This is a genomic window from Mesorhizobium sp. M6A.T.Cr.TU.017.01.1.1 (assembly GCF_004023115.1).
Taxonomy (GTDB): Bacteria; Pseudomonadota; Alphaproteobacteria; order Rhizobiales; family Rhizobiaceae; genus Mesorhizobium; species Mesorhizobium mediterraneum.
The window spans coordinates 1-57,671 of record NZ_RZTA01000032.1 but is presented as its reverse complement, the minus strand read 5'-3'; the positions used below and the strand labels follow the sequence as shown (position 1 = coordinate 57,671).

51 protein-coding genes (1 of these 51 running past the window's edge) are annotated in these 57,671 nt (G+C 56.9%); 8 read left to right on the top strand and 43 right to left on the bottom strand.

What is annotated here, in order from left to right; genetic code table 11:
• Together EOB36_RS13045 and EOB36_RS13040 are read left to right on the top strand one after the other, a co-directional pair.
• Positions 1 to 1,083, top strand: the 3' portion of a protein-coding gene (locus EOB36_RS13045) for an O-antigen ligase (RefSeq protein WP_128284992.1). Its footprint begins 105 nt before the window's first position; the window shows 1,083 of its 1,188 coding nt (coding positions 106–1,188); its start codon lies beyond the left edge, outside the window; its stop codon occupies positions 1,081 to 1,083.
• Positions 1,084 to 1,100: 17 nt separating this feature from the next.
• On the top strand, positions 1,101 to 2,048 hold the full coding sequence (locus tag EOB36_RS13040; RefSeq protein WP_128284990.1) for an NAD-dependent epimerase/dehydratase family protein: 948 nt from the start codon (positions 1,101 to 1,103) through the stop codon (positions 2,046 to 2,048).
• On the opposite strand, the gene EOB36_RS13035 is transcribed toward EOB36_RS13040, so the two are convergent.
• The 3 genes from EOB36_RS13035 to EOB36_RS13025 all read right to left on the bottom strand — a co-directional run bounded on the left by EOB36_RS13035 (position 2,036) and on the right by EOB36_RS13025 (position 5,559).
• Positions 2,036 to 2,575 carry a sugar transferase gene (locus tag EOB36_RS13035; RefSeq protein ID WP_095486218.1) on the bottom strand — a complete coding sequence of 180 codons (540 nt, stop codon included), beginning with the start codon at positions 2,573 to 2,575 and terminating at the stop codon, positions 2,036 to 2,038. The two genes, EOB36_RS13040 and EOB36_RS13035, sit on opposite strands and share 13 nt — an antisense overlap.
• Before the next feature lie 9 nt (positions 2,576 to 2,584).
• Complete coding sequence (locus EOB36_RS13030; protein ID WP_128284989.1) at positions 2,585 to 3,517, bottom strand: glycosyltransferase family 2 protein; 933 nt, start codon at positions 3,515 to 3,517, stop codon at positions 2,585 to 2,587.
• An 80-nt stretch (positions 3,518 to 3,597) separates the two neighbouring features.
• Complete coding sequence (locus EOB36_RS13025) at positions 3,598 to 5,559, bottom strand: nucleoside-diphosphate sugar epimerase/dehydratase (protein WP_128284988.1); 1,962 nt, start codon at positions 5,557 to 5,559, stop codon at positions 3,598 to 3,600.
• A 318-nt stretch (positions 5,560 to 5,877) separates the two neighbouring features.
• Here EOB36_RS13025 and EOB36_RS13020 point away from each other — a divergent pair, with 318 nt between their 5' ends.
• Complete coding sequence (locus tag EOB36_RS13020; RefSeq protein WP_164897511.1) at positions 5,878 to 7,380, top strand: glycosyltransferase family 39 protein; 1,503 nt, start codon at positions 5,878 to 5,880, stop codon at positions 7,378 to 7,380.
• A 124-nt stretch (positions 7,381 to 7,504) separates the two neighbouring features.
• Here the strand turns inward: EOB36_RS13020 and EOB36_RS13015 are convergent, their stop codons facing one another.
• The 22 genes from EOB36_RS13015 to EOB36_RS12920 all read right to left on the bottom strand — a co-directional run bounded on the left by EOB36_RS13015 (position 7,505) and on the right by EOB36_RS12920 (position 32,211).
• Positions 7,505 to 8,308 (bottom strand): glycosyltransferase family 2 protein, encoded by an 804-nt coding sequence (locus EOB36_RS13015; protein WP_128284986.1) that lies wholly within the window; start codon positions 8,306 to 8,308, stop codon positions 7,505 to 7,507.
• Positions 8,309 to 8,415: 107 nt separating this feature from the next.
• The gene (locus EOB36_RS13010) at positions 8,416 to 9,921 is read right to left on the bottom strand and encodes an ABC transporter ATP-binding protein (RefSeq protein ID WP_128284985.1); all 1,506 of its coding nucleotides are present in this window, start codon (positions 9,919 to 9,921) and stop codon (positions 8,416 to 8,418) included.
• Entirely contained in the window at positions 9,911 to 10,690 is a 780-nt protein-coding gene (locus EOB36_RS13005) for an ABC transporter permease (RefSeq protein ID WP_095486112.1), read from the bottom strand. Before EOB36_RS13005 ends, EOB36_RS13010 begins: the two co-directional genes overlap by 11 nt.
• Before the next feature lie 144 nt (positions 10,691 to 10,834).
• Positions 10,835 to 12,526: a rhamnan synthesis F family protein gene (locus EOB36_RS13000; protein ID WP_164897510.1), complete on the bottom strand. Its 1,692-nt coding sequence runs from the start codon at positions 12,524 to 12,526 to the stop codon at positions 10,835 to 10,837.
• Positions 12,519 to 15,170 carry a glycoside hydrolase family 99-like domain-containing protein gene (locus tag EOB36_RS12995; protein WP_206637163.1) on the bottom strand — a complete coding sequence of 884 codons (2,652 nt, stop codon included), beginning with the start codon at positions 15,168 to 15,170 and terminating at the stop codon, positions 12,519 to 12,521. The genes EOB36_RS13000 and EOB36_RS12995 overlap by 8 nt, the downstream gene beginning before the upstream one ends.
• The gene (gene rfbD, locus EOB36_RS12990) at positions 15,167 to 16,075 is read right to left on the bottom strand and encodes a dTDP-4-dehydrorhamnose reductase (RefSeq protein ID WP_095486114.1); all 909 of its coding nucleotides are present in this window, start codon (positions 16,073 to 16,075) and stop codon (positions 15,167 to 15,169) included. Before rfbD ends, EOB36_RS12995 begins: the two co-directional genes overlap by 4 nt.
• Positions 16,072 to 17,142, bottom strand: a complete 1,071-nt coding sequence (gene rfbB / locus EOB36_RS12985) for a dTDP-glucose 4,6-dehydratase (protein WP_127204431.1) — start codon at positions 17,140 to 17,142, stop codon at positions 16,072 to 16,074. Before rfbB ends, rfbD begins: the two co-directional genes overlap by 4 nt.
• A gap of 25 nt (positions 17,143 to 17,167) precedes the next feature.
• Entirely contained in the window at positions 17,168 to 17,722 is a 555-nt protein-coding gene (rfbC, locus tag EOB36_RS12980) for a dTDP-4-dehydrorhamnose 3,5-epimerase (protein WP_095486116.1), read from the bottom strand.
• A complete protein-coding gene (rfbA, locus tag EOB36_RS12975) occupies positions 17,723 to 18,604 on the bottom strand; it encodes a glucose-1-phosphate thymidylyltransferase RfbA (protein WP_126103181.1) in 882 nt (293 codons plus the stop codon). It abuts the gene before it with no gap.
• Between the two features lie 43 nt (positions 18,605 to 18,647).
• Positions 18,648 to 20,036 (bottom strand): O-antigen ligase family protein, encoded by a 1,389-nt coding sequence (locus tag EOB36_RS12970; RefSeq protein WP_126103182.1) that lies wholly within the window; start codon positions 20,034 to 20,036, stop codon positions 18,648 to 18,650.
• Complete coding sequence (locus tag EOB36_RS12965) at positions 20,033 to 21,292, bottom strand: hypothetical protein (protein WP_164547022.1); 1,260 nt, start codon at positions 21,290 to 21,292, stop codon at positions 20,033 to 20,035. The genes EOB36_RS12970 and EOB36_RS12965 overlap by 4 nt, the downstream gene beginning before the upstream one ends.
• Positions 21,180 to 23,561, bottom strand: a complete 2,382-nt coding sequence (locus tag EOB36_RS12960; protein WP_128284983.1) for a polysaccharide biosynthesis tyrosine autokinase — start codon at positions 23,559 to 23,561, stop codon at positions 21,180 to 21,182. The genes EOB36_RS12965 and EOB36_RS12960 overlap by 113 nt, the downstream gene beginning before the upstream one ends.
• Before the next feature lie 56 nt (positions 23,562 to 23,617).
• Positions 23,618 to 24,397 carry a polysaccharide biosynthesis/export family protein gene (locus EOB36_RS12955; protein WP_095486120.1) on the bottom strand — a complete coding sequence of 260 codons (780 nt, stop codon included), beginning with the start codon at positions 24,395 to 24,397 and terminating at the stop codon, positions 23,618 to 23,620.
• On the bottom strand, positions 24,397 to 25,206 hold the full coding sequence (locus EOB36_RS12950) for a CpsB/CapC family capsule biosynthesis tyrosine phosphatase (RefSeq protein WP_095486121.1): 810 nt from the start codon (positions 25,204 to 25,206) through the stop codon (positions 24,397 to 24,399). Before EOB36_RS12950 ends, EOB36_RS12955 begins: the two co-directional genes overlap by 1 nt.
• Positions 25,203 to 25,331 carry a hypothetical protein gene (locus tag EOB36_RS35740; protein ID WP_280953374.1) on the bottom strand — a complete coding sequence of 43 codons (129 nt, stop codon included), beginning with the start codon at positions 25,329 to 25,331 and terminating at the stop codon, positions 25,203 to 25,205. Before EOB36_RS35740 ends, EOB36_RS12950 begins: the two co-directional genes overlap by 4 nt.
• Position 25,332: 1 nt before the next feature.
• Complete coding sequence (locus EOB36_RS34370) at positions 25,333 to 25,473, bottom strand: hypothetical protein (RefSeq protein WP_158302598.1); 141 nt, start codon at positions 25,471 to 25,473, stop codon at positions 25,333 to 25,335.
• Positions 25,474 to 25,581: 108 nt separating this feature from the next.
• Positions 25,582 to 26,088, bottom strand: coding sequence for a hypothetical protein (locus EOB36_RS12945; RefSeq protein WP_095486122.1), 507 nt, complete (start codon positions 26,086 to 26,088; stop codon positions 25,582 to 25,584).
• Positions 26,089 to 26,460: 372 nt separating this feature from the next.
• Complete coding sequence (locus tag EOB36_RS12940) at positions 26,461 to 26,934, bottom strand: hypothetical protein (protein ID WP_095486123.1); 474 nt, start codon at positions 26,932 to 26,934, stop codon at positions 26,461 to 26,463.
• 49 nt (positions 26,935 to 26,983) lie between these two features.
• A complete protein-coding gene (locus EOB36_RS12935; RefSeq protein ID WP_095486124.1) occupies positions 26,984 to 29,224 on the bottom strand; it encodes a mannose-1-phosphate guanylyltransferase/mannose-6-phosphate isomerase in 2,241 nt (746 codons plus the stop codon).
• On the bottom strand, positions 29,221 to 30,396 hold the full coding sequence (locus EOB36_RS12930; protein WP_126103186.1) for a glycosyltransferase family 1 protein: 1,176 nt from the start codon (positions 30,394 to 30,396) through the stop codon (positions 29,221 to 29,223). Before EOB36_RS12930 ends, EOB36_RS12935 begins: the two co-directional genes overlap by 4 nt.
• Positions 30,393 to 31,430, bottom strand: coding sequence for an SDR family oxidoreductase (locus EOB36_RS12925; RefSeq protein ID WP_158302599.1), 1,038 nt, complete (start codon positions 31,428 to 31,430; stop codon positions 30,393 to 30,395). The genes EOB36_RS12930 and EOB36_RS12925 overlap by 4 nt, the downstream gene beginning before the upstream one ends.
• Complete coding sequence (locus EOB36_RS12920; protein WP_128284982.1) at positions 31,372 to 32,211, bottom strand: class I SAM-dependent methyltransferase; 840 nt, start codon at positions 32,209 to 32,211, stop codon at positions 31,372 to 31,374. The genes EOB36_RS12925 and EOB36_RS12920 overlap by 59 nt, the downstream gene beginning before the upstream one ends.
• Positions 32,212 to 32,667: 456 nt before the next feature.
• Here EOB36_RS12920 and EOB36_RS12915 point away from each other — a divergent pair, with 456 nt between their 5' ends.
• Positions 32,668 to 33,375, top strand: a complete 708-nt coding sequence (locus tag EOB36_RS12915) for a hypothetical protein (protein ID WP_164547024.1) — start codon at positions 32,668 to 32,670, stop codon at positions 33,373 to 33,375.
• A 68-nt stretch (positions 33,376 to 33,443) separates the two neighbouring features.
• Here EOB36_RS12915 and EOB36_RS12910 read toward each other — a convergent pair whose 3' ends face one another.
• The 15 genes from EOB36_RS12910 to EOB36_RS12840 all read right to left on the bottom strand — a co-directional run bounded on the left by EOB36_RS12910 (position 33,444) and on the right by EOB36_RS12840 (position 50,142).
• Complete coding sequence (locus tag EOB36_RS12910; protein ID WP_127204428.1) at positions 33,444 to 34,673, bottom strand: O-antigen ligase family protein; 1,230 nt, start codon at positions 34,671 to 34,673, stop codon at positions 33,444 to 33,446.
• Between the two features lie 172 nt (positions 34,674 to 34,845).
• Entirely contained in the window at positions 34,846 to 35,922 is a 1,077-nt protein-coding gene (locus EOB36_RS12905; protein ID WP_095486130.1) for a glycosyltransferase, read from the bottom strand.
• Between the two features lie 10 nt (positions 35,923 to 35,932).
• A complete protein-coding gene (locus EOB36_RS12900; protein ID WP_095486131.1) occupies positions 35,933 to 36,676 on the bottom strand; it encodes a methyltransferase domain-containing protein in 744 nt (247 codons plus the stop codon).
• A 261-nt stretch (positions 36,677 to 36,937) separates the two neighbouring features.
• Positions 36,938 to 37,690, bottom strand: a complete 753-nt coding sequence (locus EOB36_RS12895; RefSeq protein ID WP_095486132.1) for a class I SAM-dependent methyltransferase — start codon at positions 37,688 to 37,690, stop codon at positions 36,938 to 36,940.
• Positions 37,687 to 38,859 carry a glycosyltransferase gene (locus tag EOB36_RS12890; RefSeq protein ID WP_095486133.1) on the bottom strand — a complete coding sequence of 391 codons (1,173 nt, stop codon included), beginning with the start codon at positions 38,857 to 38,859 and terminating at the stop codon, positions 37,687 to 37,689. The genes EOB36_RS12895 and EOB36_RS12890 overlap by 4 nt, the downstream gene beginning before the upstream one ends.
• Complete coding sequence (locus EOB36_RS12885; RefSeq protein WP_158302601.1) at positions 38,856 to 40,184, bottom strand: polysaccharide pyruvyl transferase family protein; 1,329 nt, start codon at positions 40,182 to 40,184, stop codon at positions 38,856 to 38,858. Before EOB36_RS12885 ends, EOB36_RS12890 begins: the two co-directional genes overlap by 4 nt.
• On the bottom strand, positions 40,181 to 41,734 hold the full coding sequence (locus tag EOB36_RS12880; protein ID WP_128284981.1) for a lipopolysaccharide biosynthesis protein: 1,554 nt from the start codon (positions 41,732 to 41,734) through the stop codon (positions 40,181 to 40,183). The genes EOB36_RS12885 and EOB36_RS12880 overlap by 4 nt, the downstream gene beginning before the upstream one ends.
• 379 nt (positions 41,735 to 42,113) lie before the next feature.
• Positions 42,114 to 42,722, bottom strand: coding sequence for a DapH/DapD/GlmU-related protein (locus EOB36_RS12875; RefSeq protein WP_126103194.1), 609 nt, complete (start codon positions 42,720 to 42,722; stop codon positions 42,114 to 42,116).
• On the bottom strand, positions 42,719 to 43,885 hold the full coding sequence (locus tag EOB36_RS12870) for a glycosyltransferase family 4 protein (RefSeq protein ID WP_281035485.1): 1,167 nt from the start codon (positions 43,883 to 43,885) through the stop codon (positions 42,719 to 42,721). Before EOB36_RS12870 ends, EOB36_RS12875 begins: the two co-directional genes overlap by 4 nt.
• Positions 43,886 to 43,982: 97 nt before the next feature.
• Positions 43,983 to 44,984: a hypothetical protein gene (locus EOB36_RS12865; protein WP_128284979.1), complete on the bottom strand. Its 1,002-nt coding sequence runs from the start codon at positions 44,982 to 44,984 to the stop codon at positions 43,983 to 43,985.
• Between the two features lie 63 nt (positions 44,985 to 45,047).
• Positions 45,048 to 45,836 (bottom strand): glycosyltransferase family 2 protein, encoded by a 789-nt coding sequence (locus EOB36_RS12860; RefSeq protein WP_127204425.1) that lies wholly within the window; start codon positions 45,834 to 45,836, stop codon positions 45,048 to 45,050.
• A gap of 21 nt (positions 45,837 to 45,857) precedes the next feature.
• Positions 45,858 to 46,952 carry a GDP-mannose 4,6-dehydratase gene (gene gmd / locus EOB36_RS12855; RefSeq protein WP_095486140.1) on the bottom strand — a complete coding sequence of 365 codons (1,095 nt, stop codon included), beginning with the start codon at positions 46,950 to 46,952 and terminating at the stop codon, positions 45,858 to 45,860.
• A 99-nt stretch (positions 46,953 to 47,051) separates the two neighbouring features.
• The gene (locus tag EOB36_RS12850) at positions 47,052 to 48,047 is read right to left on the bottom strand and encodes a sugar transferase (protein WP_245329911.1); all 996 of its coding nucleotides are present in this window, start codon (positions 48,045 to 48,047) and stop codon (positions 47,052 to 47,054) included.
• Positions 48,048 to 48,550: 503 nt separating this feature from the next.
• Positions 48,551 to 49,114: a transcription termination/antitermination NusG family protein gene (locus EOB36_RS12845; RefSeq protein ID WP_158302603.1), complete on the bottom strand. Its 564-nt coding sequence runs from the start codon at positions 49,112 to 49,114 to the stop codon at positions 48,551 to 48,553.
• 437 nt (positions 49,115 to 49,551) lie between these two features.
• Positions 49,552 to 50,142, bottom strand: a complete 591-nt coding sequence (locus EOB36_RS12840; protein ID WP_095486142.1) for a biotin transporter BioY — start codon at positions 50,140 to 50,142, stop codon at positions 49,552 to 49,554.
• Positions 50,143 to 50,257: 115 nt separating this feature from the next.
• On the opposite strand from EOB36_RS12840, the gene EOB36_RS12835 reads away from it, so the two are divergent.
• Positions 50,258 to 51,166, top strand: coding sequence for an MBL fold metallo-hydrolase (locus tag EOB36_RS12835; RefSeq protein WP_128284978.1), 909 nt, complete (start codon positions 50,258 to 50,260; stop codon positions 51,164 to 51,166).
• A 3-nt stretch (positions 51,167 to 51,169) separates the two neighbouring features.
• Here the strand turns inward: EOB36_RS12835 and EOB36_RS12830 are convergent, their stop codons facing one another.
• Positions 51,170 to 51,952, bottom strand: coding sequence for a DUF1499 domain-containing protein (locus EOB36_RS12830; RefSeq protein ID WP_164759087.1), 783 nt, complete (start codon positions 51,950 to 51,952; stop codon positions 51,170 to 51,172).
• A 76-nt stretch (positions 51,953 to 52,028) separates the two neighbouring features.
• Positions 52,029 to 53,657 carry a fatty-acid--CoA ligase gene (locus tag EOB36_RS12825; RefSeq protein WP_126103200.1) on the bottom strand — a complete coding sequence of 543 codons (1,629 nt, stop codon included), beginning with the start codon at positions 53,655 to 53,657 and terminating at the stop codon, positions 52,029 to 52,031.
• Between the two features lie 178 nt (positions 53,658 to 53,835).
• On the opposite strand from EOB36_RS12825, the gene EOB36_RS12820 reads away from it, so the two are divergent.
• The 3 genes from EOB36_RS12820 to EOB36_RS12810 all read left to right on the top strand — a co-directional run bounded on the left by EOB36_RS12820 (position 53,836) and on the right by EOB36_RS12810 (position 56,932).
• Positions 53,836 to 54,192, top strand: a complete 357-nt coding sequence (locus EOB36_RS12820) for a hypothetical protein (protein ID WP_095486222.1) — start codon at positions 53,836 to 53,838, stop codon at positions 54,190 to 54,192.
• A gap of 147 nt (positions 54,193 to 54,339) precedes the next feature.
• A complete protein-coding gene (locus tag EOB36_RS12815; RefSeq protein WP_095486145.1) occupies positions 54,340 to 54,729 on the top strand; it encodes a DUF427 domain-containing protein in 390 nt (129 codons plus the stop codon).
• A 286-nt stretch (positions 54,730 to 55,015) separates the two neighbouring features.
• Positions 55,016 to 56,932, top strand: coding sequence for a calcium-binding protein (locus tag EOB36_RS12810; RefSeq protein WP_164897509.1), 1,917 nt, complete (start codon positions 55,016 to 55,018; stop codon positions 56,930 to 56,932).
• Positions 56,933 to 57,211: 279 nt separating this feature from the next.
• On the opposite strand, the gene EOB36_RS12805 is transcribed toward EOB36_RS12810, so the two are convergent.
• Positions 57,212 to 57,671: putative PEP-binding protein (locus tag EOB36_RS12805; RefSeq protein ID WP_348631795.1), on the bottom strand; the 460-nt coding region annotated here is incomplete at its 5' end.

The window sequence follows — 57,671 nt, the reverse complement described above, 5'->3', positions numbered from 1 at the left end:
GCGATCTATGCCTTTTGCGGCGCCGTTGTCCTCGCCTCCATCGTCAACAACTCGATTGCGAGGGATGCGACGCATCTTGTACCGTTGATCACCTTCCTGTTTTTCCCCTTCTCATATTCGGTCTGGAGCATTTCGCAGAAAACCACCCTTGCCCGCGTCATCATACTGAGCAGCATGGCCGCTTGCTTCGGCGCATTGCTGCTGACGGCCATCCAGTACTATTGGCTCGGCATGCCGAGGGTTGAAGGTGGTGCTGGAAATCCGATCGTGTTCGCGACGGTCACCTGCCTTAGTGTTTTGGTATGCATGGCTGGCGCTTTGTCGGGAATCGAAAAGGCCAGGAGCCTTCTCGCCTGCGCGGCGCTGGCCGGAACAATCGCCATCCTCTACTCCGGTTCGCGTATCATCTGGCTGGCGATGCTGATTGCAGGCATAGCCGTGCTGCTGATCAATCGGCAGAAGCTAAGGGGCAAGTACGTCCTTCGTCTGTTGTTGATACTGGGCTTGGCCGGCCTCGCGATCGCTGCCTTTGGATTCCAAACAATATTGGAGCGGGCCGAGTTCCTCCGTTCCGACTGGGAGGCGCTCACGGCGCATGGCAACTACGGCACCGCCTTGGGATTTCGCGTTGCTATGTGGCAAATTGGCCTCGACGCATTTCGCGAAATGCCGCTTTTCGGACATGGGGTGGGCGCGACGCCACTGCTGATAAAACAGGGATTTCTTGACCAATTCGGCATGGATAAAGGCTTCGGCCACTTCCACAACGGCTTTCTGACCGCACTGGTGGAAGCCGGAATCGTGGGAGCTGTCGCGCTGGCGGCCATCCTTATCGTTGCCGCTAAAAATGCTGCCACAGTGCTGCGCATCAGTGCCGATCCGGTCGAGCGGTTCGGCGCCACCATGATCGTCATTGTGGTGATCACCTATCTCTCAGGCGGAATGGTGGGCATTCTTATCGGTCATGATATTCTGGATTCGGTGCTGATGATCTTCCTGGTGTCGGGGACATATCTTGCATCGGGGCGCCATATGCCGCTGGCGGACGAACAAGCGCTTCCTGCGACATCGGCCGCCGAGTAGTAGCTTCGAGCAATGCAATGAAAATGTTGGTCACAGGCGCGACAGGGTTCATCGGGCGCCTTGTCGTGCAACTCCTCCGAGAGGCGCAGTTCGAAATCCGGATCGCCTCCCGGCACCCGGAAAAGCTCGGTTCGGGAAGTGACATCCTCCTGCTGCCGAATTTCGACGCGCCTGCCGAGGCCTTTGCGACGATCCTGAAAGACGTCACGCATGTCGTCCACTGCGCTGGGTTGAACAACGATCGTGGCAATCCAACCGAAGCCGATTACCTGAAAGCCAATGCCGAATTGACCGGGCAGCTCGCGCGCGCCGCGGCTGCACAGGCCAACGGACGCTTTATTTACCTGTCTTCGACCCGGGCTGTGGTCGGCGCCGGCTTCAGCGGGAGGCTCGACGAAGAGACTATCCCTGCCCCGCAATGCGCCTATGGGCGTTCGAAACGCGAAGGCGAGATCAGGGTCCTGGACGCTTATGCATCGTCCGGCCGCTCCGATGCCGCAATGCTGCGCCTGCCGCCGGTCTACGGATCTGGCATGAAGGGAAATCTGGCGACACTGATGCGCTTGGCCGACACCGCCTTGCCGCTGCCCGCAGCGGCCCTGGCGGGCGTCCGCTCGCTGATATCCTCCGAGGCAGCGGCCCGGGCGGTTTTTCACCTGTTGACCCATTCGATCCCGCTTCGCCCCGTCTATATCGCCAGCGATATACGGCCAATCCCGGTCGCCGCCATCATCGAAGCCTTTCGACAAGGCTTTGGGCGGCCGAAACGCCTGGTTGCGGCCCCTGCCGGCCTGATACGGCCGGTCGCATCGTTGCTGGGCAAACGCAAATTTTGGGACAGCCTGACCGCAACGCAGATATGCGATCCGTCCCTGCTCATTTCGGAGGGCTGGCTGCCGGAAACCGATACGATCGAGCGACTGACCGCAATAGCGCGGCTAAGCAGACTTGCTCAGGTCCGATAGATCGTTCCAAGCAGAATCCTGACATCGAGGCCGAACGACGCCGCCTCGAGATAAGCGGCATCGGTTTCGGCACAGAGCATCGGGACCGACATGTCGATGCCTCGAATCTGAGCCAAGCCGGTTATGCCCGGAAGCATGGATGACACGCCCAACTGCTTGCGACGCTCGATCAGCTCCGTTTGTGTGGGCAAGCATGGACGTGGCCCGACCAGGCTCATTTCCCCCTTAAGGACGTTCCAGAGCTGCGGCAATTCATCAAGCTTGAACCGCCGCAAGACTTTTCCGACCACTGTAACCGAACTTGCCGGCGCCTCGTGCGAGGGCAAGGACGGCGTCCCCAGATACATCGTTCTCAGCTTGTGGCAGCGAAAAAGCCCGCCGTTGCGGCCTACCCTCGTCTGGGAAAAGATTGCAGGCCCGGGTGACGATAGCCGAATAGCCAGGATGGCAAGCAACAGGATAGGCGACGTGATCAGCAGCAGCAGGGCCGCCAGCACGAGGTCGAAGGTCCGCTTCGCTGCCCCCATGAACATGCATTAAATCCGGCCGGAGATGATTGCCAAATAGAGCCCGAAGGTTCCAAAAGGCGTCTGCCGATAGACGCCGCTTTGGCGCAGATAGCTCAGGCGACGGAAGATATTGCCCTTTCGCGCCAGGATGAACAAGCCTAGGCACGCAGCCGCGTCTGTCGTGAGAAGATCACGATTGGCGGCCAGACCACTGAGATTCTCATCCGTCCAATTGGCAAATCCGCCTTTCAGCAGATGTGCGAGCCGGGAAAATCTCGCCCTCCACGAAACGTTGGCCCCGACCAAATTTGCCCCATGCTGGCGGTAGCGCACCAGAGGCCGCGGATCATACCGAACGATGCCGCCTGCAGCCGTTACGATGAGGTAGGCCCACCAATCGTGACTGACAAATCGGGTCTTTGACGACGCCTTGGCCAGCAGGTCGCGTGCCGCGCCGTTGATCATGATGGTGTTGCCGCCGGCAATGCTTTGCACGAGAGCGTTGCGGAAGGACGGCGGCCGTTGGAACAGAGGCGAGCAGCCGATCACGCTTCCGGTTTCGGTCATGGTTGCGGTTCTGGAGCAGAACATAGCCGGGATTTCTGCGTCCAGCGTCCGCATCCAGCGGACAGCGCTTTCCAACCTGTCCGGCTCCCAAATGTCGTCCTGGTCGCAAAAGGCATAGTAGTCCGCCTCGATCCGCGGATCGACGATCATTGATCGAAAATTGGCAGCGAAACCCTGGCGGGGGCCGTCCACCAAGGTCAGCCGACCCTTGTGCCAGCGGGGTCTCCAGGCGCCGATGAGGGCGGTCGTGCCGTCGGTCGAACCATCATCGGAAATCCACAGATCGACGGGGGAATGCGACTGCGCGAGGAGAGAGCCGAGCTGTTCTTCGATGAAAGCCGCGCCGTCCTTCGTGCCCATCAGTATGGCAACGCGCTGATCTTGTTTGCTCACGATTGTGGTGTCATCTGCAAATGCCCGGGAACGGCCATCGGATTTTTTCCCATCATCCAATCACAACCGCCCGAAGGGTCCTATCCTGCATGTCCAATTCTTTTCGGACCTGTTGGCCGACGTGCGTCACCCGGGGATCTTTCTGCTTGATGGAGCCCTTCCAGCACGGCAAGCGCCGAGCCCTTGTCCTGGCTCTTCATCGCTGTCCGCAGCGCCGTAAGCGCGGTCTCGACCCGCGGCCAGTCGACAACATCCGTCCTGAGGCCAAAAACCTTGGAGGTGCTGAGCTCAACGACTTCTTCATCTTCGCCGTGAAGCGTTTCATGAAGTTTCTCGCCTGGCCTTATCCCGGTGAACCGGATTGGGATATCCGTGTAGGGGCTCTTTCCAGCCATGCGGATCATCGTCTCGGCTACTTCAACTATGGACACCGGCTTACCCATATCGAGCATATAGACGGCATAGTCGTCCCTGCCCTGTCGCGACGCCGCATCGGCTGCCGACATGATGACGAGGTCGACGGCTTCGGCCACCGTCATGAAATAGCGCGTCATGCGCCGATCCGTAATGGTGACAGGCCCTCCAGCCTCGATCTGCGCCTGGAATATGGTCGCCACTGATCCATTGCTGCCAAAAACGTTGCCGAACCGGACGGCAATGAACTTGGTGCCGGAATGATGCCCCCCCGGTTGATACCCGTTTGGTTGGACCGCATGGCTTTCATGCAAGGCGCTCACGATCTGCTCGGCTGCTCGTTTTGTCATGCCAAGCACAGATGTCGGATCCACCGCCTTGTCACTCGAGACAAGCACGAATTGCGGAACCCCGCATTTGGCGGCTACCTCTGCACAGACAAGCGTTCCGAAAACATTGGTCTGGATCGCCGCATCCCAGTTTTCCTCGAGCAGGGGGACGTGCTTGAGCGCGGCGGCATGAAAGATGATGCAGGGTTTGAATTCGCTTATGACACGCGTCATTTGCCGCCGGTCCGCCACATCGACTATGCGGGCCTTGAGACGATCGTGGTCTTTCTCGTCGATATATTGGCTCAACTGGAAAATGCCGAACTCGGAGAGATCGGCGACCAGGACCGCCTCGGCGCCCAGTTCCAGCGACCGCCTGACCAGAGTTCGCCCGATGGAGCCGGCGCCGCCTGTCACCAGGACGCGCTTGCCGCGGACAAAAGTGCCGATACGCTCGATATCGGAAGGCACCGCTGGACGGCGCAGGATCGTTTCCATCTCGACGGCATCGAGAACCAGCTTTCCTCCCTGCCCCAGTTCGGAAAACCCCGAGAATTGCACAACGGCTATGCCACTATGCCGGGCGACACGAACCAGCTCCGAATACTCCTCGATCTCCCGCCCGGCACCATTTCCGAAAATCAGCAGGTCGAGGCTTTTCGTGCCCCTTGTGTAGTCCTCCAGGAATTCCGTCAAACGGGGGCGGACTGCAACCACCGGAACCCCTTGAATCCGGGTGCCCAACGGCGCGTCGTTCTCGATCGCCATGACCCCTGCGATGGAATAGTCCCCAGGCTGCGCCGTGCGCGTAAAGCGAATGATCAGATCGGCCTCGCCGAGCCGGCCGACGAACAGGGCTTGCTTCGTCAATCCCTTGTCGGCGGCCCTGTTCAGGATACGCCAGCTCGCTCCGTCACGAAGAAAGCGGTAGAAGAGCCGAGGCGCCGATATGATCGTGAAGGACACGAGGAAGAAGACGATGAACTGGCGCTCGTTGATGCCCGTCACCGGCTTGAAGAAACGAAACGACAGTGAGGCGCAATAGAGCGCGACGGTCAAAATCGCGCAGCTCTTCAGGATGTTGAAAAAGTCCGGCGTCGAAGCGAAGCGCCAGACCGTGTTGTAGAGGCCGCAATATCTGAACAGCAAATGGCTGGAAACGACGATGCACGCCCAGGTGGTCAGGCCAGCATAGGAGAACGCTTCGAACGAAAGGTTGGAACGCGACAGAACTAGACTAAGCGCGACCGCGACCAGAACCATGACGGCGTCCTGGATCATGATAAAAAAACGCCGCATGTCCGGCCGAAGTCCGAATACGGCTTCTAAGTATGAATTCATTGCGCGGCACTACACTCCAGGGATCGAGGACTGGCTGCCAGTGTGATACGGGCAAATTCGCCGCCGATCACGTTGGCCTGTCGTGCCAATCACCAGCCGCCGGTTGTATCGCATACTGCGGAGCCGCAGTCATCGCCAGCGATTTTTTTGAAGCCTAGTCTATGTGGCCGAGCGGGGCGGTATTGATAAGTCAACTCCGTGGTCTACAAACAGCATCGGGATTGGCCTGGTGGCCGGTTTATTCACAAAACCCGCACGATGCATCAGAGGTTGGGCATGGCATTCGTCGCGGCATGGCGACTCAAGGCGACGGGCTCATCGGGATGTTATGTCTCCTTTGAGCTTTTGTCCGCAACCTTAGCAGTTGCGGCAATCTCCGCATTGCTGGCTTTTCACAACATCGACTTTCCGTTCGGTGTCCATCCCGACGAAGCCATCAAAGTGGGATTTGCCTTTGGACAACCCGACAATTACCGCCATCCACCACTGCTGATCGTATTGGCGCGGTTTGCAGCATGGCTCGATGGTGCCGTGCATGACCGGGATTTTCGCTTGGCTGGCCGGACCGTCTGTGCATTTGCTTCCGTCGCGGCGAGCGTCCTCTTTTATCTCGTCTTGCGACGATATGCGGACAAGCTCAACGCTTTCCTGTGGGGTTGCGTTTTTGCGGCGTCACCGGCCATCACAATCCACGCGCACTACTTCAAAGAAGACGCAGTTCTTATTTTCGCGATCTGCATGGGATTGCACGCGCTTGTGCGACTGAGAGAGCGCACCGACAGCGTCGACCTTCTTTATTTCGGGTTCGCATTGGGGCTCGCAATCACGGCCAAGTATGTCGGAGTCGCCAACAGTTTGGTGCTGTTCGTTGTGGCGATCACATATTGCAAACTGGAGTGGAGACAAGCCGCGATCGTTGCCGCAGTCGGCGCACTGACCGTTCTGGCTGTCTATGCCGCGTCGCTTTTGACCGAAACCGGCAGCGGGCTTTCGACCATACTCCGAGGCTTCGTTATTGAACTAAACCATGTTGAAGAAGGGCACGATCTGAAAGAGTGGTTTTTCGAGGGCTACGGGCTGACTCACTTCCGTTATCACCTGATTCCCAGCCTCACGGTGCCGACGACCGTCATCTCATTGGGAGCAATCGCCATCGCTATTCTTGGCGATCGCAACAGGGCTGTCGCCGCTTTCGCGGGCGCGGCCATTGCGTGGCTTTTCATGCTCGAGCTCTCGCCGCTCAAGATCATAGGCTCCATGCGTTATGTTTTGCCCGTGGTAATCTATCTGCTTCTGGCGGCCGGCATTGCCTGCTCCAAAGCGATAGCGCCCAGGTCGCATTGGATGAGCGCCGGCCTGGGGCTTCTGGCCATGGCCGCCAGTTCTCATGCCAGCATCGAGTACACCGGATCTATGAGCAGGGAAAATGATACCCGCTTCGCAGCGATGCGTTTTCTCGAAACCCGGGGCATTACCCGTTTCTTTGCGGATTATTTAATGGGAGAGCCGGCACCCGAGACACGGGACTATCGAGATTTGTCGTCGGTCGACTATCTCGTATCGCAGAGATTTACACGGTATCTGCGCGGCGGAGATTTGAGCGAGCAACCCCAACTTACCTACGTGCTGGCCGGCATGTTTCGGTGTCTCGACGGCCATGTCGCGGCGCAGTTCTCAAAATTGTACGGCGACTACGCATACGTGGCACCCACCGTGAAGATTTATGATCTGCGGCAAGCGCGATCCTGCATCCCGGATCCTGCCGAAATTGGACCTTGATCAGTCTGGTTTGCACCGGTTCGCTACGAAGGGTCGAAGCGTGCCAAAGCATTAAACACGACAGCATTAATACAGAATGAGGACAGAAATCAATAAAATCGAGATGGTGTCACTTCTGCCGACATCACAAGATACTTGAAAATGAATCTTCAACAATTGTCCCATCTGATAAATACATGCTTAAATCGTTGTCACCCACGAAAAAAGATGTGTACTCGTTCTCAATAGCGCCGTCGTCCTTGAGCGCCAGCCAGCGACGGATATGCCAGGATGTATTAGGATGCGCGTCCCGCTCCTGCCGGAATCTTGCCCTTGCCTGTTCGAGCTTCGCCAGGAAATGATCATATGTGCGAACAGGGAAATGGCGAATCAGAGCGTTGTCAGAGACTGCACGTTCGCCAATTTCGTGTTCGATGCTGTGATTCCCACGAGCAATGGAACGCAGTCCCCGCAAAGGGAAGAGCATTTTTCCGGGCATCCTTCGAAGCATAATTGGCAATTGAGTTGGAAGTGGCCTAGCCACCCTGTGGCGTGCAGCAAGGAGCGGGTTCTTAGCAAATTCAGAAAGCTCAGCTTTCAGCGGCACCATATTGTGCCTTGGGCACATCAAAGGGCATTGCAGTTCATCTGCAATTTCCTTGAAGGTTGATCCTAATCCTGAAATGAACTCGTCGGCATCCAGACTTATCGCAAGATCTATCCCTCTTTGAGATAGGCATTCCGCCAAACGTCCCGCCCATACATCCTGCCTATAGTCGGTGTTCTCCTCGGAGAGAATCGTCATTGGAATATCTTTTGAAAGGTCCTCAATTATATCCCGAGTTCCATCGGTGGATAGATTGTCAATTATCCCAAAGTAATCAAATCCCTGACTTGCATGAAATCTCAAATTCTTTTCAATGACGTCGGCCTCGTCCCGCACGATCATTATCAAACCTAGAGTTCTCACTATTCTATTTTCTCGATTTGATTCTATCAAAATGACTTCGATCGCGGGAAAGCGCCAAATCAATCAAAAGACGTCCCGGCATTTTTCTAAGCTCTTTCGGCAACATCATCTTCAGACGAAATCGTGAGCATGGGCTCCAGGTTGAGATAGCCTATTGCAAGCAGATCTGGCTCAGGCGAAACGCGAAAAAGCTCGGCGTCCACAACCCTATGCATCGTGTAGGTTTCACCTGCAACTGTGCCGGTTACCTCGCAATTTGCGACATAGGTTCCCGGGAGAAATCTACAGTCAAATTCGAACCGTACGTGGCGCGTTGTCGTCTTCGATACCGACCTCAACTGCGATCCGGGTGTACGATTGCTATTGGCGCCGCCAAGGCCAACACCATTGAGCAACTTGATGAACATTCCAAACCCAACATTGTTGGCTTCTGCCGAGAAATCTACAAAGTATTCAAATACATAGCGTTTTCCAAGCTGTAGAGTATTCACACGCTCTCCAGCGAATGTGAGAATCCGGATATCACGGATACGGGCACCTCGTTCTTCCAGATGAATAACTGACTGCGACACAAGCGCCGGATCGAAGTGCTCTGCATATTTGACCATCTGAACTTGATCTTGAATTCGAGGCAGCGAAGGTCCAGCCTCTTGGCCAGAGTTTGGCAACGAATCCGTGGTTATCTCGTCCCCATCGGCAGCCGGGGTTGTTTGTTGAACCAATATCCCCGTTTGAGTGGGATTCAGATCTGGCATTCCTACAATGGCCGCGCGGACCTCGCCGGCCGCCTGGGTACTCGCATTCACCAGTCGCTGGTATTGGTTGACCACCGCCTTCGGGGCCCCTTCGAATATCTTCTCGCCGACATCAATTAGCATGGCTCGCGTGCACAATTGAACGATCGTCGATGCGCCGTGGCTGACGAACAGGATGGTGCCTCCCCTGTCCTTGATCTGCTCGATGCGGGTGAAGCATTTGCGCTGGAACGCCTCGTCGCCCACGGCAAGCGCTTCGTCCACCACCAGAATATCCGGGTCGACATTGATCGCGGTGGCAAATGCTAGCCGCACATACATGCCTGAAGAATAGGTCCTCACCGGCTGATCAATGAAGGGGCCGATGTCGGCGAAGCGTGCAATGTCGTCGAAGCGCCACTCCATCTCCTTGTGCGGCACGCCAAGGATGGAAGCATTGAGGAAGACGTTCTCGCGACCAGTGAACTCGGGATTGAAGCCGGCGCCAAGTTCGAGCAGTGCGGCGACGCGACCGTTGACCTCGACCGAACCGCTGGTCGGCTGCAGCGTGCCGCAGACAATCTGCAACAGGGTCGACTTGCCGGAGCCGTTGCGACCGATGATGCCGACTGTCTCGCCATGACCGATCTCGAACGAGACACCTGACAAGGCAGCGAAATCGCGAAAATAGCGGCGCGGCGGACGACCGACCAGCCGCTCAAGCCGCGGCACCACCATCTGCTTGAAGCGATCCTCCGGCCGCTCGAACATGACATAGTGTTTCGACACATCGCGCACGCGGATGGCGACATCCGAACCGTGGTCGCCACCTTCTACGCCCGATTTATCAGAGAACATCGGCAAAGCCCCTGCGGGTCTTCTGGAAAAATTCATAACCTAGAAACGCTACCGCGGCCGACACCAGTGAGTAATAGCCAAGCGCTGTCCAGTTCGGCTGTATACCGAAGATGACCACATCACGAAAACTCTCGACGGGAATCGCGAGCGGGTTGAGCGAAAGCCAAGGTTGCAGCCATGTCGGCAGCGACGTCCTCTGAAAGAACACCGGCGATAAGAACATCGTCGCCGTCACCAGCGGCGCCACGATCTGGCTCATGTCGCGAAAATAGACGCCAACCGATGCTAACATCCAGGCGATGCCGAGCACGAGAACAATCAGCGGTGCGAACACTACCGGCGCCAATACCACCGTCAGCGGGATTTTGCCGAACACGATGTAGGCAAAAACGAGCAGCACCAGAAGGCTGACGGCCGCATGGAACAAGGCCGCGCCGGCCGAAACCACGGGCAAGATCTGGATCGGGAAGATAATCTTCTTGACGTAGTTGACGTTGGCGACAATTAGCCCGGACGCCAGCGACACCACCTCTGCAAAAAACTGGAATACGATCAGTCCGCAAAACAAGATGACCGCAAACTCGCCGGTCGAATGCGTGGCATTCTGCTGGTCAGGGGTCGTCCAGTGCGATTTCAACACCACGCCGAAAACGAATGTGTAGACGGCCAGCATGAACAGCGGATTGAGGAGCGACCATAAAAGGCCGAGCACCGAACCACGGTACCGCCCGGCGATCTCGCGACGGATGAGAGAGAGAATCAATGTCATGACGTCCTTTTTTCATCTCCCTCCTGGCGACCAGAAGGTCCCTAAAGCCAGCGAACTGTTGTGCTCGTTCAGGTCGGGAACAGTAAGCCCATGTCCCCAGCTTTCCTGATAACCCAAGCCGCCCACGACGCTTTAACAACCGCGTCACAATACAGGCACGTCGTTCTCGACTGAGGAATACCTATGGATTTCCTGTCCTTGAAGGATGACGCTCGATGCAACAAAACCTTGGCTCCGCGCGATCGGGCAGAACGTCCTCTCGATCGCATGGGCGAGGGTGCCGTCTTGCTGACCGTTTTCCATTTCGAAAGTGAGGCTCGCTTCGGGAATCACTCTCAACGGCGCAAGTGCCTGCGGCACAAACCAAAACATCGAACCGGCAAAAAATCCCAGCTCAAAATTCTCGTCGGAATCGAAAATAGTCATCTCTTGGAGCAACCGGCGCATCGTCTGACGATTTGCACCCCAGAACCGATCATTGGTTAGATAATATCGATGTGGGCCGACGATGCCGACTTCGCCGGTTCTGAGCAATTTTATGGATCTTAGTACCGTCAATGAATCGCCTGCAACAGACCGGTACAACCTATCTCTCCAAACGACTCCATTGGCGCTATACGTACTCATCTTGGAATGGATTTTTAAGACCGCTTTATATCGGTCAAGCACACCGCTTCGATAAACCGAAATGAACGGACCAACATCCCGACCTCTATTCTCCGAGCAGTAAATTGAAATGCTCTGAGCCAAACAGCAGAATGTTGAGAATATCTTTGGGCAGTCGGCTTCAGCCGAAGTCGTCACATAGAGATCGAATGGAGCAACAATGTTTTGTAACAATCGATGAATATCATCGATCATTTCAATATAGTAAAGATGTAGGACTACCGCGACATCAACCTGCCCAGCCCTCGTCTTCCGCCACTGCGCCAATTTTGCTGACGGAATAGGTCTTCTATCAATCTTAAGGGCAGAAAGGTTGTCACTCCCACGCGCATAGCTAGCTCGGCTACGTCCAACCATTTCTTGTACCGAACCAAGGCGCTCTCTCTCGCAAAATTCATCGACGAAACCCAAGTCGATTTGATGGGGGTTCTCCCTTAAAACCTCAAGCTTCACATAGCCCAATTCGCGTGCAACAAGCCCCGCCAGATGGTGCACGGGATTAAAGTTCTGAATTGGCGGCGTTGCACTAGAAACGACATCTAGCTTGTCGGCATACTGCTTCTTGTCGCCTTCGCTCCAGCCATGGCTAGCGTCTTCAATTTGCTCAAGGGACGGCTGTAAGAGAGTTGTAACCACAGCATCATTACGTCTTAGCTCCGAGGATAAACCGAGCTCAAACTTCAGAATTGTGTCGATTTTTGAGTTAGTTGGCTCTATACTGTTCATGAATGCTATAAACCAAGGTCGCCTAAGAATAGTCGATCCTAAAAATAACAAATACGACTGAACATGCCAAGAAAACTGCAAAGACTCGGTCGCCCCAACCACATCATGGGCAGAACCCAACTCGGACATCCTACTTAACGCACGCCTAAAAACATCGCGTGATAGGATTACAAAGCTGGAATTTATCAGCAATATGTTGCCGACTTCCCAATTTTCTAACGCGTAAGTCAATCCAACGCGGTAGCTATAGAAATCATATCCAAAATTAGGGCGCCTTATTATTGTGAGATTATGTAAGTTTTCTATCAGATCGAGAGCAATTTTGCTAGTCGTCACAAGAACGACTCTGTCAAAGAACCCACAGAGAGAACTCAATAGGTCAAAAAAATTGGGTTCGACGCGATCATTTACATCGAAGTGAGCAACAACGGCTACGCTATCCACTGTAACCACGTCCCTTCTGCCGCAAACGACGATATAGATATCTGGCCATGGCATGCAGTGTTGGAGACTGTCGAAGTACCGCTGATGCTCTTTCGGCTATTCGGCCGGGAGGTCGAATATTTAGAAAAATCTCCTTAGGTATGGGGGTACTCGAAATCTCCCCGTGGTTGGTCATTGCCACAAGCCGATCGAATAAACGCGATCGAGCTGCATCAATCCCGACAGGTTCGCTGGCTGGGTGAAAGAACTTCACCCGAAGCGTTTCTTCCAGATATGAGAGGCCCCATTGCTGGTCGGGTTCCAGATAGCACCCTTCACCCCATTCATTCCACGCGTTGACAAAGATAAGGCGATTGTCAGGTTCAGCATGATCCTGCCTGGCTTGAAAGCGTAAGAAGCGAAGCCACTCACCAAATAGTTTAGGCGTTGAGTTAACAATTATCGTCGGGTTGTTCTGTCGGCGCGCAGTATTGTCCCAACCTGGAATGATAGCCCTAAACATTTTGAAGGATGGCCTCAGGCGATTGGCGCTTTGGGCGATCATTTTTCGATAGTCAACGATACCGCCAGAGAAGTTGGGATTTGTAATAGCGGGAAATTCAGACGGGTGATTCTGAGGTCCGTTAAATTTGTGTGGCGGAAACTCGACCAGCGAGTCGGCCCCAACTTCTTCGGGTGCGGATATGTCGTAGAAGTCGACCACGCAAATATGGAGGCCTGGAAATCCATGAGCGGTGACACGATCACGCCATATAGAAAACCAGCGTTGGGGGTTCGGTATCTCTTTGGCCCGATAAACTACCAACAGAGGCGCACCGTCAATTTTGATATATCTTTGGTCACCGAAGTAAGCCAGCATCCCGTCGATAAATGCTTCGGCATCTCCTTCGGCATACTTTTGCTCGAGCAAGACATTTTTCGTGTCGCCATCCCAAGCACGCGTCCAATTTTCATTGGCCCAGCACATGCAAAATTTGAAATCTAAATCACTTTCTAAAAATAGATTGGCAGGCGTTTCCAGTACCCTTCTGCCGCTGAACCAATAGTGATAAAAGCAAAACCCATGCAATCCGTATAGCTTTGCAATTTCCACCTGTTCCCGCATGGTATTCGGGTGGGTAAGATCGTAGTATCCCAAATCACGGGGAATTTTTGGCTGATTGTGGCCAACGAAGTTTGGAGTGGCTCTGGCAACATTTGTCCACTCTGTGAACCCTGGCCCCCACCATTCAGAATTTTCGTCTATTCGATGAAATTGAGGCAGGTAAAAAGCTATTAATTTGGAATCATCTTCTTCGATATTTACTGTTTCTTGCTCTTCCGGAATTTTGGAAAAGGCCTCGAACGAAGCTGAGTGATTGCCGGCTTCGTGTGCGGAACTCGACAATTCGCCGTTTGATCGAATTTCGAGCGCTAGTTTTTCGGTCTTAAAATTCTGTATTTGATAATTTAGATCAAACACTAGGTTTTGATTTTTTTGAAGTTCGCGCGTTAGATAGTTTGATTCCTCCGTCAAACGTAGAAAATCCGCGCGCTCCTCTGTTAGTTGCGCGGCCAACACCTGAACTTCTGAATCTTTTTGCCTTTGCTCAGATGTCAGTCTCGCTATCTCGTCTTCGCGCTGTTCGATTAATTGCCGCTGGGCGGTGTTTTCTCGATTGAGCACCTGAAGACGCGCATCAAGTTCAGGGAAGAATGCATCGCCGAAGACGGGAGCGACCGCATCAAACTCAGCTTTGATGCGGTCCAGAATTGCCATGGCCGTGGCATCATTGGCATGTATCTCCAGAGCCTTGAGTGCAGAGTAAGCATCTTTCACCCAGTTCCCGATGCGCTCGTCCGCCAAGAGCATGCCGTCACTCGCTACGTGGTGCTGGTGATCGGTTGAAATATGGGCGTCGACTTCAGCGGCGGCTTCCTCGATTGGCCGTGGCCAGACAAGATCGAGCGCAGTACCGATCTTTTCTAGGGCCAGTCGCCAATTTTGTACCATCCCCTCGTAGGATACGAACACGCGCGGCGCCCCGCGCGTCGAACACTCGGCTTCCAATTCATGGCGAAGCCAAAGCAGCGCACCGAACCCCAGCGTTGACCCGCCCCGTTTGCCCAGCGAGGCGATGACCGCAAGCGGATTGCGACTTGCAAGCACGTATCGCTGATCGATTTTCATCGACTTCAAGACGTCCGCATACAGCGGCACGAAACGCGAGATGCGCGGCTCCTTAAGCACCAGGAGCGGTGCGTTGCCATATTCCTCGTCGATCAACCGTGCGATCTCGGCCCGATAGAGTCGGGCACGCGCCTTCGACAGGTCGCTCAGATCGAAAGCCCGCCAGTCATCCCATCGGCTGCCAGCCTCGGCCAGCATCCGGTCATGGAGTTCCATAAGCCGCAGCGGCTCCCAGTGGCCTGTTTCGTTGGTTGGATTGGCGCCGAGCATATTCTTCGGTAACCCGGCGCCGAGCAGGCTGATCGCCCTGGTCAGTGCACTGGTGCCGGAACGGTGCATGCCGAGCACCATAATACAGGTGCGCTTGGCGGCGGTCGGTTTGGCTTTGGCTCGCGCCTTCGCCGCTGCTTTGTCGGCGGCACGTGGCGCGGGCGTCGCACTACGCAAATTTTCCGGAGATGGTTGCTTGTTCATGCTGTCAATGTCTGTCTCGTCTCTCCGATCAGAAGACGACGGACCACCTCTTTCGTCGATTCTCGCCATTCCGGCGCCGTCCATCCGAACTCGGACGTGAATTTCGTCCTCGCTAGGCGAGAATTCGCCGGGCGCTGCGCCTTGGTCGGATAATCCACAGTGGCGATATCCCTCACCCGCGCATAGGGGCCACCAAACGCCTGGCTTGTGTCCAGGATATGACGGGCAAAGCCGCTCCAGTTGGTCTCGCCGGTTCCAGCCAGATGATAGACACCGTATGAGGCAAAGTCCTTGTTTCCATGCAGCATCGCCGCGACATGCAAGATCGCGTCAGCGATATCAAGCGCCGAAGTGGGATTTCCCCACTGGTCGGCCACCACCGCTAACTCGTCGCGATCGGCAGCGAGGCGCAGCATCGTCTTGACAAAATTCCTGCCAAACGGGCTGTAGACCCATGCCGTGCGCAGGATGAGATGGCGCGGATTGGCCTTGGCGACCGCCTGCTCGCCGGCGAGCTTCGAGGCGCCGTACACGCTGCGCGGAGCGGGCTCGTCTTCTTCTACATAAGCCCCCTCGCCGCTCCCATCGAAGACATAATCGGTCGACAGATGGATCACCGGTGCACCGATCCGTGCTGCAGCCGCGGCGACATGGCCGGCGCCGATGCCGTTAACGGCGAAGGCAAGGTCCGGTTCGTCCTCAGCCTGGTCGACGGCGGTGTAAGCGGCGGCGGACACGACCAGGTCGGGTCGGGTAGCCACAAGCGCCCGTTCGATCGTCTCCGGCTTCGCCAGATCGAGTTCAGGCCTGCCGAGGGTGACGACCTCGACATCCGGGTGCGTGCGCGCACGCTCGACAAGGCTGCTGACAACCTGGCCCTCGCGTCCGGTGACGACAAGCCTCACGCGGCGCCCTTCCGCGCTTCGCCCAACCGCTCGCCGGCGTACTGCTCGCGTCGGATCGGACCCCACCACCACTCGTTCTGAAGATACCAGTCCACCGTCCTGGCGAGGCCGCTGTCGAAGGTCTCGCGCGGCGTCCAGCCGAGATCACGCTCGATCTTCGAAGCGTCGATTGCGTAGCGCCGGTCATGGCCCGGGCGGTCGGCGACGAAGGTGATGAGATCGCGATAGCGTCGGCCGGCAGAACGCGGCCGCCTGCTGTCGAGGATGTCGCAGATCGCCTCGACCACCGCCAGATTGGTACGTTCCGAGCCGCCGCCGATATTGTAGCTCTCGCCAACCGCCCCCTGGGTCGCGACCATCGCCAAGGCGCGCGCATGGTCCTCGACGAAAAGCCAGTCGCGCACGTTCGCGCCGGCGCCATAGACCGGCAACGGTTTTTCGTCGAGCGCGTTCAATATGACGAGCGGGATCAGCTTTTCGGGGAAATGGAACGGACCGTAATTGTTCGAACAGTTCGACAGGACGACCGGTAGGCCGTAGGTGTCATGCCATGCACGCACCAAATGGTCGGATGCGGCCTTCGACGCCGAATAGGGCGAAGACGGTGCATAGGGCGACTGTTCGGTGAAGATGCCGTTGTCGAAGGGCAGATCGCCGAACACCTCGTCGGTCGAAACATGATGGAAACGAAAACGGCTTTTCTTCTCGTCGGGAAGTCTGCGCCAATATTCCAGGGCCGAATTGAGCATTCGGTAAGTTCCCACGATGTTGGTCTCGATGAACGCGCCCGGCCCGTCGATCGACCGGTCGACATGGCTTTCGGCGGCAAGATGCATGATGACGTCGATGTCGTCGTGGTGCAGCACTTCCAGAATCGTCCTGTCGTCACAGATATCGGCGTGCACGAATCTGTAGTTGTGCGCGTTTTCGATCGGCCGCAACGAGGCGAGGTTTCCCGCATAGGTGAGCTTGTCGATGTTGGTCACCCGGTAGGCCGGATTGCCGCACAAATGCCGGCACACCGCCGAGCCGATGAAGCCGGCACCTCCAGTCACCAGAAAATTCATGCCGCTCTCCTCACGTAAACGTCTTTCACACAAACACCTCGGCGGCGGCGAGCGGCGGCGCCTTGAGGTCCTTGTCCGAAAGTTGAAATCCGCCTGATAGCGATGGCCATTCGACGCCGATGGCGGGATCGTCGAAACGGATCGATCGGTCATGTTCCGGCGAATAGGTGTCGGTGACCTTATACAGCACCTCGGTGTCCGGCACGAGCGTGACGAAACCGTGCGCAAAGCCTTGCGGCACCAAAATTTGATTGCCTTTTTCGGCGGAGATATCGAGGGCCACCCATTTTCCGAATGTCTTCGAACTGCGGCGAATATCGACCGCAACGTCAAGAATCCTGCCGCGGATAACGCGCAGCAGCTTGTCCTGGGCACGCGGGGGAAGCTGATAGTGAAGCCCCCTCAACACACCCGCGGCAGCGGAATAGGAGTGGTTGTCCTGCACGAAACGCAGATCGATACCGGCGTCTGAAAACCGCTCGACGTTGTAGGTCTCGACAAAGAACCCCCGCGTGTCGCCGAACCGCTTCGGGATGATCTCCAGCACGCCGTCGAGGCCGAGGGGCCTGATCTCCAACACCTAGTTCTCCGTCAACTCGATGACGCGCTTGCGCAAATAGGCGGCATATTCATTCTTTCCCAGGCGGGTGGCGCGCTGCAGAACCTTGTCCGCCGTCAGCCAGCCCTGCTCGAAGGCGATTTCTTCCGGGCAGGCAACCTTGATACCTTGACGATGCTCGATCGTGCGCACGAAGGAAGAGGCTTCATGCAGGCTGTCATGGGTGCCGGTGTCGAGCCACGCATAGCCGCGGCCGAGTTGGTGAACCTGCAACTGCCCGCGTTCCAGGTATACGTTGTTGACCGCCGTGATCTCGAGCTCGCCACGCTCCGAAGGTCGGATCGTCGGGGCTATATTCACGACATCATTGTCGTAAAAATAGAGGCCGGTGATGGCCCAATTCGACTTCGGTGCCTGCGGTTTTTCCTCGATCGTCAAAGCGGAGCCGCTGATCTTGTCGAACGAAACCACGCCATAGCGTTGCGGATCCTCGACATGGTAGGCGAACACCGAGGCGCCGCTTTTGCGCGAAGCTGCCGTGCGGCAGAGCTGCGACAGCCCTTCGCCGAAATAGATGTTATCGCCGAGGATCATCGAGACGCTGTCATTGCCGATGAAGTCACGGCCAATGATGAAGGCTTCAGCAAGGCCGTTGGGATGCGGCTGCTCAGCATAGGACAGATCAAGCCCGAACTCTGAGCCGTCGCCGAGCAGATCCCGAAAAACCGGCAGGTCGCGCGGGGTCGAGATGACCAGAACCTCGCGGATTCCCGCCAGCATCAGGACGCTCAGCGGATAGTAGATCATCGGCTTGTCGTATATCGGCAGGATTTGCTTAGAGACCGCCAGTGTCAGCGGATAGAGCCGGGTTCCGCTGCCCCCAGCCAAGATAATGCCTTTCAACAAGCTCTCCTAAAAACCGCCTTCGCTCCCCAGCCGACGCAACTTATTCGTGTTTATGTTTCGCGCGTTCGTGCTTATGTTTCACGCGGCGGCTTGTCAATCTTGGCTTACGTTGGGACGAAGTTTCGATTGGAACAAACAATTTGTCACCGTTGTGGTCGATCTCGATCAATTCGTTCTTCTGGGCCAAACGGTCTGAAAATCCCTTATGGAAGATGATGGCGTTCATAAAGGCAAACGTCATTGCAAGCGCTTCGGTCCGCAACGGATAATCAACCAGTGAATGGATGAGAAGAAAAGACACCGAGAGAAACGCCGCCTTTTGAAGTGGGTCGCGGCGAATTCTAGTAAACGCCATCAAAAGAATTACGAAATAAAGCACCATCAGCAGAATGGCGAGAGCTCCACCTTCGAAGGCTATTTCAAGATACTCATTATGGGCGTGATTGACGTATTGCTTAAAAATCATCTCTTCTTTTTCGTATATCTGATAAGCCTTTTGAAAATTCCCAAACCCAACGCCAGTAGCCCAATTCTCTTTGATTCCTTCGACAGTGGTACGCGCAAATTCTCCTCGCCCGAAATCCGGATCAACCGCCTCGGCATCGATCTTTGTCCACGCGCCCATGGTGTAGACCGAAAGCGCAATGAAAATCAGCAGGATGCCGAATCCACTCGCCTTGGAACGCGCTGAAAGAAAGACGATGGACAGTACGGTGATCGCCAGTCCAATCAGAACACCGGCGCGCGAACCGGCGGCCAAAAGAAGCAGCAAAAGCGTGACCAGCCCGAGCGATCCGGACAAAAGATGTCCGCGGAACAGACCATAATAAACGACGAAGGGGATAGAAACAAAAAGTAATGCCGCAAAATGATTCTCGTTGGCAAAAAGCCCGGCGTTGATCGTGAAAGGCAACAATCCCTCTATGGCGATGTCGTCGGAGAGCGAATATTGAATCGCGCCTGCCAAGCCGTTACAGATAACACCCATAAAAAAGAACGGCAGAAGCCCGTGCACCTGCTCGACGCGCAAACGCAATACGCTCAAAAAAAATGCCGCCGCCGCCACCAGATACAACAGACATTCAATCGTCCGTCCAACTCCGACGCTGACGAAGCGAAAACGAGTTTCTCCAACCAGCCCGGAATCTGCGAGCAACAGCTCTGGTCGCAATCCACTGAAAATCGCCGCAGGCAGCGGGACAATTTGCAAAATCACCAACGCCACAGCGAAGATAAGCAGCCACAGAACAGAATGGGGGACCCTCTGGCCAGAGGTCTGTGAAAAGACAGCCGCCGCCGAGACAATTGCCGCGATCTCAATCAGCGTGTCCGTATAGAGGCCGTTTGCAGTGCCACCGCCGAACAAAAGCGATATAAACAGAACCGATCCGAGGAGATATTTATCCCATTCCGATGGCCGGTCGCTCAAGATGAAAGTCTCTCGATGCTCAATTTGTGCATTATCAACGTACCGACATATCGAAAGCGCCAGCTCTCGGCGATGGCGGCAGTTTCCAGCTTCAACAATTGCATGGGGCACCCAGCCGGTCCAACCGAAAAATCCTGACTGAGCGCTTGGCGGTTGTATGTACCCTCCGGAATATTGAGACGCGCTATTTCGCCGGTCGGCCCCACACATCTGATCGACCAGAACAACTCCTTTGGCAGCTTCAAGTTTCTCGCAGACGCAGCGAGAGAAATTTTATAGGAGCCTGGAGGCAGTTCTATATATTGCTGAAGAGCTGTGTTCTTGACGGGCGTGTTTAGGAAGCGGACCGTCGCTCCACCCTCACCTTCGACCGCATCTTGAGATGATAGAAACGTAACTTCCAGGCCCGACTGATTGCCGACCTGCCAGTCAAAAGGCTTACCGCTGGACACAGGCTCAAATGTGCTGTTGAAAATGTACCCGCCCAGCTTTCGTTCTTGATCGGACAGGCTGAAAAGAAACAACCGATACGCTTGTTCATATTCTTTCTGTCGAATATGGCCGGAGATCACATAGGACAATTCGCTTGAGTTTGGTGGCACGCTTGACCCAATCAAATCGAGCAGCAGCCGATTTGCGAAATCGAGCCCGTCGGGCGTTTTGCCCAGCTCGACCAACAGCTTGGCTCTCCAGGGCGGCGCGGCCCTGATGGCCGCCAGTACAGCCTGGTATCCATCGGGGTTCGAGAGGATTGTCGGCAGCCCCTCGGCGATCGCCGGAAATTGATCTGGCCATCGCCGCAGCAAAATATCGATCTCGCCAACAGCCTTTGACAGATCGCCTGTTTCGATCGAGCGGCCGATCGACCTCTGGAGCGCGTGGATTTCAGTCTTGGATAAATTTCGAGCCTGATCGAAAAATTCATAGGCTTGGACTTTGTCACCTTGTCGGTACTTGATCTCGCCGATCAGGCTGTAGAGACGTGCGTCCGCAAGGTCAAAGCGAAGCGCGCTTTCGGCCTTGGCAAGCAATGCGTCGAGATCGGGAGCGGTGCTTGTATCGTTCAGGTCGTTGGTAATTTCGCCTATCAGGGCATTGACGTTCAGCGGATCCAGCGCAAGGGAAACGGTTGGCGTTTCGGTTTCAAGAAATCGACTTAGCCCGATCGACGAAGCCGCCAACACCAGAACGGATGCGACGAACCAAACGCCTGAACGCCGGAGATTTTGCATAAGCGGGCTGGTCTGCTCCGTCATCGACTTTGCCCTCAATTTTCGGGGTACCCGTGCCGTAGTCGTAATACTGATAGTTCATATACTTGTAGCCGTAGTTGTAATCGAACTTGTTCACTGCAAACTTCGACATCGCCGCTCCGACCACGTTCGCGCCGGCAGCTCGCAGGCGTTTCAACGCCGTCTTCGCCGACTTGCGCGTCACCTGATTGGTAGAGATGACCATCAATGTGCCCTCGGCAAGCCGGCTGAGGATGGGCGCATCTGAAAGGCCGACGACCGGTGGGGCATCGATTATGACAAGATCGAAGCGCTTGCCGAGATTCGTGATGATCAGTGCCATCTTCGGTGAAGAAAGCAGGTCAGCGGGGTTCGGCGGGATCGTTCCAGAGGTCAGAACGGTCACATTAGGATATTTCGTCGCCCTGAAAATGCTTGCCAGATCTTCCTTGCGGACGGTGTTCGTCAGGAGGTTGCTCAGTCCGATTGTGTTGTCGAGACCAAACAGCCGATGAAGATTGGGCTTTCGAAGATCGCCGTCGACAATGAGAACCCTTGCACCGAGCGCCGCAAAATCCTGCCCGAGCTTGAACGAGGTGGTCGACTTGCCTTCCGAGGGTTCCGAACTCGTGACCAGCAGCGATCGCGGCGCACCTTCGGCGCCGGAGAACTGCAACGACGTTCGAAGCGAACGGTAGGCTTCGGATAGTCCGGATTTCTGATCGGCGATGCTGGCTATGAGTTCCCGGTCATCGACAAGCGGCAAGATGCCGAGCATCGCCAATCCCAATTCCTTTTCGACCTGCTCAGGATTGGTGAAGGTGTTGTTCAACAACTCGATGATATAGATAATTGACGCGCTCAGAGCCATGAAAAGAAACAGAGCGATTGCAAGACTAATTGTCAATCGTGGAGAATAAGGGCTGCCAGGCTGTGTTGCGAAATCCACGATTGCGGCACTTTGTGACTTGAGCTCTGAGCTGACGCCAACCTCGTTCAGCTTGGTAATAAGGCTGTCATACTGAGACCTATTGGAATCAACCTCGCGCTTCAGGATCGTGTATTTGATATTTTTGTCGTTGAAGATAACCTGCTGCATCTCCATCTCGGCGAGCTTTGACTTAAGGTCGGCTTCCTTGTTCTGAGCTTCCTGGTATTTCTGTCGCAGCGAATCGGTTATAGTCAAAACGCCATTGTTATAAAGCCGTTGCAGCTCCTTGATCTGCGACTGAAGCTGCTGCATTTCCGGAAAACCGGGTTTCAATATGCCCAATTTTTGTTGATACTGGCTGGTCAAATCGGCCAGTTTATCGCTGAGCTTCTGCAGACCTTCGCTTTCCAAGACCGGGCCAAGGCTTGCGCCGCGACCTTTGTCGATTTGTTCCACCACCCGGCCGGCATCGAGACGTTCCTGGATTGCTGTCGCGAGCGCCGTGTTCAAAGCCTCGATGTTCGATCCAATCAGCGACTTTTCGTCGCCGGTTATGGTGATGCCAACATCCTTTGCGTAAGCGACGAGTTCCTCCTCCGACTTCTGCAGCTTTTGCTTGACCTGCAAAACCTGTTCCTGAATGAATTGCCGTGCCAGGTCTGAGGTTTCGCTGGTCTGATCGAGGCGCTGGTCGATAAAACTCTGCGCAACCTGATTGGCTATATCACTTGCATATTTCGGTTTCTGGTCGGCAAACGTAATCGACAGCAGGCTGGTGTTGGGGACCAAATTGACTGTGAGGTCACCTCGAACGCGACCGATTGCAATCTGCTCACGTTCCTCCGGGGTTGTCTCTTCAATGGAAGGCGATTTGGAAATTCCGAACGCACGATAGAAAATATTGCTAAGCGAGAAGTTCGGGGTCGGAAACAGGAAATCCGGCTTTTCGCTAAGCCCTAGTTTGAAAACCACGCGCTGCGCCAAAGCCCGGCTTTTCAGCTTTTCCCGGGCGGTTTCAAAGACCAGATAGGCGTCGCTGGCTTCAGAAACCACTTCAATGTCCTTGAAGACCTTGGCCGAAGGAACCAGCACTTCCAATTGTGCTGTTGCCCGATATTTTGGCGTCTGCATCATGGTAACGATGACGCCGGCGACAAGCCCGCCGGCTACCATCATGACGATCAGCCACCGATACTGGACAACGTAAAAAAGCAGCTTGAGCGGATTGAAGCCCTCGTCCTGCTCCGAGTAATCGCGGCCGTAGGGGCTATAGTTTTGCGCGCCGTCATAATACAGGTCGGCGGACAGGGCTTGGCCGTGTCCTGGGCCTGCAATTTGATGCTGTCTGTTACGATCGAGCATGGTGCGACATGATCCTGGGGTTTGTCTGTGTTCCGAAAATTCCGACCAGCTGCAATTTATAGTCCCGGGACCACCGCAAGTCTCGCTGCGCTTGATGCAACTCCGAGAGCGTCTTTGAGATTGTTCATCGCAATTTTCGATTTCGAGGCGAAGACGACAACCTTGTCACCACCGTAGATGCGTGGATTGCGGCTCTTGCCAGCACGAATCTCCTCCACATTGTAATTTGCGACCAACGTGTTTGGGCCAATAGTGCGGTAGACAAAGACCTTTTTTGCATCTCCAACATTATTAAACCCTCCGGCAAGGGCGATCGCATCGATGAGAGAAGAATTGCTCGATACCGGAAAGATACCGGCCCTGGCAACTTCGCCGTCGACGGTAATGCGCTGTCCGATCGATTCCTTGACGAAAACCGACACATCGGGCGACTGCAGATAGTTGGCGCCGTATGCCGTTTCGATTTCCTGCTCCAACTGACGGACGGTCTTTCCCGCCGCGGCGACGGTGCCGATAAGTGGAAGCGAAATTTGCCCGCCGGCGTCGACTTGAACGGTTCTGTTCAGATTGTCGACCTGGAACACATTCACCTCGAGCACGTCGTTCGGAGACAAAGGCTGCTCGCTGCCGTTCTGGGTGTTTTGCGGCGCAGGCAGGTCCTTTACGACCTGCAGGGCACCGCCGCCCGAAAGCGGCGCAGAGGTTGAAGTCAATTGCAGCGCATCGACCGAAGCCGGTGTCGTTGACGAGGTGCTTGTGCAGGCAGACATCGTGAGCGAAGCGAGCAAGACACACATCGTGCCCATACAGCCTTTTGCGAAATGAAAAACGCCCATCACGCCGTCCCACCCTTCAACAAGCGACCCAATCCCGCAAAGCGACCGACGTTGCCGGGGCTTGGTTTTTTTGCGTGTGCCTTTCCGACCGGCTCGAGGTGCCGATTCGCCAATATTTCGCCTGGACGTTTGAACACCATATTGCGGGCCTCATCTTCCCCACATCGCTTCGCGGCAGCAGCGACTGCCTGCGAGAGCCCAGGACGCCGGCGAGTGGCGCCATGAGTGTCGGATGCGATAATATCTACCCTGCCTTCGTCAATCAGCTTTTCCGAATAGTAAAGTGCCGTGCGCCCAAAAGCACCAACAATCGAGTCTGCCGTAAGCTGAACAAGGCAGCCCATTGCATTCAACCTCTCGACAACGTCGTAATTTGCCTTGATCCAGGTCAGCCGCTCAGGATGGGTAAGAATCGGGACGAACCCGGCATTTACGAGACGTAGAGCAAGATCTTCCAGCCTTGGCGGTAAAACGTGATGCGGCGGTTCGAATAGAAAATAGCGAGACCTGTTTAACGTCGGCACATCGCCGAGAGCCAATTGCTCCGGAAGATCGGGCGCTACATGAACGTCGGCGCCGACATAAAGAGCGAGCGGTATTTCGGCCCGGCGCAGCGCCTGCTCCAGCCCTTGAACAGCTCGGGCAATATTTGCTGATCCGTTTTCATACATGCCTGGCACGATATGAGGCGTGCACGCCATATGGGTCGTTCCGTCTGCCACGGCCAGCCGCGCCATTTCCAGCGATTCAGCAAGACTGCGCGAGCCGTCATCAAGACCGGGCAAGATATGGGAATGCAGGTCGATCATTGACGTTTGTGGCCGCACTGAAGCAACGTGACATTTTCTCCCGGATAATAGGCAAATGCGCCACCCGCACGATAGCGAATGACGCATTTATCAAATTCATGCAATGCTTTAGCTGCCAGATTCAAGCTATTCGCCGACGGCGCTGCCGTCATCGTGCAAGCGAATGATCAGCGTTGCCGCGCCACCTGTCACGGTGCGAGTTCGCCCAAGACGAACCGCACCCAGCTCCAACTCAAGCAATAGAGCGGTATGGTTGACGAGTTTCATCAATACCCCGGCTCCAGCCGGCGCGCTAAGCCCAAGGCACAGAGGGCACCGGCGACACAATCGCAGCAGAGGCAGTCACATGCCTTTGCTGCGATTGTCCTGTTGCGCCTAACGGCTCACGCCGTCGTCGTCATCCTGCGTTGCAGCCAGAATACCGGCGGCGGCAGCCATACCACCGAAAATGAATAGCGGAGTGTTGGACCGGTTGCCGCCCGGGGGAATCTGACCCGTATACTCAGAGCTAACGGCGGCTGCCGTCTGCTCAGAGCCCACAACTTTCAGGCAGATATTGTTCTCGACACGAGAAATGTCGAGGCTTGAATTAGCCGGCACATCTAGGTTGCAGCCACCGACCTTGACGGAAGCCGATCCCTTGGCTCCGACCACTACGCGGCTGCCGAAATCCAGCGCATTTCCAGCTTTGGCCGGGCCATAGCCGGCGGCTTGCGAAACCATTACGTCACCATTGGCGTGCCCGATGGAACCAATCGAATTCGCCGCTCCCTGGTAAGGGGTCGTACAGGTGCATGGCGTGTCCTGAGCGAAAGACGAAACCGAGCCGAAGCCGATTGAGGCGACAAATCCGGCCAACGCAATTTTTACAGTAAGGTTCATTCGTTTCGATCCTTTTTTCCCGCCGTACCTCGTCCCGCCCAAGTACCAAGGTATTGAACAAGCGCGTAACAGCTTTTTGCTTTGATTCCAACCTGCTTCGCAGGTGCGAGATGACTTTTTGGTTCCGCTGTGTTTCATCGGACACACTCACGTGGCAGATTTGAATTTAGCATTTTAGCGCCGGCCCATCTGGAAATTGTCGGAAAGTCAGGTCTATTTCTTGGGCCCTGATGACCGCCAATCGCGCCGTGCTTCGTACAGGGATTATGAGTCGACTCTGTTTGACTTGGGGGCGTCATCGCGCATCCTGCCTTTCGTTTTATGACAGTCGCGATCCATGGGAATGCGAGGGGCAGTTAGGGAACCCGTGAGCTACGAACCCGACAAGCAAGATTTGTAGATCGGACCTGCCTGCGCAGGCTGACCGCACAAGATGCCGTTCTCGGCAAGCTTCGCCGCCAAATCCGTGCCATCGGACGTGAGGCATTGCACAACGATGGCATCACCAAACTTTGAGGCGACATTGCCGTCGCAAGGCGTCCCCGTGCCGACCGGTTTGCAGGTCAGGGCGAGCCCTTGGTAATCCCGGCGCGCCGCCTCCGTTACCATCGCACGCATAGATCGCGGCTTGGTAAACGCCACGCCGCACAACACAATCTTGCGGCCACCGACGCGAAGATCATCGACCGCCTGGATGGAAAGCTTGCCATCAAACGGCTCAAGCGCCGCTTGCGGCCTAGGGGGTTGCGAACGAACAGGCGTCCCTTTTTTCACGATGATGGCAAAGAAGCCAATCGCAAACGCCAAGGCAACGAGTGCCAGCAAGCCTATTTTCTTGAACGACAAAAATTCTCACTCCCGCCGTGGCCAAGCACGCGTCTCTCCGTCAATCGCTCTACCGAGATTCGCCGACCGTGCTGTCGAGATACTGGGTCAGCGCACAGACCAGATGGTAGAAGATGCTTGCCGGTACATCGCTCGCCAGCGAGCGCCCCCGCTCGTCGATGCGGTCTATCCACAGGCCGAGCGGCGCCGGATTGATGTGCCAACGGAACAGGCGACCGACACGTGCTTCGATCTCCGGCTTGAGGTCGGGACCGCCCGAACCGTCCAGTGCAATCGCTGCTTTGATTGCTTCGGCCTGCGGCCAACTGCGCGAGACAAGGTCGAGCGGCAGGCCTTGCCGCGAGACGGCGCCATAGGCGAGGCCGGTGGCGCGATTGAGGCCGTTGGCGATGGCCGAGGCATAGAGCTTTCTGGCAAAGCTGGTTAGTTCGCTCTGGCCGGTGCGCCCTGCGAAGTCGACCAGCAGCGAAGCCCATTCGAAATGGTGGCCGGGTTCCGTCCATCCGCCTTTCTCGCCCTCCGCCGGGCTCCACTCGGCGTCGAAATATTCGCCCAACGTCCAGCTTTCCGGATCGAAGAAATGGCTGCGAAACAGATCGACGATGCGCGCGGCGCGGCGAAGATAGGCGAGATCGCCGGTCGCTTGATGCCAGGCCAGGAAAGCCTCGAGCAGATGCATGTGTGGGTTGGAGCGGCGTTCGCCCGCGCCGCTCGACGTTTCGAGAAAGCCGGTCATGCGGTGATCCTCGAGATGCGCGTCGAGAAACGAAAACGTTTCTTCGCCAAGCCGCAATGCATCGGCATTGCCGACCATATGGGCATGCGCCAGCGCAAGGAGCACGCAGGAATGATCGTAGGCATCCTCTGTGGCATCGGCGACCGTGCCATCGACATTAAGCGTGCGCACCCAGCCGCCATTGTCGGTGCGGCCGTTCCTGTTCATGAATTCGATGCCGTGGCTGATCAACCTGTCGGCGGGCCCATCCCAGCCGCGCGCCTTGGCGACAGCGAAGGCGTAGACTTGCCTGGCCATGGTGCGCATGCGCTTAGGCTTCATCAGCGGTGTGGCGTCAAAGCCGAGTGCCTCGTGGAAACCGCCATGGCGCTCGTCGACACCGACCGTGGACCATAGCGGCACCGTCTCTTCAAACAGCCAGTGGTGAACGCGGCGCCGCCAAGCGCCGCTTTCGATCACGCGGTCGTCGGCGGGCGTGAACCTGGTTTCAAGCCGACCGCTCTTTTCGAGCTGCTCTACAATCTTCTTGACGTTCTGGCTGCGGCTGACCGGGGCGACGAAGGTGGCGTCGGCGGTCGAGACGATGGCAACGTCCTTCAGGCCGATGGCCGACAGCAAGCGACTGTCGCTGCGGATGTAGGAGTTCTCGCAGTCGATGGCGACGACGTCGCCGACGATGACGTTGCCCTCTTCGTCGGAGGGACCGACATCGAGCAGTGATTGCCAGGAACCGAGATCGTTCCAGCGGAAGCCGGCCGGTACCATGGCGATGTGACTGGCGCGCTCCATGATCGCGTAGTCGATCGACGTCGAGGGAATGGCGGCGTAGAGCTCCAGAGGCATATAGAGACCGGAAAGATCTGATGTCGCTGCCTGGTAGGCAATTTCGGTGGCATTCCATATCTCGGGCTCGAAAGCCGTGAAAGCGTCGCGCATGGCGCTGGCACGAAACAGGAAGATGCCAGTGTTCCAGTAGAAGTTACCGGCCGCCAGATAGCTTTGCGCGGTCGCGAGGTCCGGTTTCTCGACAAAACGCGAGACATCGCAGATGCCATCCTTCTCGCCGGCGACCTCGATATAGCCGTAGCCGGTCTCCGGCTGGCTAGGCTTGATGCCGAACACCACCAGCCGGCCCGCGCGCGCCGCACCGGCGCCGTTTTCCACGCTCTGCCAGAATTGCCGTGCGGTAGTGATCTCATGATCGGACGGCACCACCAGCACCAGGCTGTCGCCATATTCGGACAAGGTGCGCAGCGTCGCCAAGGCAACGGCGGCGGCAGTGTTGCGGCCGGTCGGCTCGAACAAGGGGCCGCCGCCGGAAAGGTCGAGGCCGGCGAGGTCGGCATGGACGCGGTCGGCGTGCCGCTCCGAGGCAATCAGGAAAATCGGCGTTTCACCATCCGGCCGCGCCGTCAACCGGCGCAACGTCTTGGCCAGCATCGAGCCATCGCCCGAAAAGTCATGGAACTGCTTGGGATTGTCCTCGCGCGACAGCGGCCACAGCCGTGAGCCAACGCCGCCGCTCATGACAAAACTGACGATCCGTTCGGTCATTGGGTGACACCTCTGACATTTTCAAACAAAGCAAGGAGCGCTGCCGCGTAGTCTCGGCGGCGCATTTGTTGCCGACCCTGCAGCACGGCGACACTATCGCGGGCTAAGCGTGGGCGCTGCCCGGCCTCCAGGAGTCGCTGCGCCAGCGCTTCTGCACTATCGGGTGCGAAGAAGAGCGATTCCGGCGCCTGCTCGCGATGCAGCGGAATGTCGGACAGCAGCATCGGCGTTCCCAGCGACTTCGCTTCCTCGACCGTGGTTGACCACCCCTCGAAGTGCGAAGGGTTCAGGAGATAGTCCGCGGCTCCGATCAGGGCGACGACATCGTCATAGGGAATCAATCCGAGGTGTCGAAAATGGCTTCCGAGCCGGTGCGTTTCCGCAAGCTCCATCATGCGCTTGAACAATGTCGGGTCGCGCGGATCGGTGGTGCGCCCCGTGAGGATTATCGGCGGCAAGGAGTCCAGCGCCCCCATTTGGCCTATATGCCTCAACGCCTCTATGACCAGCCTATGGTTCTTGTGGATCCAAAACTGGTTGGGGAGGAAGAAGAAACGCGCAGGCAGACCATGTGCCTGTCGCGCCTCATCGGCGCGCGCCAGGATGGCACCGGGATCGAGGTCGATAGCGAAACGCACGACAGCGGTCTTGTTGCGCGAGGCTGGATAGAATGTTTCGCAGTCCGCCAGCGCATCCCCACTCGATAGCATTATCGTACGATTTCCGGACGTCTGCAGGCGATAGCCGAGATCCCTGCGCCACCAGGCGCTACGCGGAAAGAGTTGCGGCAGGCGCCGGTGCTGGAAATCCGGGATCCAGGAAACAACCGGTACTGGAAACCGGTTCCCGAACCACTGGGCGACTTCAAACACAACATCGATGCCTTGCGCAGCGACAAGGTCCGCGAAGGCACGATCCCTTCCGCCAGCAAGTGCGATCAGCCCTCGCCTGCCGAGCCCGGCGCCCATGACCCGGTCATCAATAATAGCGGGTGCAGCCAACATATGATCGAAGGACGCGCCAATGCTTGAATGCTGCTCGGGTGTAAGAAACAGTTTCGCCTGCACCTTACCACGCAGCTCGGAGGCGATAACGCTCAACATGTTGCGTAGATAGGATTCGCCGCCTGACCAAGTTCCGCGGCCGATGAGAGTGAAACCGACGGTAATCAAGGCGCGGCGCGCCGCTGACGACCGACAGGCTCGGCGAGAACGTCGGCGCGATACCAATCGACGTAGCCTGCAATACCCTTGCTGAGCGGCACCTGCAACTGAAGCCCCTCCGGGACGCCGGACGGATCCGAGATCAGATTGACAGGGTCGCCCCGCCGGGACTCACCAGAAAACGAGAGGCGATGGTTCCCTCCCCAGGCCTTCAAAATCATGCTGGAAATCGTGCTGACGGACGCAGCTGCGCCCGCACCGCCATTATAGATGGCGAAGCGCGGTTCGCCGGCAGGCAAAATGCGATGGATCAAACGCACGACATCCGAGACATGGTGCCAATCCCTCATTTCCGTACCCGTGCCGCCAAGCACAATGTCGGTTTCGCCTGCCGCGAGCCTGCCGCAGAGATCCCAGAGCAGCTGCTTGCGCAATCCTTCGCCATAGACCGAAAAGAGGCGAGCCACCGAGACCGGCTGGCCGTATGCGGCACAATATGACCGGCCAAGCTCCTCGACCATGCGTTTGTGATAGCCATACGGAGAATAGGGATCGAGCGCCGCGTCGACCCTGATCGAACCGGCATGCCCGCCGCCATAGACCGCAGCCGAGGATGCAAGAACGACAGGTGCATCGGGTGCGTGGCGGCGCAAGAAATCAAGCACACGAGCCGCAGAGACAACACTTTGTTCAAAGTCCTTCAGGGGATCGGCAATTGACTGGCCGACCGTTGCGCCACCCGCCAAATGATACACGGCTGCTGGGCGGCCATGCGCCGCCAGAGCCGCATCCAGCGTTTCCACGGTCACCCCGCCCGAAAGAAAGGCGCCGTGGGTTGCCATAGCAAACTCGGGTGCTTCTTTTCGACCGAAGCCAATGACGTGGCAGCCCTTTTGAGCAAGGAAACGAGCGAGGTGCAGGCCGATAAAACCGCCGGCTCCAGTCACCCAGACAGGCTTAGCCTCTTGTGATTGTGTCAAGAAATCAGTCCTTCCCGTGCTTATGGCAAAGGAAAGAGACCAGGCGCCCGGGCCGGCGGTCAACCGACGCGGCGACCCTGGCGACGACACCAAAGGGAACAGGCGAAAGAGCCAGGCGAACAACCGGGGAGAACGGGCCAAAGATTTTGGCGAGCCTCTCGCGAATCTCAGATGGTGTCATTGGGTCATAATTCACGACGGACTGGAATGAGTTCAATTCGCGGTCGATCGTCAGCCCGGCCTCCTGGATTGCAGCGCGGTAGGCCGCCAGCGTAAAGGCGTTCTCTCCACCATAGAGGTGATGAAGCGGGTGAGCGCGCAGAAAAGGCTCGAGTTGCTGCGGCCCGGAGACAACATGGTCGCGCAACGACAGGATCGTCGCGCCTTCGCGAGAGAGACGCGCCATTTCGCGGCAGAAAGCCGGAAGATCATGGGCGTGATGAAGCACCTGCCGTGCGACGACCAAATCATAGCCTGCCGCGGATAACGGGATCGCCTCACCGAACGCTTCGATCACGTCGATCGGCGTGCCTGTCCTTTCGGCAAGAGTCCGGATCGCAGCGGCGCCTACGAGTGCGCTCGGATCGGGCTCGACAGCGGTTACGGACCACCCCTCGCGCGCCAAGGCATAGGAGAGAATGCCGTTGCCGGCGCCAAGATCGAGAGCACGGCCCGCCTTGCGCGGGATCATGCTGCGAACCGCGTCGAACTCCGCGCTTTGGTGATAGCGCTGTGCGGCCACAACCGGATCGTCAAAATAGGCGGCGCGGGCGAGCTCTTTCATCGAAGGCTCGCTCATGCACCAGCGGACGGCGTCTTCCCAATTCATGGCCGCTTCACGCATCGAGAGAACCCAAATGCTGGATCATCCGCGCCGGATTTCCGGCGACAACTGCGTAAGGCGGCATGTTCTTGGTCACAACAATCTCGCTCTCTCGCCAGATTTCTCAGATTGCCCGAGACGACCACCGCCAAGGCTTAGCTTAACGAGTGGGATAGCGCTTCGGTCATAGGCCCGCATGCTTCGCCCGTCCACCATCCCAGGCGGATAATTTCCAGCGTCGATCACGCTTTAGTTAGGAGGTTGTTCGAGACGTCCAGCTAAGCTACCGTTTCGAGACTCGTCAAGTTCAGATCACGAGAATTCGACCCGCGCCAATATCGGAAGCGCAAACTCACCCGTTGCGGACTACGGATAGCGAGCATCATGTTTTTCAAGACAATATTCTGCATAATATGCCTTCTAACGTCTTGGCCGGCGATAGCGCAGACGCAGGCTCCGTTCAGGCTTTTCGAGGCTATGAACTTCGCCGGCGGGCCCGATTTTCGTTCGTTCGGCTTCGAGTACCTGAGGATCGTGGACCCTCATGTTCTGGGACCGGACGTTCCCGACGCTGGCCAAGTGCAGCAAGCGCTGGCAATGCCGAGGAGTAACGAATATCTGAATATCGACATTGAAAGCTGGCCCTTGGAGGGCCCGGATCAAGCGTCGTCCATCGCGAAATATCAGAAGACGCTCAGCGCCTTCAGAAAGTCAGACCCGAGCGTCAAGCTCGGCCTTTATGCTGTCTTGCCGCTCAGGGATCATTGGAGAGCGATCGGCCACCAGGGCGCCGTTGCACTGGACGATTGGAAGCAGCAAAACACCAAGATCGGGTCCGCCCTCGTCCCTTATGTCGATGCGCTATTTCCCTCCCTGTATACATTTTACGGCGACAAGGACGCCTGGGTGGCCTATGCACGGGCCAATATCGGGGAAGCACGAAGGATTTCACAAGGGAAGCCGGTCTACTGCTTTCTGTGGCCGCAGTTTCATAAGACCTTGGCCTTTCTGCCAGGCGATCTCTGGTATACCCAACTGGACACTTGCAGGAAGCTGGCTGACGGTATCGTTCTATGGGGTACCATCGGCAGCAATTCCCCTTATCGGCCAGCGAAATGGGATGAAAAAGCGGAGTGGTGGCAAGCTACCTTGAGATTCCTGAACGAGCTTGACAAGGCTCCATAGTGGCGGGTCAACGTATCGCCGGCTCATGTCCGGTGCATACCGGTTTTCGAGCGGGCTATGGCGTCCGGTTATCCGGCCCTGATGGGTGCTCCAAACCGGGCATATGAGCGCGACATCATGCGTCGGTGTGCCCACAAATCAAACGACCTCATGGCGTTGACGCGGAAGATCATGACCGTAACGACAATCCAAAGGAACGCTGCACCCCAGAGCGATCCGGAAAATTGGGCTCCGACGATGGCTTGCGTGGTCAAAAGCGGCAGGAGCGCCAAGCGCCTGTCGGCCAAAAACTTTACCGCCTTTGCTACCTTCACGAAAACCGGAACGAATATCGCCATGCCGAGAAGCCCCATGGCTTGAAGGATCTCCATGAACATATTGTGCGGATATCCGTACAAAGGCAGTTGCGTCCCGTATCCAAACAATGGGTTTTGCTGAAAGAGCTCCCACGACAATGCAATCGATCCAAGACGGCTCGTTGTTGAAGTGTCTTTTCCAATCGCCGTCAAATGGAACTTATCCAGCAACGGCGTTATGTCCGTGACCGCCAACACCAACACTGCGCCCGTAAGAAACAACAGACACATCATCATGGTCATGAATTTGGGACGGAGCATGGGAAGCAAAATGGCGCAACATGCCAAGGCGACAATCGGACCGCGAGCAGCAGCCAGATAAATGGCGGCTGCCGAGGTGACGATTACAGCAACAATTGCGATCTTCAGAATTTTTCTTTGGGGAATTCTTATCAGCGTGTACGAGGCGATAAGTGTAGTCACACCGGCGTGACCAATGGAAATAGGGTTCAACCGCGCGAAATGGACTCGGTCCGTACTATCGATCAGCACGGCATTGGAGCCACTATATTGAAGCCAAACGATGCCCGCCACGCTCAATGCCCCAACAGCAAAAAGAGCCCACGCCACGTTGATCTCCGACCATCTGTTCGTCGACAGGCCCAGAAAAGCCGCGGGCACGATCGAAGTGATGATGGCAAATACAAGATCGTCCCTCGCCTTAGCGATCTCGGAAGCGTCAATGCCAAGCTTCAGCAGGTAAAGTCCGACGAAAGACAATAACCATACGTCCCCGAACCGCCAGGCTTTCTGCCGGTCTGAAAACAAAAAAGACAGCCCACAGAGGCAAACTACCAGAAGCCGAAAGGCGATCGAAAGCCTCTCATCTTCTCGTCCGGTCACAGATGAAAGGAGCCCGACCAACGGATAACCGGCAAGCGCCAGAGCAAAGCTCCACGCCCACAAATCCTTGTAAATCGGGACGGGTTTGCTGACATGCATAACGATAATGGCACCTTTGAAACAGCAAGATCGATACCATGTCTCTTCCAGTCAAGACAATGGGTTGGCGCTGGCCACCCAATGCGCGTCGCCCAAAAGCCCGCTCTCGGGTCATAGCCGCTGCACACAGAGCGTCCCATCGCTATTGATCGCTAAACGACGGAATCCTCCGCTATGTCAGTTCGAGAAACCGCTCAAATTGTCGCTGCTTGCTGTATTCTTCACGGATTGCGCGGTGACCGGCCCAACCGATCCCGTCCCAGTTCCCGCTGTCCAATTGCCGTGCGATTTTTTCTGATGCGTCCTGCGGGTGCTCATAAACTGCCATGGTTTGCCCATCGTACATCGGCGCTGGATAGTTACCGGAATCGGAAACCAGCAGAGCCCCGGCACCCAAGGTTTCGAAACAGCGCATATTGCCACGGTCAGGGCCTGCCATGTCGATTGAGGCGTTGACCACGACCTTGGCTCTTCCAAGCTGCGCGTACATAGAGCGACCGAATACGGGAGGCGCACTGACCTCGCGGATCGCAGGCGGGCGCCGCACCGCTCTCAGGGGACCGAACCAGCCAAGCGGCGTTTCGGCCAGCGGTGTATAGCGTGATAGATCCAAATGGAAAACAACCCGGCGGCGGCTGGAAAGACCTGCAACAGCTTCCAATATCTGCCGCCGGCGCTGGTGATGGCGACTGTAACCACCGAAGAACAGGACATCGATGTCCCTGTCCCGATTTGCGGCGACGGTATCGAGCTCCGGATCATGAGCGGGGAAAAAGTGAGCCGTCCTGGCGCCCTGCTCCTCCCAAAGTTGTCGCATGGACGGAAAATTGCAAAGCACGAGATCATAACCTGAAAAGTCAATCTTGCCTGGTGCGGCGCGCCAGGCAATCTTTCGTTTCACATGTCCTGGCAAGCGGCGCACAAAGGTGGCGTCGTAGCGAAATGGATCGAGATTGTAGAAGACATCTGTCTTGTGGTGCTCGATCTGAGCAAGCAGAATGTCGGCCAGCGGCGTATCTTGGCCCAGCCCGTTTTCGCGCGCCCAAGCCCGCTGCAGTGATTCGTCGTCGCCGTTCGTAAAGAATGCCTCCGGGCTACGCCCGAGTATCGGCAAGAGAATGTGTGCCGCCCCGTAGCGATCGTTCAGAAACACTTCCTTCTGCTGCTCGAATCCCCTGGCCTGCCCGACGAGGTCAGCAAGCCGGGGCCGATAGCTTGGGTTGAGCCCAGAATTTTGAAAAAGTCGCATGGCCTCGTTCTTACTGGTGAGTGGGTTTTGTAGCGCTGATGACGAAGCCGGAACAGAACATGCGCCAGTTCAGGGCCGCGCAAAGATTCTCGAACAGAGCGACGGAAAGATAGGCGGGTAAAAAGAACGCAAAGTAATCGCTGGCGCGGTAAAATGACATGACGTCGACCCGCTCAAATCCTTGGTCGCGAAACAGCTTCGCCATGTCCGAAGGAGAGCAATGGTCAAAAAAGGCCGGGTAGCCGGTAACACCGACGGCAGACGGCCTAAGGTGCGGGATCAGCCATTTTTGCATAACCGGTCCGACGAGCCGCAATGCCACCGAATAGGGGTGCCATTTCGATGGGATGTAGTGGTGCATCACGCCCCCCGGCCGTAGCGCCAAAAACATCGAACGCGCCGCCGCCTTGTTGTCCGGTATATGCTCCATCAATGTGATCGAAATCAGCATGCCGGCCTCGACATCGACTGGCCGCTCAATCGACTGGACGACAAATCGATCATAGATGCGATAGCAGTCTGGCTTCTCCTCGATGTCGAGCCCGATATAGGTAAAATCAGCACTCCGCTTGAGGAGTGGCCGGTCAATCCCGCCGACTTCGAGGATCGCCGACGGCCTTAGGCGCGCAACATCGTCAGCGATACGCCGTTCAAGTTCTTCCTTGTAGGATGGCGCACCGAAGATTCGGGGAAAACGGCGTTCGAGCCATGCTGCAGCATTCCTGTTCCAGCCAATAAATGTCTTGAGAATCACCGTATCCCTTTTCTGCCAATCGGTCGTACCGCGGATAGCTGCTTCCTAGTGGATATGGCATAGCCAGCTGCACCACGAGATTCGCCCCATTTCTCCAACCCGATGAAGGTGGCGCCTCTCGCGCAATTCGATTTCTGGATGCCGGTCAAGAATGAAACGAAGCGTTGTCGTGTCTCTCTTCTGTGCGCCGGATGACGAAATCGAGCCTGACAGCTCTCGGCGACACCGGTTGCAGGCACAATATTCGGCGGTCCTGTATTTTTAGCCTCCCCCCGAAGACGGTGGGGCTGATACTTTTTCGGCTATTAGAAGATAACCCATCGGCATGCTCTCGCGAGTCGCAAGCCCCAATTTCTTGACAGGCGGCAATGCCCGCATCAGGCTGGTCAGCCAATAGACCGAACTGGCAATCCGGGGCCGAGACGCCACCGCCTTCGTGGCAAGATCGGAAATAACATCTGTGACGCCGCCGTAGGACGACAACTCGATTGTGCTTAGGCCCGCCTTCATCGTCATCCGCTCCAAGGCGAAGCGGGTGTAGCGATGATAATCGTGGGGAACCTCGTGCAGCCAGTAAAAAAACGGCACGCCGATTATCAACTTACCACCAGGCCTCAAAGCCCGGGCTGCACTGTCGAACAAGGCCTGCGGCGTATGCAGATGTTCGATAACGTCGCTGGCGATGACCGTGTCGAAACTCCCTTGCTCCAGGACCAATTGCTCGTTGAGGTCCGCGAAAAGGTCGACGTAGGCGGCGCCATGGGTGCTGCCCGGCCAATCGACACAGAAGACATCACTGACATGCTCGCGATAGATCCCGTAAAGCGGAACGGCACCACAGCCCAAATCGACAAGACGACCCTTGGCATGAGTAGCGATCGCCGCGGCATAGACGGACGCCAATCGATCGGCGATCAATCGCGACCGCGCCGGTACCTCCTTGCGGTTCGAGCGCCAAACGCCCTTGCCGGTCCGTTCGAACTTAGTAGGCTTCCACTGCTCGGCATTCTTCATTGAACCTGGCCCTCAGCGAAGTCGAGAGGTTCCGCAATTGTCGGCAGCATCATGGCGTGTCGAAGGCGATCGCGCGTGTGCCGTTGGGTGAAATGATCCAGCACGCGCTGGCGCCCGGCATCCCCCATCTTGGCAGCACGGTGAGGCTCTGCCAGGAGACTAGCAAGCGCCTCTGCCATGCTTTCGATATCGTGTTCTTCCACAAGTATGCCAGTCTTACCATCGACAACGGCCTCTGGAATGCCGCTGTGACGTGTCGCCACAACGGGAAGCGCGCTCGCCATGGCCTCCAGGATCGATACCGGCAGGCCTTCCATATCTCCATTGCGAGCCGTCACTGAATGCTGCACGAAAATAGCAGCGTCCTGCATCATGCCCTGAACATATTCTATGCTTCGAGAGCCGTGAAAAATGACACGATCCGACAAATTCTCCTGCTCCACCAACGCCTTGGATCGCGCCATCAAGGGCCCATCCCCAACGAAATCGAGCTGCGCCTCGGGAAACTTTGAAGCGATCCGGGCGAACGCCTCGATCGCGAGGTGCGGTGATTTCTTTTCAACGAACCGCCCAACGAAAAGGAGCCGACCGCTTTCGCGCTTCGATGGTGTGAAGCGCTCGGGCAAAACTCCACACGGACTGACGTGGAGTTTCTCATTCGGACAGCCGATTTGACTCAGACGGTCGGCGATGAAACGCGATGGCGTGATGATGCCGTCAACAATGGCGAACAGACGCCGGTAGCGACGTCGCCATAGTTGCTTCCTGGGCATCACGGTTGAATCCGCCCCATGGGCGTGGGCGTACAACCGCACGCCGGCGCGGCGACAAGCGGGAGCGAACAGCGCGCCCATCGTAAGATACTCGACAAGGGCGGCATCCACCTTGTGGGCCTTCAAGAATTCGACAACCCGGTCCTCATCGCTCCGCGACATTCCCTCACGCACATACGCAAGCCAGCCCAGACGCGCCACATTGACAATGCGGCTGTGTAGTCGGCTAAGCGGTGACAGCCGCGGGACCCCGGAAAGAACTGGATAACCGAATTGATCGGCACCATCGGGCTCCTGACAGATGAGCACAGTCCTGCCGGGCGCGAGATGGCGAACATGATCACGGATAAATGTTTCAGAAGGCGTGTTGAAGAATTGCGAAATGACAGCAATCATGGGGATACTGCCTCCATCTGCAACTCCACCGGTGCAAATCTGTTTTTGAGAATACCAACCGTGGATAAAGCACTGTCGCGGAGCGCAAGGGTTCCCCGCAGCGATCTTTCCGCTATCGATTCCTGGTTTTGCCACCAGCGCTCAGCGAGATTGCGAAAACCATCCGGCTCAATCTTATCGATGAAAGTAACGTAGTCCTCCAAATCAAGTGATCGAAAAAGATCTGCTGTTTTCCTCTCATAGCAAATCGGCAAGACTGGAAGGCCGCGACACAAACTCAGAATGCACATGTGCATGCGTGTGCATATGGCGCCATCGAATTCGCCAATTTTACGAAGCAATGTTTCGGTGTCCCTGAACTGCAAATCAATGACTACGCTGTTTCGCACGTGCTCCGGCAGATACTTCAAGACGTCGCGCGCCGCGTCCGAGTCGTTGAAGCGATACTCGGGAATCCCTTGGCAGGTCGAAATAAATGTCACTTCGGCCCCGACTTCTTCCACGAACCACGCGGTCGCTCGGGCTACCGATTGATGGTATTTCGCGCGGCCGACCTCAGAATCTCGTTCCCCAAAATCCGCCCACGGCCGAACTGAAACGGCGATTCTCGGCCGCCGTCCCGGCTTCGCAACCTGCGACGCTGCGCGCCGTCTCTCGATCTCGTCCTGGTCCGTCAGAATGAATACGCAGTCTGCCACTTCCTCAATATTATCCGCATGTCCGACAAGCTCTTTCGCGAAAGCCATGGATTTCCGGTCTCTGACCAGTATGAGAGGGCTTTTTCTCAGAATCTCCGCAAGTCGGTGAAAAATGCGATCGTCGCCGAATGGACCCATCGATTGCGTAAAAAAAATGGGCGGCTTTCCAAGATAGACGTCTCTCTCATATTCCGGCAGCCGATGGGAAACCGACCCTCGGTGTTTCTTTGAAAGGTACGTGCCGCCGGTCGAAATAATGAGATCTGCCGCAATGTACTCTCGTAAGGCTCGAGCAACTTGGCCTCCGTACCCAAGGTATTTCAACCAGCTCAAATGCCGCTCTATAAAGATCATGGCGATCAGAATTGAATAAACTGAATTTAATTCCAGCCGTCCCTTTGTCAGCCTATTCAGCAACCTAATATATTTGCTCTTGTGAAGCTGTGCAGAAGGAAAGCAAACAAAGGTGTTTCCCGGATAGTACCGTTTGGCGACCTGCGCATCCATGTCCGCAAAAACGATCTCGATATCGTCTCCGAACGCGGCTTTAAGAATCCGTTTTGTCGCGACCTGGATCGCAGCGTCTCCGCCGTTCAAAAAAACCGTGGTTTCGACGATGATTTTCAATGCTTTAGATCCTCTGGATGGACGTCTTTGTCTAGAAAGAGCCGCATGTCCTCCCACATGGAACCGGCGAAACGATATGGAGCAACAACAAAAGCTCCATAGATTAACATCGTGCTGATAGTCTTTAAGACGAGGCCGCCCTCGGTCAGCATAGACAGGGCGTTAAATGAGGTTCCGACCGACTCCCCGAGAATAAAGAGCGCGACGATCGCAATATAAGCAAAGAAGAATAGGCTCGATGCCTTCACAAGATCCTTGAATCTCAGCTCTGTACCTCTTGTCGCATAAAGCCAGAGTACCGGGGTGAACACCCAAGACGTTATGCACCACGCGACAGCGACTCCCGGAGCCCCCCATTGAATGGCGAACAGGAAGAGCGCAAATCGGATTAACGAAGAGAAGATGGAAAATACAAACAACTCGCGCGCTCGACCCAAAGAGATCAGCGCCCAACCACCAAACTGACCGGAAATACTCGTGATGAGGGACAACGAGAGTATCGCCAAAATAGTACCAGACTTTGACCAGTTTTCTCCATAAATGATCTCTACGATTTCTTGCGCATTGATCGTAATGAGAATGCACAATATCGTGTTTATCATGAGTGTAAGCCGCATGGCGCTGAGATAGGTTCTAGCCCATTTGTCGGGTTGGGTTTGAAGGCGGCTCAGCATCGGAATGATAACCGAGCCAATTGGTCCGCTTATAAGCGTCATCGGCAGCATGAACAGTGAGTAAGCGCGGGTGTAGAATCCGAGTTCGTTGGGACCGGATTTCCAGCCGACCAGCACGTTGTCGGATTGGCGGTTAATGTAGTTTGTGAACTGGGATCCACTGTAATTGATCCCAAAACTAATGGCCGATCGTGCATTCCTCCAATTGGCGACCCTGGTCGGTCGCCAAGGTGACAGTACCCACTGGCCAGTCGTGCCAACAAGAGCCGTCGTGAGCGTCGCCCCGGCGAGCGACCAGTATTCGAAGTGCCAACCCCAGGCCATTGCAACACCGACAGCACATCCACACACGAGGCTGCCAAGATTTACACTATGCAGCGACATCCAACGCATGTGTCGAATTAATAGCGCCTTGTGCTGCGCACCGGCCGCTGTGATCGGGATGGCGATCGCCAGAATTAAGACAAGGTGAAAAACGCGAGGGTCATTGAAAAGCCAGGTCGCGACCGGCGCCATCAGCCACGCCAGCGGCATCAGACCGAAACCGACGCCAAGATTGACGAAAAATAACGCGCTGACGGTGTCGTGATCAACCTCCTTGCGCTGGACAGTCACCATGGACAGACCCAAGTCGGCGAAGACTCCGACAAACGCCGTGACGGACGCCGCCATGGCCACCAGACCGAAGTCATCGGGTTGCAGCAACCGCGCCATTAGCGCCATGTAGCCGACCTGTGTAAGAAGAATCAAAGCCTGAGCGCAGAGGGCTATGACCCCCCCAGATGCCGTGCGTCTCCCGAGATCGCGCGTCAGATGCTCGCTGCTTAGCACAGAGCTTTTTGACGTATCAGAACGACCGGACGGAGCCTTCGTCACAATGGCATTCCAGCGCGCTCTCGTCGGTTGGTCACAGGCCCATGCACGTAGCTATTTGGCACCTGTCGCCATCTTCGGCGCTCGCTCTTTCCAGCGTCGTGAAATGCCATGATCATGCGAGACGTTATCCAACGCCCAGAATGGCTCCAACGGCACCCACCTTGAACCTCCTCCCCCCACACAACACCGGCTAACTTGGAAACGACGGCACAGCACGCCTCGACGCGCGAGCAGAACCAGTTACCAAACACGGCGCTGACCGGCGGCATCGCAACTTCGGGCCTCAGACGTCGCGCGGCGAAGACTATGACCAGAAGGCCCAGAACCCGGGCAATGACGTTGTTGGCCGTCATCCAGCCGCCATTGAGGAAATAAGTCGTCATTCAATCGATGCGACGTGCGTGGGCGCCAGGAACCGTATGACCTTGCAAGGCACGCCGGCGGCCAGGCAATCCGGCGGGATGTCGGAAGTGACGACGCTTCCCGCCGCGATGACGGTGCGCGCGCCAATCATTACCCCCTTCAGGACGGTAACGCCCGCGCCCAGCCAAACATCATCTTCGATAACTATCGGCGCGGTTTTGCACGGCATGCCCTCGCGCCGCCGCATAAAGTCTACTGGATGGAAATCTGTGTCATATATATTGCAATTTGCTCCTATAAGTACATTATTTCCAATCGTAATCGACTCTGAGCAGAATATCGCTGCTCCCGATATCCCAGTATTATTACCGATCGTCAGTGTTGCTCCCTGCCCAGCCACCAACTGTGTTGGGTGGTTGATACCGGCCCGATTAAAACGAGAGCTGTTTACGATTGTGACGTTCTCACCAATACGAATTCGACCCCGCGCGCTTAATCCCAATGGGCCAAGTACCACAAAGCCTTTTGGCAAAGGGACCCTGCGGATGCGCAGTTGCAGGCGAACTCTCACAGACCAGTAGAAACGGCATATTATGTTATACAGATGTCCAATTCGTGCGATCATCTGTTCTCTAACAGTTTGTCATAGACTGACATTGTCTTTTCGACACCCATCTTGCTGCAAAAGTTTGCCTTAGCAAACTCGAGCGAGGCACGCCCCATTTCCGTTCGCTTATCACTATTGCACAAGTCATTAACAGCAGACACAAAGGTATTTGGCTCTTCCCAACTGAACACAGCGCCTGTGTGACCGTCCCTCACTAATTCAACCAAATGTGGAACGTTGGCGACCAAGCCCGGCTTTCCTAACGCGGCACCTTCGAACACACTTCTCGCACTGTGAGGCTCTGTGAAGGGAGCGACCATTACATCCGAAGCCAACATCAAGGGAACCGGATCTTCTACGAAATCCACTGCGACACATCGGGGGCTCCGTCCTGCAGCTTCGTACGCAGCCAAAGCGTAGCCGGTCTTGCTTTTTGGGAATCCGGCAACAACAAATCGAGCAGACGGATGCAACTTTTGCGCGTTCTCGTCGATCAACTTCACTAACTCCAGGGGGCCATTTGACGGAGCAACACGAGCCAAGAATAAGAAAACGATATCGTCAGCATTCCAAGCCTGCATGCGCCTATATTTTTCACCGGATTCAGGATCGGAGTGAAATGCTTCGTCGTCGACGAAATTGTACACAACTGTCCCATCTGCATCTTTGCTTCCGAGCGTCCGCAAACCAGCTTCGTCAATGCTAATAAAGGCATTCACGTGCCTCCTATTAAGGCTGGCCAGCGCTCGGCCCCACCTATTGGAGAGCAGAGGCTCGCGTACATGAGCGATCACCGGCAATTTTGGCGCCGCCATGTGCGCCCCGGCGGCGGCGGCCACTAGACAGGTTGAATTCAGATGCACCAGATCGGGACGAACATCATTAACTAGACGCTTTGCACACCTTACAGTGAGTGGATAGGAAGCGATCGCATAGGCGCGATCTTTTAATGCGTCATTGCGGGCTACTGAGGACCCATTGAACGGCCGTATATCTCTCTCTTCGATGACCTCGGCACCAGCTTCACGAAATAAGGCCTTTACCGCACCATTACCCTCCCGCTTAGGCATAGCTACGATTGGCTGGAATCGCTCGCGATCAAGCCCCCGGATGAGCAAGGAAAGGCTCCGTGGCGCGCCACCCAAGCCCGTCGCATGATGAAAATACAGAACTTTCTTCACTATCGGATACACTCGGAACCGACCACACTTTCGAACCACGCCTTGCAGGCACCCGAAACTGACTGCCAGCGGTACTTGAGGAATATGTGCCTGCGGGTCAAAGGGCCGCTCGGATCTTCTGAATAAAATCAGACCGCCAGCTACCGACGATTTCGCCCAGCCGAACCGCTTTGTCGGACCGACTGTCCGCGACCTTCTCGGATCGATTGGCTGCGGCCGTTGCTATATTGGCGGCAGCGTCACGGGTGTCGCCGTAAATTAGACAGACCGGCGCAACTGCACCTTCTTGTGCGTATTTCTCAAGGTGCGAGCCTTTGCGGATGATCGGACGTGCCCCCAATTGTACGCTTCGTCCGAATATGCCGGAGGCCTGGTCGTAGTCGGGCTCGTAGCAGCACCAGGCGAAATCGCAGGTCTTGTAAAGGCTCAGAAGTTCGTCGTCGGACACGAAACGGTCGACCACCATTCCGCCAGTAGAAATCAGCCGAGCACAATCCCGGCCAGAGGCCGGATCGACGCGGCCGGCAGCCACCACAAAGACATCTTTCGCGAGATCTGGATGGTCGGAGAGGATGTTGACTAAGAATTCGAAGCCCTTCGACTTTCTCACGCTGCCCAGGAAGCACAAAATCGCGCGTCCACCGGCCGCGGCCAACACGTCGCGTGACAGTTGAGACGTTTTGATGGACATCGCGCGGTCATGCATGTCCCACATCTGAGGGTCGTGTACCCATCCGTACGCGACCTGGGCAAATCGACGATCAAATGTGAACGGCAAAATCGTAAAGAGCGACAGGCGAGGCAAATATCGCAAGCACCGGAAAGCCCATCTCTTGAGGCGATAGACGAGCCTCCCGCTCTCGAAACATTGGGACGGCCTGAGAAAAAGCCCAACCGTGCGCCGTCCGATCAGCGATCTTGTCAACGCAACTGCTATAAAACCAGCGTAGTCATCGTCTATGGTGGCGAACAGGAGGTGGCGGGCCCGAACGAGGTCAAGCCACAATCGAGGTCCAATGCGTCCCATTACCGGCTCAAGGTCAAACAGGCTGGCAAAGAGACCCTGGTAGAATTGGCGGTGACCATCGGGCGCAAACACGTGAACGCGATCTCGCCTCACCCCTGCGCCGGCCTTCGCGGCATGAGTTGCCGAAACCACTATTCAGCTTGCTCCGTGCCGGCTTTGCTTGGCAGTGCTGGCACCCTTGACGCCGAAGAACTGCCCAATCTTCCGCATCGGCTTCGCAACAAGCGCGTAGTCGACAGGGCCTGATCCGAGCCAACGGCGGCGGGAGCGCAGCGCTTCCAGATTGTGCCCGATATGGGAACGGAAACTCCTTGTGCTTGCCCCCCCAACCATCATGTCGACAAGGACCTGATCCATTGTCGCGAGCCTAAATCCATGAAGCTCGACGGCCCGCAGCATCCAGTCGTAGTCGGAGGAGACTTTGAGCGCCAGATCGAACGACCCGACCTTTTCGGCAACGCCACGCCGAACATAGAAGGTCGGGTGAGCAGGCATCCAGCCCGAACGAAACCCATCTCGAGGTCTTGGTTCTGCCCGCCAGCGGCGAACCACCCGCTTGCTGTCGTGGTTTTCCACGAAGTCGAGATGGCCGTGGACGATATCGGCGTCAGCGAGCGCCACGCTGATCTTGCCAAGCACAGACCGGTCGTGAAACGCGTCGTCCGCATTGAGGGCCCCGATCGCCTCGCCGCTGCAAAGCGCAAGCCCCTTGTTCAGAGCGTCATACATGCCTCGGTCCGGCTCGCTGACGATCTGCAGTTGTTTGTCCCCATAGGAACGAATGATCGAGAGCGTTTCGTCGGTCGACGCTCCATCGACGACGACCAGTTCCTTGTCCTCATGATCTTGGGCAAAAAAACTGTCAAGCGTATGCCTGATCGTTGCTGCGGAATTCCGGCAGACCGTCAAAACCGAGATTTTCATGTCGACCAGGCCCAAAGTCGGTTACTGCGCCGCAACGCGAATGCGATCCTCGTCCAGGCGCCGGTGCTCCGATTCCCGCTTTACCGTTTCAAGGTCGGACTGAACCATTTCCTGAACCATCGCGTCGAGCGAGGTTGTTGCCCTCCACCCGAGAACGCGCTCCGCTTTCGAGGCGTCGCCGATCAGAAGCTCTACTTCAGTCGGCCTGAAATAGCGCGGATCCACCTCGATCAGGACAGCGCCTGATTTTGCATCTACGCCTTTTTCATCAATCCCGGAACCAACCCACTCGATCTCGGTCCCGACCTCATTGAATGCTAGCTCGACAAAGCGGCGGACCGAATTCTTTACGCCGGTTGCAAGGACGTAGTCGTCTGGCACGTCATGCTGAAGAATTCTCCACATGCCTTCGACGTAGTCGCGAGCGTGCCCCCAATCACGTTCAGCCGACAGATTGCCGAGGTAGAGCTTGTCCTGAAGGCCGAGGCTGATCGCGGCAGCCGCGCGCGTGATCTTGCGGGTAACGAACGTCTCGCCGCGCATCGGGCTCTCGTGATTGAACAGTATGCCGTTGGAGGCATGGATATCGTAAGCTTCGCGGTAGTTCACGGTTATCCAGTAGGCATATATCTTTGCCGCCGCATAAGGCGAGCGCGGATAGAAGGGCGTCGTTTCCTTTTGTGGGATCTCCTGCACCTTACCATAGAGTTCGGAAGTCGATGCCTGATAGAAACGCGTCTTTTTTGTCAGGCCAAGCAGCCGGATGGCTTCCAGAAGGCGTAGCGTACCTATCGCGTCGGCATTCGCCGTATATTCCGCAGTCTCGAAGCTTACCTGGACATGCGATTGTGCGGCGAGATTGTAGATCTCGTCTGGCTGCACTTCCTGGACGATGCGGATGAGGTTGGTGGCGTCGGTCATATCACCATAGTGAAGCGACAGCCTTACGTTCTTTTCGTGCGGATCCTGGTAGAGATTATCGATGCGACCGGTGTTGAACGACGAGGAACGCCGCTTGATGCCGTGGACATCGTAGCCCTTTGCCAGGAGCAGTTCCGCCAGATAGGCGCCATCTTGGCCGGTGATACCGGTAATCAACGCAGTTTTTCGGCTCATTTCGTTCCCTTCGGCAGCTGTAGAAACACAACCATGGCGTTCTTCAGTCAATCGGTGCAGCGTTCGACTGGTGGAACCAGACTGAATTCAACCTGGCTATTATCGGGATCCAAACCCACTTAGCATCGTTTTTAGGGTCCTTAGCACAATAACGATATCGAGCCATGGCGAGAAATTCTTGATGTAATAGAAATCATAGTGCAGCTTCTCGATCTCGTCGTCGTCGTCAGACACATATCCCTGATTCACCTGGGCCCACCCGGAAATTCCTGGACGAACGATATTTCGGTAGCGATAGAACGGCAGCGCCATCGAATAATGAGAAGACAACACCGTCGCTTCGGGGCGGGGCCCAATCCAGCTCATCTCCGAGCGAACGATATTTATCAACTGCGGCAGTTCGTCAATTCGGCTCCTGCGAAGGAAGCGGCCGAGCCGGGTAACCCTGGTATCGCCCGGCCTGGTGACGGCGAGACTGCGAACGTTTGCCGCTTCAGGCGCGCTAACTGTCATCGTCCGAAACTTATAGACCGTAAATGATTTTCCGCCGTAGCCTAGGCGCTCCTGGCGAAATATGGCGGGCCCAGGAGATTCCAGCCTGATCATCAGCGCAATCAACAACAAGAACGGCGCCAGCATAATCAGGGCCAACAGCGCGCAAACCCAGTCGATCACCTGCTTGATCTTGATATAGGCCTGGTTGGGATTAAGCGAACCCAACGTGTTTTCGGACAAATGCTCGATTTCGACGCGACCCGTCAGCGATTCACTGATCTGCTTGACGTGATAGACAGGAACGCCTGCGAGAGCCTGATCGGCGATGTAGCGCTCCCAATCGTCGGATAGCTCGGCACGAAGGTCGGCAACGACTCCGCTCACGCGGTCAATGACCGTCTCGGGGGAGCGGAGCCAATGCCAATTCACGCCGCCAATCTCTTCAAGACGACTGACAGCCCCGCCTGGAACCACGGCGAGACTGTACGGATCCAGGCGCCGGCTCAGGATACTCAAACCGAAATACCAGAAGATTGACAGCGTCAAACTGCCGGCTGCCTGGAAAGCGCTATAGTCAATTCGGAACAGGAAAATCGCCAAATATACAAGTCCGTAGGAAAGCGCAAAAGTCGGCATAATATAACCAGCGGCCGCGACGCCAGGCAGATTTATTATTCGGCGAAAGAAAAAAAATCCCGAAGTATGCGCGACTATTCCGGCGAAAATCGTAATCTGAACGTTTGAGTAATATAATATATTTTGACCTACCAGCATCCTAACCAGCGCAGGAGTCAGAATCGCAAAAGCCAATCCACCGAGAAGTTGAAATCTAATCCGGTGTAGCAGGTGCCGTTGGTTTTGCGGCTTTATGATGGGCGCATTCAATTCAGAGTGCTCTCTAATGGGTTCCCGAGAAACGGCCAGAAAACGTTAGGCATTCCACGCGAAATGCAGAAATTGTCAGGCTCCGTGCCCACGCGCGCAAGGCAACCTTTCGTTCCATCGGAATGCTTAGGCTCCAACAATGGCTACCGCACTCCCGGGTGAAACCCGAGAGCCGACTTTCCAACAGTCTACACCGCATGACCGAGCGACAATTGCGGTTATGCGATCGCGACGAGTTCCCTTGAATCCATGTCAATAGGGATCTCGCCATTCATGATGGCAACCAGAACCCGGGCTCTTCCAGCTGGATCGAGCCGGTCAAGGCGGCCGATCATCTCCGCGAAAGGACCTGAAAGAATCCGAACCGATGCGCCCGCAACGAGGCCTCCGCTGAAATCAAGCAGGCCGTCCCTGCCAGTCAGAGCTATGAACCGCTCCACCAACCCCGACGGGACTGGCAATGGCCGTTCGCCCTGCATGATGAGTGAGCGCACGCCGAACGTTCCATTGACCGAGCGCCACCGCTGCAGCGCGACATCGAGGGAGATGAACATATACCCTGGAAAATAGGCCGCCGGTCGCGTCTCGATGCGCCGGGCATGACGTGTGGTCTTCTCGCAGCGAGGCGTAAACGGGTGAAACCCCTGCACCCGGAGATGCCGTTCGGCGACGTCTTCTTTTCCCGGAAATACGCTGGCGGCATACCAGCGTGCGGCGGTGCCGGTTGCGGGCCGTTGCAACGATACAGTCGCCTTAACAGTTATTTTTTCCGGGCTAATCACACGTCTCGCTCTCGGCGGTTTTCGGCATGGCTGACGGCAAGGGTTACGACAGCGTGAAGATACCAGCAAGCAACCATCTCGCGAGAATCAAGCTTGGTCGAAAAAGTCCTGTTAATTGTCCACTAACTTTGGCTGCACCTAAAAGTCATCGAGCCGCTTTCTTTTTTAGCTATCCAGCAGGGGTATCGAGCAATTGCGTCGATATGTAGCTGCTTGGTTACGCTGACTCGCGGCGAACCGCTGGCACTTCTGGTCCTTAATCGGTCGATTTGAACATAGTGTGACGGTTATCGTTAGCAAAGCGTTACCGACCACTTGGCGGCGGCCTGCTTTGACGAGAACTCGCGGCCAGGCCGTCGCTGAAACAGGACCACGCAATCACAGGCCTGTGGTTGCGTGGACTCGATCAGTGCCGCGCCCGATCTATCGACCAGAGTTCAGGAGCGTTTGAGCAGCGACCAGACGGCTGGCACTAGGCTCGCCGCCAGGGCGACCTTGATCAGGTCGCCGACGATGAAGGGCACAACACCGAACTGCCATGATTTTTCCGGGCCGATGAGCAGCGCCAGCCAGGCAAAACCCATCGCCATCATGATGATTTCGGCAACCAGAATCGCATTGAAGAGCTTGACCGGATGGCGATCCCAGCCGCGATCGGCGGCCCAGCCGACGATCGCGGCCATGACCACGAAGCCGGCAAGATAGCCGCCGGTCGAGCCGAGCATGTAGGCGATGCCGATGCCCTTTTCCGGCGTGCCCTGGAAGACTGGGAAGCCCATGGCGCCCTCCGCCATGTAAAGAAGCAGCGTGGCGACGCCGAGGCGCATGCCGAATGCTGCGGCGATCAGAAAGACGGCTAAGGTTTGCATCGAGATGTCGACCGGCCCGAGCAAAACCCTCGTCTTGGCCGACAAGGTCAGCACCAGCGTTCCAACGATCGCAAGCAAAAGCTGGGTCATTAGCCGGGTCGCGCCCTTTTCAGGCAAAGCGAGAGAAACAAGCGGGCGCATCGTCGTTACAATTGCCATGGTCTTCCCCATTTCGGACTGCCGCAGAGCGCGGCCTTGCGTTTTCCTATATTGGCTTCCGTGTTATGCGGCAATCAGTTTTGCCCTCCCCCCAATAAAGGTCACGACATTCACCATGGCGCTGGAATTCGACACACGCTTCGACCCGTCCTACGGCCACAGCGTGACCGTAGCGCCCGACGTGCTTCGGATTACCGCCAAAAACCCCAGCCGGTTCACCTTTTACGGCACCAACAGCTACATCGTCGGGCGCAACACGCTGGCGGTGATCGATCCGGGACCGGATGACGACGCGCACCTCAAGACACTGATCGAGGTGATCGGAGACAGGCCGGTCAGCCACATTTTTGTCAGCCACACGCATCGCGACCATTCTCCGCTGGCAGCGCGGCTGAAGCAGCATACCGGCGCAATTGTCCTGGCCGAAGGCCCGCATCGCCCGGCGAGGCCGCTGCGCATAGGCGAGGTCAATCCGCTCGACGCCAGCGCCGACATCGCCTTTGCTCCCGACGTCACACTGCCCGACGATGAAGTCGTCAACGGCGACGGCTGGGCGATCAGAACAGTGCTGACGCCAGGTCATGCCGCCAATCACGCGGCTTTTGCGCTGGAAGGAACCGGTGTCCTGTTCTCGGCCGATCACGTAATGGCCTGGGCGACCACCATCGTTGCGCCGCCGGATGGCGCGATGGCCGACTATATGGCCTCGCTGGATCGGCTGATCGAGCGCGACGATCGCCTGCTGCTGCCCGGTCATGGCGGGCCGGTGACCGCGCCGCGCAGTTTCATGCACGAGTTGAAGACGCATCGCAGGATGCGCGAACAAGCGATCCTCGAACGGATCAGAAGCGGCGACCGGACGATCAAGGACATGGTCATGGCTATCTATAGCAATACAGATCCGCGCCTTCATGGCGCTGCCGGACTGTCCGTGCTTGCCCATCTGGAGGACCTGGTGGCGCGCGGCCTGGTGAGCACCGACGGCGACCCGGCGATCGACGGCATTTTCGCGCCCGTTGCGTAGGCGCTACTCGGTCGGGGCCGTGCCGACCTGGCCGGCGACCTCCTGATCCAGTTCGGCCAGGAAATCCACGACGCGAACTGCATTGTCGCCAAGGTCGTAGCGGCCGTAACGCGACGCCGAACGCATGTCGACAATGATCGCATCGCCATCGTCGGTCACACGGACAGCGACGTCGGCGGGAAGGCTGAGGATGAAGCTCTTGGCCAGGGCGTTGATCGTCACCTCGCTTTGCCCGATCGCGCGGGGAAACGGCGCCGTAAGCTGCCAATCCCGCCGATCGAGCACGGTTTCGACTGCTTCCAGGACGCGATCGAACGGCAGATTGTAGCTGCGTCCGGTGACAAGCGGATAGGTCTCGGTCTGCAGGCGCTGCTCGCCCGGGGTCGGTGGCGAAAGCGCGTTCATATCCCCGGTCCGGGTGCTGGTGTCGAGCATCGGCGGATCGTCGAAATCCGTCGAGATGTCCCTGAGCGGCGTGTAAGTCGCTGCCCAGTAGGCAGCAATGCCAAAAGGAGCAAGCACCAGCAGTGCCAGCAACGTGCCGACGGTGAGATCGCGACCGCCACGGTCGCCGAAATTCCACAGTCTCGAAAAGGCAAATCCGGCGAACAGCAAGGCAAAAGCAGCAAGCAACGCGACAATGCCAAGCACCCAGAGGAAAGCCGGCGTTTCAACCAGGCCATATCGATGGCCGATAAGAACGGTCAGTAGCAGGACCGCCGAAAAAGCGCCTGTGCGCCGCGACCAGCCGGCCACCTTCGACGTCTGTCGCTCGGGAGTTTCCATTATCCGCACTGCCCCAACCCGAACGGGCGTTTAGAGCCCTTTAGCGGCGGCTTGAAGGCGAAAGACGTCATCTCCGTCAATCCGTCGGCAGGCGATAGTCCCTGAATTGCTGGCGCAGGGTGGTCTTCTGGATCTTGCCGGTGGCGGTGTGGGGAATTTCGCCGACGAAGGCGACGTCGTCCGGCATCCACCACTTCGCCACCTTGCCGTTCATGAAAGCGAGAATATCCGTCTTGGTCGGCTCCCGGCCCGGCTTGCGGACGACGACAAGCAAGGGCCGTTCGCCCCATTTCGAATGTTGGATGCCGATCGCGGCTGCCTCCGCCACATCCGGATGGCCGACCGCGAGATTCTCGAGCTCGATCGTCGAAATCCATTCACCGCCCGATTTGATGACGTCCTTGGCGCGATCGGTGATCTGCATATAGCCGCCCGGGTCGATATGGGCGACGTCACCGGTATCGAACCAGCCTTCTTGATCGAACTGTTCGGATCCGACGCCGCCATAATAGGCGCGCGCGACTGCCGGTCCGCGGACCTTCAAGCGCCCGAATGTCTTGCCGTCCCATGGCTGCTCCTTATTGTCGTCGTCCGTCACCTTCATTTCGACACCGAACGGCGGATAGCCCTGCTTGCTCTGGACGTCGAGCCGGGCTTCGCCCTCGAGCCCGGCACAGCCCGGCTTCATGGTGCACAGGGTGCCGAGCGGCGACATCTCGGTCATGCCCCATGCATGGATGACCTCAACATCGTAATTGTCCTGGAACTTCGCCGTGATCGCGCGCGGGCAGGACGAGCCGCCGATGACGACCCTCTTCAGATAAGGAAGGTTCTTGCCGGTCTCCTCAAGATGCTGGAGCAGCATCAGCCACACTGTCGGCACGGCGGCGCTGAACGTCACCTTTTCGGTGTCGAGCAACTCATAGATCGAGGCGCCGTCCATCTTGCAGCCAGGCATGACCAGCTTGGCGCCGATCATCGGGCCACTCTGGCCAAGGCCCCAGGCGTTGGCGTGGAACATCGGCACGACCGGCAGTATGGTATCGCGCGACGAGAGGCCCATGGCGTCGGGCATCGCGGCGATCATCGCGTGCAGCACGTTCGAGCGATGGCTGTAAAGGACGCCTTTCGGATCGCCTGTCGTGCCCGAGGTGTAGCACATGCCAGCGGCGGTGTTTTCATCGAACGTCTTCCAGGCAAAGGCGCCATCGGCTTCGTCAAGCCACTCCTCATAGGCAACGACGTTCGGCAGCGCCGTTTGCGGCATATGCGCCTTTTCGGTCAGCACGATCACCTTTCTCAGCGATTTGACCGCGCCGGCGATCTTCTCAAGCAGCGGCACGAATGTCAGATCGACGAAGATCGCCTTGTCTTCGGCATTGTTCATGATCCAGACGATCTGCTCGGGAAACAGGCGCGGATTGAGCGTGTGATAGATCGCGCCGACACCCATGATGCCGTACCAGGCTTCGACGTGGCGCGCCGTATTCCAGGCCAATGTGGCGATGCGGTCGCCAAGCCCAAAACCGTCTCGCTCGAGCCGCTGCGCGGCTTTCAAGGCGCGGCGCCGTATTTCGGCGTAAGTGGTCCGGACGATAGGGCCTTCGATCGAACGCGACACGATCTCGCGTTCGCCGTGCTGCCTGGCTGCATTGTCGATGAGCTTGTGGCAAAGCAGCGGCCATTCCTGCATCAGTCCGAGCATTTTTTCCTCCCATTGGTTTTTCGTTCCATTGTGGGGCGAACCAGCTGATTGTCCAGCCATGACCGGGCAGAAGCGATGCATTGATCGAAAAGACAGGAAAACCGCCACAATCCGGCCATCCTCGGCGTTAACTTTGATTAATGGGCAAGGGTGCGATTGGCGAATGAAAGAGGTTCGCATGGACGCGCAGCTCGACGACAAGACTCTCGAAAATACGCTCGCCGAAAGCCTGGCTGATTTGGTGCCGGACACTAAGACCGTTTCCGAAGACGAATTTGTCGAAGTTGTCGGCGGCGCCCTTGAGGCGGTCGGTGGCACACTGCTGTTCAAGATGTGCGTTCAGAACGAAGGCGAAGGCCAGCACGTTGCCGCGGCATGCGTCGGCGATGGCGGCAACCGCCAGTTCCTTCTGCTCACCTTGCCGACCGGCGGGGGTGCGCTGAAGGTCGAGACCGCATCGAGAAGCAGCAATCCGGTCGCCGGTATCGCCGCCGCTTATGCCGAGCTGATGGATGCGTTTCAGGCTGCCGCCTGATCGTTTCCAGACCGGTTTAACGGGAGACCAGGCCGAAACCTGAGCCACACGGCTGGCTGTGCGTTATTCCTAGAGGGCGACCTTGCGCAATTCGCTCGCTCGCCACACCTATTTCGGGGCGCATGCCAGACAAGGAGAACCCCGCCAATGGACCAGATCGCAAACCCCGCACCAGGCTTTCAAAGCAATCCCGGCAAGGTCATCACCGTCGAGCCCTATCGCGGCACCGTCACGGTGCGCAGCGGCGAAACGGTCGTCGCCTCGTCCACGAAAGCAAAGGTACTGACCGAGTCCCCCTATCCTTCAGTCTTTTACATTCCGTTTGCGGACATCGATTTCGACCAGCTTCGCAAGACGGAGTTCTCGACTCATTGCCCTTACAAGGGCGATGCGAGTTATTGGAGCGTGCTGTCTGCCGCCGAAGCGGGCAAGGACGCGATGTGGGCGTATGAGCGGCCTTTCGACGAGATGGTCGAAATCCGCGATCACGGCGCGTTCTATCCCAACAAGGCGACGATCGAAGCCAAACCAGCCTGAGCAGGGACGGCTCGAGACCTCTCCCGCCGATCAGTCGGGGCCACCGCTGCCGAGGTCGAGCCGCACGAAGGTCAGCCTCCTGTCCTTCAGCGCCAGAAGATCGTATTGCCGCCATTAAGATTCGCGCAGGTTCGCACAAAGCCCGTGCAGTCAAATCACATGACAATTGGCGGTCCATCGAAGTTCAACGATTCTATCAATGGCGTGTCGCTAATTGATTAGGCGCTAATATGGGCCGTCGAGTAGGCAGGGATCGGGGGCTTCCGAATCAGACGAGGGATATCGCATGGCCACAATGCACTTCACCTGGGGCGCCTCAGCCGCCCAGGCCAAGGCCGCTGGTTTCAACCTGGTCGATCTTCAATACGCGTCATCGGTCAACGCATTGCCGGATGGCTCGAAGGCCCTGATCTGGCTCGGCGAGAGCAACGGGGTAACCCAGTCCTTTATCGACAAGGTAACGCCTCTCATCGGCAATCCGAAGGTTCTTGGATTTTTCCTGACCGACGAGCCTGATCCCACCGGCAGATACCATACCCAGGTGAGCGCTGCCAACCTGAAGGCGGAATCCGACTGGATCCATTCCCATTTTCCGGGCGCCAAGACTTTTATCACCCTGATGGACATGGGGTCGTTCGCAGATTCGGACTATTCCAACACCTACAATCCTGCCAACACAGGCATCGACTATTATGGGATAAACCCTTATCCCGTGCGCACGACTGCGGTGGACTTCAACTACATTGATAGAGCCGTGGCTGCGGCGTTGGAAGCAGGCATCCCGCAGAGCGCGATCATTCCAGTCTATCAGGCGTTTGGCGGCGGCGGCTGGGCGACCAATACGGGCGGATCGTATGTCATGCCCACGACGTCCCAGATGCAGACCATGATGGACCACTGGGAAAGGCTGGTTCCCAATCCTGCCTTTGACATGGCCTATAAATGGGCCTCGCAGAACGGCGAAACCTCGCTTGGCAACACTCCGTCAATGCAATCCTTTTTCCTGCAGCACAACACCAGCACCACGACCCCGCCTCCAACCGACGATGTTCTGGACGGCACAAGCGGAGCCGATGTGCTTCAGGCAGTCGGTGCCCGCACAATGACTGGCTATGGCGGCAACGACACCTATCATGTCGATGATGCTGGCGACAGGGTGATCGAGGCGGCGGGCGGCGGTTCGGACAAGGTGCTCGCTGCAGTGAGCTATGCGCTTACAGCCGGCTCGCATATCGAACTCCTCGCCACCAACAACGCGGCCGGCACAGCGGCGATCAATCTGACCGGCAATGAGTTTGCCCAGACCATCCAAGGCAATGCCGGAGCCAACGTGATCAACGGCCTCGGCGGCGCCGACACGATGACCGGTTATGGCGGCAACGACACCTATTATGCCGACAATGCCGGCGACAGGGTGGTTGAGGCGACAGGCGGCGGTACCGACAAAGTGCTCGCCTCGGTGAGTCATGGGCTTACGGCCGGCTCGCAGATCGAGCTTCTCGCCACCACGAACCCGTCAGGCACGACGGCTATGAACCTCAACGGCAACGAGTTCGCCCAGACCATCCAAGGCAATGCCGGCACCAATGTCTTCAATGGCCACGGCGGGGCCGACACGATGACCGGCTATGGCGGCAATGACGGCTACTATGTCGACAATGCCGGCGACAAAGTGATTGAGGTGGCAGGCGGCGGTCGCGACAACATAGCCACTACGGTGAGCTATGCGCTTGCGGCCGGCTCGGCGGTCGAGCTTCTCGCCACCAGGTATCCGTCCGCCACGACGGCAATCAACCTCACTGGCAACGAGTTCGCCCAGACCATCCAGGGAAATGCCGGCGCCAATATCATCAATGGCGGCCGTGGTGCCGACATCTTGACCGGCAACGGTGGCAATGATGCTTTCGTTTTCAACTCCGCCCTTGGAAGCGGAAATATCGACAGGGTCACTGACTTCAACACGCTCCAGGACAAAATCCACATCGACAACGCCATCTTTGCCGGGCTGAGCTCGGGCGCGCTCACATCCGCCGCTTTCTTTACGGGCGCGGGCGCGCATGATAGCTCCGACCATATTATCTACAACAGTTCAACTGGAGCGCTCTCCTTCGACAGCGACGGGATCGGCGGCGCAGCTCAAACACAGTTCGCCACCCTTTCTCCAGGTCTCTCGATTACGGCAGGCGCATTCTTTGTGACCTGAAGGAGCTGACGGGAAGCGACATGGTGGGAGGACCCGCGGTCGCCAACAGGGACAGGTGGACAAACTGCACCGTTCAGTCTGTCTCTTCTGGCGAGCATGGACGTTCCCGCGTGGACTCTTGCCGCACCGGCGAGTGCAGCGAGCGAAATGCGCCTCAAGAGACCATGCCCGAGAGGGTGCGCGTCAGCGAAAATCCGAATCGGGTTTTCGCTACGCTGGGGTTCGGTTCGACGGGATCATGCGCAAAGACCAGGTGCCGAAGCGTCGTTTGCGTCCCAATTAAACGGCGCGCGGCGCTGACGTCTTCGAAACCTGCACCGCCGCCTGAGCGGCAGCCAGCCTGGCGATCGGCACGCGGTAGGGCGAGCATGACACATAGTCGAGGCCGACCTCCTCGCAGAAATGGATCGACGCCGGATCGCCGCCATGTTCGCCGCAAATGCCGAGCTTGATGTCCGGCCGTGTCGCCCTGCCCTTTTCGGCCGCCATCCGCACCAGTTCGCCGACGCCCTCGATGTCGAGCGACACGAACGGATCCTGCTCGATGATGCCCTTTTGACGATAAGTCTCCAGAAACGAGGCCGCATCGTCGCGTGAGATGCCGAAGGTGGTCTGGGTCAGATCGTTGGTGCCGAAAGAGAAGAATTCGGCCGCCTCGGCGATGACATGGGCGCGGATCGCCGCGCGCGGCAATTCGATCATCGTGCCGGTAAGATAGGTGATCTTGACGCCGGTTTCC

Coding starts and splice junctions, on each gene's coding strand:
- EOB36_RS12965 (WP_164547022.1), bottom strand. CDS start 21,292: ATGACGGAGCAGACCAGCCCGCTTATGCAAAATCTCCGGCGTTCAGGC.
- EOB36_RS13010 (WP_128284985.1), bottom strand. CDS start 9,921: ATGTTCTCTGATAAATCGGGCGTAGAAGGTGGCGACCACGGTTCGGAT.
- EOB36_RS12895 (WP_095486132.1), bottom strand. CDS start 37,690: ATGAAGAATGCCGAGCAGTGGAAGCCTACTAAGTTCGAACGGACCGGC.
- gmd (WP_095486140.1), bottom strand. CDS start 46,952: ATGAGCCGAAAAACTGCGTTGATTACCGGTATCACCGGCCAAGATGGC.
- EOB36_RS12890 (WP_095486133.1), bottom strand. CDS start 38,859: ATGATTGCTGTCATTTCGCAATTCTTCAACACGCCTTCTGAAACATTT.
- EOB36_RS12915 (WP_164547024.1), top strand. CDS start 32,668: ATGAACTTCGCCGGCGGGCCCGATTTTCGTTCGTTCGGCTTCGAGTAC.
- EOB36_RS12810 (WP_164897509.1), top strand. CDS start 55,016: ATGGCCACAATGCACTTCACCTGGGGCGCCTCAGCCGCCCAGGCCAAG.
- EOB36_RS12955 (WP_095486120.1), bottom strand. CDS start 24,397: ATGGGCGTTTTTCATTTCGCAAAAGGCTGTATGGGCACGATGTGTGTC.
- rfbB (WP_127204431.1), bottom strand. CDS start 17,142: ATGAATTTTCTGGTGACTGGAGGTGCCGGCTTCATCGGCTCGGCGGTG.
- EOB36_RS12835 (WP_128284978.1), top strand. CDS start 50,258: ATGGCGCTGGAATTCGACACACGCTTCGACCCGTCCTACGGCCACAGC.
- EOB36_RS12950 (WP_095486121.1), bottom strand. CDS start 25,206: ATGATCGACCTGCATTCCCATATCTTGCCCGGTCTTGATGACGGCTCG.
- EOB36_RS12960 (WP_128284983.1), bottom strand. CDS start 23,561: ATGCTCGATCGTAACAGACAGCATCAAATTGCAGGCCCAGGACACGGC.
- EOB36_RS12825 (WP_126103200.1), bottom strand. CDS start 53,657: ATGCTCGGACTGATGCAGGAATGGCCGCTGCTTTGCCACAAGCTCATC.
- EOB36_RS12905 (WP_095486130.1), bottom strand. CDS start 35,922: ATGCGACTTTTTCAAAATTCTGGGCTCAACCCAAGCTATCGGCCCCGG.
- EOB36_RS12820 (WP_095486222.1), top strand. CDS start 53,836: ATGGACGCGCAGCTCGACGACAAGACTCTCGAAAATACGCTCGCCGAA.
- EOB36_RS13020 (WP_164897511.1), top strand. CDS start 5,878: ATGGCATTCGTCGCGGCATGGCGACTCAAGGCGACGGGCTCATCGGGA.
- EOB36_RS13035 (WP_095486218.1), bottom strand. CDS start 2,575: ATGGGGGCAGCGAAGCGGACCTTCGACCTCGTGCTGGCGGCCCTGCTG.
- EOB36_RS12815 (WP_095486145.1), top strand. CDS start 54,340: ATGGACCAGATCGCAAACCCCGCACCAGGCTTTCAAAGCAATCCCGGC.
- EOB36_RS13040 (WP_128284990.1), top strand. CDS start 1,101: ATGAAAATGTTGGTCACAGGCGCGACAGGGTTCATCGGGCGCCTTGTC.
- EOB36_RS12935 (WP_095486124.1), bottom strand. CDS start 29,224: ATGACCGAACGGATCGTCAGTTTTGTCATGAGCGGCGGCGTTGGCTCA.
- EOB36_RS12860 (WP_127204425.1), bottom strand. CDS start 45,836: ATGAAAATCTCGGTTTTGACGGTCTGCCGGAATTCCGCAGCAACGATC.
- EOB36_RS12875 (WP_126103194.1), bottom strand. CDS start 42,722: ATGATCGCACGAATTGGACATCTGTATAACATAATATGCCGTTTCTAC.
- EOB36_RS12995 (WP_206637163.1), bottom strand. CDS start 15,170: ATGAACAAGCAACCATCTCCGGAAAATTTGCGTAGTGCGACGCCCGCG.
- EOB36_RS34370 (WP_158302598.1), bottom strand. CDS start 25,473: ATGAAACTCGTCAACCATACCGCTCTATTGCTTGAGTTGGAGCTGGGT.
- EOB36_RS12945 (WP_095486122.1), bottom strand. CDS start 26,088: ATGAACCTTACTGTAAAAATTGCGTTGGCCGGATTTGTCGCCTCAATC.
- EOB36_RS13015 (WP_128284986.1), bottom strand. CDS start 8,308: ATGATCGTGCGGGACGAGGCCGACGTCATTGAAAAGAATTTGAGATTT.
- EOB36_RS12840 (WP_095486142.1), bottom strand. CDS start 50,142: ATGGCAATTGTAACGACGATGCGCCCGCTTGTTTCTCTCGCTTTGCCT.
- EOB36_RS12830 (WP_164759087.1), bottom strand. CDS start 51,952: ATGGAAACTCCCGAGCGACAGACGTCGAAGGTGGCCGGCTGGTCGCGG.
- EOB36_RS13025 (WP_128284988.1), bottom strand. CDS start 5,559: ATGCGGCGTTTTTTTATCATGATCCAGGACGCCGTCATGGTTCTGGTC.
- EOB36_RS12910 (WP_127204428.1), bottom strand. CDS start 34,673: ATGCATGTCAGCAAACCCGTCCCGATTTACAAGGATTTGTGGGCGTGG.
- EOB36_RS12920 (WP_128284982.1), bottom strand. CDS start 32,211: ATGCGTGAAGCGGCCATGAATTGGGAAGACGCCGTCCGCTGGTGCATG.
- EOB36_RS13005 (WP_095486112.1), bottom strand. CDS start 10,690: ATGACATTGATTCTCTCTCTCATCCGTCGCGAGATCGCCGGGCGGTAC.